This is a genomic window from uncultured Desulfovibrio sp. (assembly GCF_944324935.1).
Classification (GTDB): domain Bacteria; phylum Desulfobacterota; class Desulfovibrionia; order Desulfovibrionales; family Desulfovibrionaceae; genus Desulfovibrio.
In genome coordinates, this window is the sequence record NZ_CALUYG010000022.1 from 1 (window position 1) to 45,654 (window position 45,654).

57 protein-coding genes and 2 tRNA genes are annotated in these 45,654 nt (G+C 63.2%); 19 read left to right on the top strand and 40 right to left on the bottom strand.

Translation table 11 applies throughout. The annotated features are described in order from the left end of the window. Window positions 1–250 precede the first annotated feature (250 nt). From Q0J54_RS06525 to Q0J54_RS06540, 4 genes are all read left to right on the top strand, one after another. Window positions 251–421, top strand: coding sequence for a hypothetical protein (locus Q0J54_RS06525; RefSeq protein WP_296304658.1), 171 nt, complete (start codon window positions 251–253; stop codon window positions 419–421). Between the two features lie 752 nt (window positions 422–1,173). Next, window positions 1,174–1,374 carry a hypothetical protein gene (locus Q0J54_RS06530; protein ID WP_296304659.1) on the top strand — a complete coding sequence of 67 codons (201 nt, stop codon included), beginning with the start codon at window positions 1,174–1,176 and terminating at the stop codon, window positions 1,372–1,374. A gap of 25 nt (window positions 1,375–1,399) precedes the next feature. Further along, window positions 1,400–1,954, top strand: coding sequence for an antirestriction protein ArdA (locus Q0J54_RS06535; RefSeq protein ID WP_296304660.1), 555 nt, complete (start codon window positions 1,400–1,402; stop codon window positions 1,952–1,954). Between the two features lie 96 nt (window positions 1,955–2,050). Beyond that, window positions 2,051–3,085, top strand: coding sequence for a site-specific integrase (locus Q0J54_RS06540; protein WP_296304661.1), 1,035 nt, complete (start codon window positions 2,051–2,053; stop codon window positions 3,083–3,085). 281 nt (window positions 3,086–3,366) lie between these two features. Here Q0J54_RS06540 and Q0J54_RS06545 read toward each other — a convergent pair. The 36 genes from Q0J54_RS06545 to queF all read right to left on the bottom strand — a co-directional run bounded on the left by Q0J54_RS06545 (window position 3,367) and on the right by queF (window position 25,494). Further along, window positions 3,367–3,450, bottom strand: a tRNA-Leu gene (locus tag Q0J54_RS06545). A gap of 46 nt (window positions 3,451–3,496) precedes the next feature. Then, window positions 3,497–4,555, bottom strand: a complete 1,059-nt coding sequence (gene selD, locus Q0J54_RS06550; protein ID WP_296304662.1) for a selenide, water dikinase SelD — start codon at window positions 4,553–4,555, stop codon at window positions 3,497–3,499. A 64-nt stretch (window positions 4,556–4,619) separates the two neighbouring features. Further along, window positions 4,620–5,021, bottom strand: coding sequence for a 50S ribosomal protein L17 (rplQ, locus tag Q0J54_RS06555; RefSeq protein WP_296304663.1), 402 nt, complete (start codon window positions 5,019–5,021; stop codon window positions 4,620–4,622). Beyond that, window positions 5,011–6,054 carry a DNA-directed RNA polymerase subunit alpha gene (locus tag Q0J54_RS06560; protein WP_296304664.1) on the bottom strand — a complete coding sequence of 348 codons (1,044 nt, stop codon included), beginning with the start codon at window positions 6,052–6,054 and terminating at the stop codon, window positions 5,011–5,013. The genes rplQ and Q0J54_RS06560 overlap by 11 nt, the downstream gene beginning before the upstream one ends. Window positions 6,055–6,066: 12 nt before the next feature. Then, window positions 6,067–6,693: a 30S ribosomal protein S4 gene (rpsD, locus tag Q0J54_RS06565; RefSeq protein ID WP_296304665.1), complete on the bottom strand. Its 627-nt coding sequence runs from the start codon at window positions 6,691–6,693 to the stop codon at window positions 6,067–6,069. A 34-nt stretch (window positions 6,694–6,727) separates the two neighbouring features. Then, the gene (gene rpsK / locus Q0J54_RS06570; protein WP_296304666.1) at window positions 6,728–7,117 is read right to left on the bottom strand and encodes a 30S ribosomal protein S11; all 390 of its coding nucleotides are present in this window, start codon (window positions 7,115–7,117) and stop codon (window positions 6,728–6,730) included. Window positions 7,118–7,154: 37 nt separating this feature from the next. Then, window positions 7,155–7,523: a 30S ribosomal protein S13 gene (rpsM, locus tag Q0J54_RS06575; protein ID WP_296304667.1), complete on the bottom strand. Its 369-nt coding sequence runs from the start codon at window positions 7,521–7,523 to the stop codon at window positions 7,155–7,157. A gap of 14 nt (window positions 7,524–7,537) precedes the next feature. Next, window positions 7,538–7,651, bottom strand: coding sequence for a 50S ribosomal protein L36 (rpmJ, locus tag Q0J54_RS06580; RefSeq protein WP_005027799.1), 114 nt, complete (start codon window positions 7,649–7,651; stop codon window positions 7,538–7,540). A gap of 148 nt (window positions 7,652–7,799) precedes the next feature. Continuing rightward, a complete protein-coding gene (gene map, locus Q0J54_RS06585; protein ID WP_296304668.1) occupies window positions 7,800–8,594 on the bottom strand; it encodes a type I methionyl aminopeptidase in 795 nt (264 codons plus the stop codon). 15 nt (window positions 8,595–8,609) lie between these two features. Continuing rightward, window positions 8,610–9,923: a preprotein translocase subunit SecY gene (gene secY / locus Q0J54_RS06590; protein ID WP_296304669.1), complete on the bottom strand. Its 1,314-nt coding sequence runs from the start codon at window positions 9,921–9,923 to the stop codon at window positions 8,610–8,612. Window positions 9,924–10,019: 96 nt separating this feature from the next. After that, complete coding sequence (gene rplO / locus Q0J54_RS06595) at window positions 10,020–10,484, bottom strand: 50S ribosomal protein L15 (protein WP_296304670.1); 465 nt, start codon at window positions 10,482–10,484, stop codon at window positions 10,020–10,022. Between the two features lie 25 nt (window positions 10,485–10,509). After that, window positions 10,510–10,686: a 50S ribosomal protein L30 gene (rpmD, locus tag Q0J54_RS06600; RefSeq protein WP_296304671.1), complete on the bottom strand. Its 177-nt coding sequence runs from the start codon at window positions 10,684–10,686 to the stop codon at window positions 10,510–10,512. Window positions 10,687–10,688: 2 nt separating this feature from the next. Beyond that, window positions 10,689–11,174 (bottom strand): 30S ribosomal protein S5, encoded by a 486-nt coding sequence (gene rpsE, locus Q0J54_RS06605; protein ID WP_296304711.1) that lies wholly within the window; start codon window positions 11,172–11,174, stop codon window positions 10,689–10,691. A gap of 25 nt (window positions 11,175–11,199) precedes the next feature. Continuing rightward, entirely contained in the window at window positions 11,200–11,559 is a 360-nt protein-coding gene (rplR, locus tag Q0J54_RS06610) for a 50S ribosomal protein L18 (RefSeq protein ID WP_296304672.1), read from the bottom strand. A gap of 13 nt (window positions 11,560–11,572) precedes the next feature. Continuing rightward, entirely contained in the window at window positions 11,573–12,112 is a 540-nt protein-coding gene (rplF, locus tag Q0J54_RS06615) for a 50S ribosomal protein L6 (protein ID WP_296304673.1), read from the bottom strand. Between the two features lie 10 nt (window positions 12,113–12,122). After that, the gene (gene rpsH / locus Q0J54_RS06620; RefSeq protein WP_296304674.1) at window positions 12,123–12,503 is read right to left on the bottom strand and encodes a 30S ribosomal protein S8; all 381 of its coding nucleotides are present in this window, start codon (window positions 12,501–12,503) and stop codon (window positions 12,123–12,125) included. A 183-nt stretch (window positions 12,504–12,686) separates the two neighbouring features. Then, on the bottom strand, window positions 12,687–12,872 hold the full coding sequence (locus Q0J54_RS06625; RefSeq protein WP_296304675.1) for a type Z 30S ribosomal protein S14: 186 nt from the start codon (window positions 12,870–12,872) through the stop codon (window positions 12,687–12,689). A 9-nt stretch (window positions 12,873–12,881) separates the two neighbouring features. After that, complete coding sequence (gene rplE, locus Q0J54_RS06630; protein WP_296304676.1) at window positions 12,882–13,421, bottom strand: 50S ribosomal protein L5; 540 nt, start codon at window positions 13,419–13,421, stop codon at window positions 12,882–12,884. A gap of 9 nt (window positions 13,422–13,430) precedes the next feature. Then, complete coding sequence (rplX, locus tag Q0J54_RS06635; protein WP_296304677.1) at window positions 13,431–13,763, bottom strand: 50S ribosomal protein L24; 333 nt, start codon at window positions 13,761–13,763, stop codon at window positions 13,431–13,433. A gap of 9 nt (window positions 13,764–13,772) precedes the next feature. Continuing rightward, a complete protein-coding gene (gene rplN / locus Q0J54_RS06640; protein ID WP_006008423.1) occupies window positions 13,773–14,141 on the bottom strand; it encodes a 50S ribosomal protein L14 in 369 nt (122 codons plus the stop codon). Window positions 14,142–14,152: 11 nt separating this feature from the next. Then, window positions 14,153–14,416 (bottom strand): 30S ribosomal protein S17, encoded by a 264-nt coding sequence (gene rpsQ, locus Q0J54_RS06645; protein ID WP_296304678.1) that lies wholly within the window; start codon window positions 14,414–14,416, stop codon window positions 14,153–14,155. A gap of 11 nt (window positions 14,417–14,427) precedes the next feature. After that, window positions 14,428–14,649, bottom strand: coding sequence for a 50S ribosomal protein L29 (gene rpmC, locus Q0J54_RS06650; RefSeq protein WP_296304679.1), 222 nt, complete (start codon window positions 14,647–14,649; stop codon window positions 14,428–14,430). Beyond that, window positions 14,649–15,062, bottom strand: a complete 414-nt coding sequence (gene rplP, locus Q0J54_RS06655) for a 50S ribosomal protein L16 (RefSeq protein WP_296304680.1) — start codon at window positions 15,060–15,062, stop codon at window positions 14,649–14,651. The genes rpmC and rplP overlap by 1 nt, the downstream gene beginning before the upstream one ends. Further along, window positions 15,062–15,703: a 30S ribosomal protein S3 gene (gene rpsC / locus Q0J54_RS06660; RefSeq protein WP_296304681.1), complete on the bottom strand. Its 642-nt coding sequence runs from the start codon at window positions 15,701–15,703 to the stop codon at window positions 15,062–15,064. Before rpsC ends, rplP begins: the two co-directional genes overlap by 1 nt. Before the next feature lie 3 nt (window positions 15,704–15,706). Beyond that, window positions 15,707–16,045, bottom strand: a complete 339-nt coding sequence (rplV, locus tag Q0J54_RS06665) for a 50S ribosomal protein L22 (RefSeq protein WP_296304682.1) — start codon at window positions 16,043–16,045, stop codon at window positions 15,707–15,709. Window positions 16,046–16,054: 9 nt separating this feature from the next. Further along, the gene (rpsS, locus tag Q0J54_RS06670; protein ID WP_296304683.1) at window positions 16,055–16,339 is read right to left on the bottom strand and encodes a 30S ribosomal protein S19; all 285 of its coding nucleotides are present in this window, start codon (window positions 16,337–16,339) and stop codon (window positions 16,055–16,057) included. Between the two features lie 9 nt (window positions 16,340–16,348). Then, the gene (gene rplB, locus Q0J54_RS06675) at window positions 16,349–17,179 is read right to left on the bottom strand and encodes a 50S ribosomal protein L2 (RefSeq protein ID WP_296304684.1); all 831 of its coding nucleotides are present in this window, start codon (window positions 17,177–17,179) and stop codon (window positions 16,349–16,351) included. Window positions 17,180–17,181: 2 nt separating this feature from the next. Further along, on the bottom strand, window positions 17,182–17,472 hold the full coding sequence (rplW, locus tag Q0J54_RS06680) for a 50S ribosomal protein L23 (protein WP_296304685.1): 291 nt from the start codon (window positions 17,470–17,472) through the stop codon (window positions 17,182–17,184). A 2-nt stretch (window positions 17,473–17,474) separates the two neighbouring features. Further along, on the bottom strand, window positions 17,475–18,107 hold the full coding sequence (gene rplD, locus Q0J54_RS06685) for a 50S ribosomal protein L4 (RefSeq protein WP_296304686.1): 633 nt from the start codon (window positions 18,105–18,107) through the stop codon (window positions 17,475–17,477). Between the two features lie 10 nt (window positions 18,108–18,117). Further along, the gene (rplC, locus tag Q0J54_RS06690; protein WP_296304687.1) at window positions 18,118–18,747 is read right to left on the bottom strand and encodes a 50S ribosomal protein L3; all 630 of its coding nucleotides are present in this window, start codon (window positions 18,745–18,747) and stop codon (window positions 18,118–18,120) included. Window positions 18,748–18,759: 12 nt separating this feature from the next. Next, complete coding sequence (gene rpsJ / locus Q0J54_RS06695; RefSeq protein WP_296304688.1) at window positions 18,760–19,077, bottom strand: 30S ribosomal protein S10; 318 nt, start codon at window positions 19,075–19,077, stop codon at window positions 18,760–18,762. 527 nt (window positions 19,078–19,604) lie between these two features. After that, entirely contained in the window at window positions 19,605–20,714 is a 1,110-nt protein-coding gene (locus Q0J54_RS06700) for a glycosyltransferase family 92 protein (RefSeq protein WP_296304689.1), read from the bottom strand. Next, window positions 20,704–22,260: a signal recognition particle-docking protein FtsY gene (ftsY, locus tag Q0J54_RS06705; protein WP_296304690.1), complete on the bottom strand. Its 1,557-nt coding sequence runs from the start codon at window positions 22,258–22,260 to the stop codon at window positions 20,704–20,706. The genes Q0J54_RS06700 and ftsY overlap by 11 nt, the downstream gene beginning before the upstream one ends. A gap of 7 nt (window positions 22,261–22,267) precedes the next feature. Next, window positions 22,268–23,326 (bottom strand): hypothetical protein, encoded by a 1,059-nt coding sequence (locus tag Q0J54_RS06710; RefSeq protein WP_296304691.1) that lies wholly within the window; start codon window positions 23,324–23,326, stop codon window positions 22,268–22,270. Between the two features lie 16 nt (window positions 23,327–23,342). Then, entirely contained in the window at window positions 23,343–24,941 is a 1,599-nt protein-coding gene (gene murJ / locus Q0J54_RS06715; protein ID WP_296304692.1) for a murein biosynthesis integral membrane protein MurJ, read from the bottom strand. A gap of 43 nt (window positions 24,942–24,984) precedes the next feature. After that, window positions 24,985–25,494 carry a preQ(1) synthase gene (gene queF, locus Q0J54_RS06720; protein WP_296304693.1) on the bottom strand — a complete coding sequence of 170 codons (510 nt, stop codon included), beginning with the start codon at window positions 25,492–25,494 and terminating at the stop codon, window positions 24,985–24,987. A 175-nt stretch (window positions 25,495–25,669) separates the two neighbouring features. Here queF and Q0J54_RS06725 point away from each other — a divergent pair, with 175 nt between their 5' ends. The 7 genes from Q0J54_RS06725 to Q0J54_RS06755 all read left to right on the top strand — a co-directional run bounded on the left by Q0J54_RS06725 (window position 25,670) and on the right by Q0J54_RS06755 (window position 29,947). After that, window positions 25,670–26,458: a MogA/MoaB family molybdenum cofactor biosynthesis protein gene (locus Q0J54_RS06725; RefSeq protein ID WP_296304694.1), complete on the top strand. Its 789-nt coding sequence runs from the start codon at window positions 25,670–25,672 to the stop codon at window positions 26,456–26,458. 2 nt (window positions 26,459–26,460) lie between these two features. Further along, the gene (locus tag Q0J54_RS06730; RefSeq protein ID WP_296304695.1) at window positions 26,461–27,324 is read left to right on the top strand and encodes a UbiA-like polyprenyltransferase; all 864 of its coding nucleotides are present in this window, start codon (window positions 26,461–26,463) and stop codon (window positions 27,322–27,324) included. Further along, a complete protein-coding gene (yjgA, locus tag Q0J54_RS06735; protein WP_296304696.1) occupies window positions 27,324–27,914 on the top strand; it encodes a ribosome biogenesis factor YjgA in 591 nt (196 codons plus the stop codon). Before Q0J54_RS06730 ends, yjgA begins: the two co-directional genes overlap by 1 nt. A gap of 42 nt (window positions 27,915–27,956) precedes the next feature. Continuing rightward, window positions 27,957–28,032: transfer RNA gene (locus Q0J54_RS06740), tRNA-Thr, on the top strand. A gap of 56 nt (window positions 28,033–28,088) precedes the next feature. After that, window positions 28,089–28,448 (top strand): DMT family protein, encoded by a 360-nt coding sequence (locus tag Q0J54_RS06745; RefSeq protein ID WP_296304697.1) that lies wholly within the window; start codon window positions 28,089–28,091, stop codon window positions 28,446–28,448. Window positions 28,449–28,455: 7 nt separating this feature from the next. Next, the gene (locus tag Q0J54_RS06750; RefSeq protein WP_296304698.1) at window positions 28,456–29,229 is read left to right on the top strand and encodes a TSUP family transporter; all 774 of its coding nucleotides are present in this window, start codon (window positions 28,456–28,458) and stop codon (window positions 29,227–29,229) included. Window positions 29,230–29,464: 235 nt separating this feature from the next. Further along, the gene (locus Q0J54_RS06755) at window positions 29,465–29,947 is read left to right on the top strand and encodes a heme-binding protein (RefSeq protein WP_296304699.1); all 483 of its coding nucleotides are present in this window, start codon (window positions 29,465–29,467) and stop codon (window positions 29,945–29,947) included. Window positions 29,948–29,986: 39 nt separating this feature from the next. On the opposite strand, the gene Q0J54_RS06760 is transcribed toward Q0J54_RS06755, so the two are convergent. From Q0J54_RS06760 to Q0J54_RS06775, 4 genes are all read right to left on the bottom strand, one after another. Continuing rightward, window positions 29,987–30,667, bottom strand: coding sequence for a DNA-3-methyladenine glycosylase 2 family protein (locus Q0J54_RS06760; protein ID WP_296304700.1), 681 nt, complete (start codon window positions 30,665–30,667; stop codon window positions 29,987–29,989). Window positions 30,668–31,048: 381 nt separating this feature from the next. Beyond that, window positions 31,049–32,434: a PFL family protein gene (locus Q0J54_RS06765; RefSeq protein WP_296304701.1), complete on the bottom strand. Its 1,386-nt coding sequence runs from the start codon at window positions 32,432–32,434 to the stop codon at window positions 31,049–31,051. Between the two features lie 73 nt (window positions 32,435–32,507). Continuing rightward, the gene (locus tag Q0J54_RS06770; RefSeq protein ID WP_296304702.1) at window positions 32,508–32,789 is read right to left on the bottom strand and encodes a hypothetical protein; all 282 of its coding nucleotides are present in this window, start codon (window positions 32,787–32,789) and stop codon (window positions 32,508–32,510) included. Window positions 32,790–33,346: 557 nt separating this feature from the next. Continuing rightward, window positions 33,347–33,910, bottom strand: a complete 564-nt coding sequence (locus Q0J54_RS06775; RefSeq protein ID WP_296304703.1) for an ACT domain-containing protein — start codon at window positions 33,908–33,910, stop codon at window positions 33,347–33,349. Between the two features lie 276 nt (window positions 33,911–34,186). Here Q0J54_RS06775 and lysS point away from each other — a divergent pair, with 276 nt between their 5' ends. The 8 genes from lysS to Q0J54_RS06815 all read left to right on the top strand — a co-directional run bounded on the left by lysS (window position 34,187) and on the right by Q0J54_RS06815 (window position 45,401). Then, window positions 34,187–35,692 carry a lysine--tRNA ligase gene (gene lysS / locus Q0J54_RS06780; protein WP_296304712.1) on the top strand — a complete coding sequence of 502 codons (1,506 nt, stop codon included), beginning with the start codon at window positions 34,187–34,189 and terminating at the stop codon, window positions 35,690–35,692. Next, window positions 35,693–36,928 (top strand): lipoprotein-releasing ABC transporter permease subunit, encoded by a 1,236-nt coding sequence (locus Q0J54_RS06785; RefSeq protein WP_296304704.1) that lies wholly within the window; start codon window positions 35,693–35,695, stop codon window positions 36,926–36,928. A gap of 5 nt (window positions 36,929–36,933) precedes the next feature. Then, window positions 36,934–37,617 (top strand): ABC transporter ATP-binding protein, encoded by a 684-nt coding sequence (locus Q0J54_RS06790; protein ID WP_296304705.1) that lies wholly within the window; start codon window positions 36,934–36,936, stop codon window positions 37,615–37,617. Continuing rightward, entirely contained in the window at window positions 37,598–40,360 is a 2,763-nt protein-coding gene (gene bamA / locus Q0J54_RS06795; protein ID WP_296304706.1) for an outer membrane protein assembly factor BamA, read from the top strand. The genes Q0J54_RS06790 and bamA overlap by 20 nt, the downstream gene beginning before the upstream one ends. Window positions 40,361–40,709: 349 nt before the next feature. Continuing rightward, complete coding sequence (locus Q0J54_RS06800) at window positions 40,710–43,007, top strand: N-acetylmuramoyl-L-alanine amidase (protein WP_296304707.1); 2,298 nt, start codon at window positions 40,710–40,712, stop codon at window positions 43,005–43,007. Window positions 43,008–43,125: 118 nt separating this feature from the next. Further along, complete coding sequence (locus Q0J54_RS06805; protein ID WP_296304708.1) at window positions 43,126–43,659, top strand: OmpH family outer membrane protein; 534 nt, start codon at window positions 43,126–43,128, stop codon at window positions 43,657–43,659. Window positions 43,660–43,791: 132 nt separating this feature from the next. Then, on the top strand, window positions 43,792–44,253 hold the full coding sequence (gene fabZ, locus Q0J54_RS06810) for a 3-hydroxyacyl-ACP dehydratase FabZ (protein WP_296304709.1): 462 nt from the start codon (window positions 43,792–43,794) through the stop codon (window positions 44,251–44,253). Then, complete coding sequence (locus Q0J54_RS06815; protein WP_296304710.1) at window positions 44,253–45,401, top strand: glycosyltransferase; 1,149 nt, start codon at window positions 44,253–44,255, stop codon at window positions 45,399–45,401. The genes fabZ and Q0J54_RS06815 overlap by 1 nt, the downstream gene beginning before the upstream one ends. Window positions 45,402–45,654 lie beyond the last annotated feature (253 nt).

A 45,654-nucleotide genomic window follows, 5' to 3' on the forward strand; every position in this document is an offset into this window, starting at 1 on the left:
ATGTCATGTCTGCTCATAACAAACAGGAAAGCAGGAGTCATTCAAGATGTCCAGCTTTTTTAGAAACAGCCCCTAGGCGGGCTTTTTGCGTATCTAAAAACTTGAATTGGAGTAGCCGTCATGACAGCACAAGAGGTTTTACAATCCTACCTTGTGCAGCCGCCACGGAACCGCCTGCCGCCGTCCATAGGGAACTTACGGAACCTTGACAAAGGAAAGGAAAAAAACAACCTTATGAATAGGAGAAAATATGCTGAAATACTGGTCAAATGCTTTCATGACAACAGGCGCGGCAATGTCTGCGACGGCTGTTTTTGCCGGGCCTAACTGGCAATGGGGCTGTATTGTGGGAGTCTTTTTGATTTTCCTTGGGGCCTTTTTGCATGGTCTTACGTTGTCCACGAAAGGGGGTAGAAAATGAGTGCTTATATCGCTGTTGGCATAGGGGGCTTTATCATCTTCTGTGCGTTGCTTGTTCTGCATAAGACAGGACATATAAAGTAGCCGCATCCAACAAAACACCCAACCCCAAGCCCGCTTAGGTTCCGCCTAGGCGGGCTTTTTGCGTATCTGCTAAGAGGAGTACCATATCATGACAGCACAAGAGGTTTTACAATCCTACCTTACTGCACTACTTACCTGCCCCGTCATTCTTGACCATCTGCCCGCCTGCCCTACCGACTGCCCGCACAAGGTGACGTGCGAAGAAAAAGATAGGGCTGTAGATGCCATTCTCTTAGAACTTGCCGGAGGTGAAATATGAATGGTCTTTTTTGCTTTATCTTGACCAGTACGGCCAAGTTTTCACTGTCCGCGAATCTGTAGGAAGACGTCATGAAGCCGCATGGGCTGGCAAGTATCGCCGCAAACATTGTCCTTTTGGCCGCCGTTCTGTATGGCGGCCTTTTTTATGCTCTTGTGATGGAGTGAAGCTATGCCACAATGTTACCTTGTACGTACAGAGACAATAGAAGGGAAGCGACCACGCTACTCCATAAACGGCAAGCGCGTGTCGGAAGAAACTTACTGGGAGACATACGACAGACTGACGCGCTTTGCAGATTTTTCGGTTCTCTGTCTTCCGTCTGGACGTGTAAAGCGCTCACTATCAGGAGTGTATAGCATGTACGAACGAACGGACTTGACATACTGAGAAAAGAAAGGAGTACGACTATGATTAACTATGTACTTTCCTATATCGTCGACGATAACGGCCATGCCGTGCGCTGGTATGTCGACGGCAAGCGCGTGTCTCGTGAGGCATACTACGATGTAGAGCGTAAGTGTGGCTGCTTTGACACCTTCTACACGCAAAGACTCCAAAGTTGTAGATGGAAGCGTAGCGGCTATGGCAATCTGCGAGAAAGCGACTAGAAAAGAAAAGCAAAAGGAACAGAAAATGAGCACGGAACACAATCGCATATACGTAGCTTCCCTTTCCGACTATAACGGCGGTATCCTGCATGGAGTCTGGCTGACCCTTGATAATTTTTCTTCGGTTGATGAGATATGGGAAGCTATCAACTCCATGCTTGCCACGTCCCCTACCGCGAAGGCTACCGGACTGCCCTCGGAAGAGATAGCTATACACGACTATGAGGGCTTCTATGGCCTCCGCATAGGCGAACAAGATAGCATATCCAACATCTGGGAAGCCCACGAACTGCTGGAAAGCCTCGACGATCCTGAAGCCTTCGCGGAATGGCTGTGGCATGAAAGGTCTACTGACATATCGGAAGTGACGGAAGAGGCTATGGAGACTTTCCAAGATGCTTTCTGCGGCCGCTATGAAAGCGAAGAGGCATACGCCGAAGAGCTGATAAACGGGATGGGAATACTTGACCATGCGGATGAACTGCTTTCCCGCTATTTCGATTATGAAGCCTTTGCCCGTGACCTCTTCATGCCTGATTACTTCATGACCGACAACGGATACGTCTTTTGCCACTGCTGACAACCAGTCGAACAACTCTCACCAGCACACAAGGCCGCCTCCCATCACAAGAGGCGGCCTTTCTCATATCCACAGTACAACATCGGCGTACGACAGATGAGCAATGACAGTAACGCCCTGCCGCGCGGCATACGGCCTTACAAGCGCGGTTACATCGTAGATGTGTCAATCAACGGCAAGCGCCTTACAAAGACGGCAAAGACGCTCAGGGCCGCTGTAAAGGCCCGTGCCGAACTTGTGGAAGTCATTCAGAAGGAAACAGGCAGGCGCGGTCACTGGACGCTTGCCACGGCCATAGAGCGTACCAAGGAAGCCGTCTGGCAGGGCACGGCATCGTATGACACCGTATGTCACAACTGCCGCAGCCTGGTGGCTTTCTTTGGCCCGTCAACGCCCATTGAGAGCATCACAACTGACGGCATAGACGCCTTCATCCGCCATTGCCAGGCGGACAAGGGCAACAGCGGGGCCACCATCAACCGTAAACTGTCCTGCCTTTCCCGCATCCTCCGCACGGCACACGAACGCGGCAAGCTGGCCGTCCTGCCAAAAATGCCCCGCCGCAGCGAAGGGGAGCACCGCGTCCGCTTCCTGTCCTGCGAAGAGGAGGCCCGGCTAACCATTATTCTGGAACGCCTTGCCCTGCCTGACGTTGAGGACGCCGTGCTTTGCCTGCTCTATACGGGCTTTCGCTGCGGCGAATTGTGGCGTCTTGAGCGCCGCGACATTGACCTTGAGCGTGGCACGCTCACGGCCTGGAAGACCAAGAACCACCATCCGCGCACCATCCCGCTGGTGGAAAAGCTCCGGCCCATCATTGCCCGACGCCTTGCGGCCTGCCCGCATGATACCGACCGGCTCTTTCCGGGCTGCGGCAATGAGTGGCTGCGCCGCCCCTGGGCCATTATTCGCCACCATATGGGGATGGATGATGACCCGCAGTTCGTGCCGCATATGCTGCGTCATACCTGCGCCACACGGCTTTCACAGGCCGGGTTGTCATTGACGCTTATCAAGGAATGGATGGGGCATACCACAATCCAGACGACGGCCCGCTATGCCCACTTCTCACCGGAGGACTTGCGGGCCGCCGCCAAGCTGCTTTCCACCCCCACGCCCGCCGACCGCTGACGTACACGGGAGAGGATACGCCACAATCAAGGCACGCAAATAGACGCTATTTGACTGGAATAATTGGTTGTTTCCTCATTTGCCGCAAACAGGGAATTCCCCGCAAGCGGAACGGGGGCTGAGGATGGGCAAAAAGTTCTGTGAAAACGAAAGGTTAGAGGGATAAACAGGAAGTGAATATGATAGCCCCCCGAAGATTATTGCAGCGCAACCCAATGTGGGGTGACATGCAACCTTCGGGGGGCTATTATTGGGAAGTAACCATAAGGGATTATTGGCTTTGGTGCGAGAGGGGGGAATTGAACCCCCACGGATGAACCGCTGGATTCTAAGTCCAGTGCGTCTACCAGTTCCGCCACTCTCGCCTTGCCCCTCACCTCTAGCACAGAGGGAGAGGGCTCGCAAGGTGGTTCAGCGCAACAACAGGCTGCCCGTGGGCGATCGCGAAGGCAACACTTCCCCAATATCCGCCGCCAGGTCGCCGGCGGCAAGGAGCTCGGCGCTGACCTGCTCGACAAGATCGGGCGGCACTGCCAGCACGAGCCCCCCCGAGGTCTGTGCGTCGAAGATCAGGCTTTCCAGCGCTTCATCGAGTGGGGCGGCATGCTCGGTGGCGGCCGCGCAGTACAGGCGGTTGGCATGGCTGCCCGAGGGGATGAACCCAAGACGGGCATACTCAAGCGCCTGCGGCAGCAGAGGCACGTTCTCCGTATCCACGGCCACACAGACCTCTGAAGCGCGTGCCATTTCCAGCAGGTGTCCTCCCAACCCGAAGCCGGTGATGTCCGTTGCGGCACTCAGGCGATGCGTGGCGATCAGGCGTCCCCCCGCCTTGTTCAGGCGCCCGCACCAGCGGCAAAGTGCCGCTTCCGCCTCTTCCCAGCCATCCCAGCACGCTTTGAGCGCGGTTGACAGCACGCCCGTGCCGATGGGTTTGGTCAAGATCAGCCGTTGCCCGGGGCGCAGCCCGGAATTGACGGCAATGTGCGCCGGGTCGATGAGTCCGCTCACGGCAAGACCGAACTTGAGTTCATCATCCTGGACGGAATGCCCACCCGCCAGCACCGCACCAGCTTCCACAAGCGCCTCCAGCCCGCCCCTCAGGATGCCGGCAAGGATCTCGTCCGGATCGTCGCCGAGCAGGCAGGTGGGGAAACAGCAAATGTTCATGGCCGACCACGGCTCGCCACCCAGAGCGTACACATCGGACAGGGCATTGGCGGCAGCAATGCGGCCAAAGGCCCGCGCATCGTTCACGACGGGTGCAAGCACGTCCACCGTCTGCACCAGCGCCTTGCCCGGAGGCAGACTGACCACCACAGCATCCTCGTTGCGCGCCCGGCCGGCCAGTACCCTGGACTCAAGCTCAGCGGGCAGAGACGCCACAACCGTGGAAAGGATACGCTCCAGAGCCTCTGGAGCAACCTTGGCGGCTCAGCCGGCAGCTCTGGCCTTTTCCAGAAGCTTCATGCGCCTTCTCCATAAAAAAAGGGGCCTGACGGCCCCTTGTGGTCATACATGCACTGCGACTCGCCTAAGCTTCGGCAGCCACCGCTTCAGGAGCGGCAGCAGCCGCTTCAAGGCGGGTCAGTTCAATGATCGCCATGGGGGCGTTGTCACCCTTGCGGGGCATGGCCAGTTTCATGATACGGGTGTAGCCGCCGGGCACGCCGGCGAACTTGGGGCCGATCTCATCAAAGAGATGCTGCACAAGCGCATGGTTGCAAAGCACACGGTAAGCCTGACGGCGAGCATGCAGGTCATTGCGCTTGGCCAGCGTGATCAGGGGCTCCACCACGCCGCGCAGCTCCTTGGCCTTCATTTCCGTGGTACGAATGCGGCCATGAAGAAGGAGCGCCTTGGCGAGATTGTGGAGCAGAGCCTTACGGTGCGACGGCGTACGCGAAAGTTTTCTGCCGGAATTGCTATGCCTCATTTTGCTGCTTCCTTTTCCATTCCTGGTATTTCTTCTCGAAACCGTCAACGCGCATGCCGAAGTCAAGGCCCATGTCGATCAGCACGCTCTTGATCTCGTCAAGCGACTTGCGGCCGAAGTTCTTGGTCTTGAGCATGTCGGACTCGCTGCGCTGCACCAGCTCGCCCACAAGGGAGATATTGGCGCTGCGCAAACAGTTGGTCGCGCGCACGGAGAGTTCGAGATCATCAATGTTTTTGAAGAGATGCTCATTCAGCTCGCCGCTATCGCTGCTGCCGGAATGGCAATCGCCGGAAATCCGCTCATCGAAGTTGATGAAAACGGAGATCTGATCCTTGATGATCTTGGCGCTGTAGGCAATGGCATCTTCAGGGGTGAGAGAGCCATCCGTCCAAACTTCAAGAATGAGTCGGTCGTAGTTGGTCATCTGACCAACACGGGCCTGCTCCACCGTATAGGCAACCTTGCGCACCGGCGAAAAGCTCGAATCCAGCTTGATCAGCCCGATCTCGTCGGCAAGCCCCTCATGCATGTCGGCAGGGACATAGCCCTTGCCCATACGCACCTCAAGTTCCATCTCGAGCGTGATGTCCTCGGTGAGGGTCGCAATGTGCTGTTCGGGGTTCAGCACGGTGACGTGCTGATTTTCCTGAATGTCGGCAGCCGTCACCGCACCCTTGCGATCCACGCGGAGCGTCAGGCGCTGCGGTTCATCGGTATCCATGCGCAGGCGCACCTGCTTGAGGTTGAGCACAAGATCGGTCACATCCTCAAGCACGCCGTGAATGGTCGTGAATTCGTGCTGCACTCCGGAGATCTTCGCAGAGACAAAGGCTGCCCCCTGAAGGGAGGCCAGCAGCACGCGACGCATGGCGTTGCCAATAGTTGTGCCGTATCCGCGCTCCAGCGGCTCGCACACGAACTTGCCGTGGGAGCTGCTGGCCGTCTCATCCTCGCGCACGATCTGATCAGGCTTGACCAGCTCGTTCCAGTTACGCGAATTGATGAGGCGTTCGCCCTGTTTGTTAAGCATGGCTCACCCGCCTTATTTCGAGTAAAGTTCGACGATCAGCTGTTCGTTGACCGGGAACTGGATGTCATCGCGCTGCGGCAGGGCTTTCACCGTCCCCTTGAACGCCGCGCCATCGGCTTCCAGCCAGGTGGGGCAGCCGCGACGCGCCAGCACTTCCTGAGCCTCGGCGATCACGGGAATCTTGCGGTTCTTTTCGGGCACTTCCACCGTGTCGCCCACACGCACCTGAAGGGAAGGGATGTTCACCTTGCGCCCGTTCAGGGTAAAGATGCCGTGGCGGACGAGCTGACGCGCCTGGTTGCGGGAATTGGCAAAGCCCATGCGGTAGACCACATTGTCCAGCCGGCGTTCAAGGATGACCAGCAGGTTGGTACCGGTCACGCCCTTCTGCATTTCGGCCTTTTCAAAGTAGCCGCGGAACTGCCGTTCCAGGATGCCGTAGGTACGGCGTGTCTTCTGCTTTTCACGCAGCTGCACCGCATATTCGCTCACCTTCTTGCGAGCGCGGCCATGCTGACCGGGCGCATAGGGACGACGATCCTGAGCACATTTATCAGTGAAGCAACGGTCGCCCTTGAGGAACAGCTTGCAGCCCTCGCGACGACAGATGCGACATTTGGCTTCGGTATATTTGGCCATGAATCAATCCTCTTGTAGCTGAAGCGTTCCGCAACTAGACGCGACGGCGCTTGGGCGGCCGGCATCCGTTGTGCGGGATGGGCGTCACGTCACGAATGAAAGCCACACGGAAACCGACGGCGGCAATGGCACGCATGGCGGCTTCACGACCGGAGCCGGGACCCTTCACATACACGCCCACGGTGCGCATGCCGTTTTCCTGAGCCTTGCGGGCCGCGGTTTCGGCTGCCACCTGAGCGGCGAAGGGGGTGGACTTACGCGACCCCTTGAAGCCGCTCTGGCCGGAAGAAGCCCAGCTCACAGCGTTGCCACGGGTATCGGTAAACGTAATGATGGTATTGTTGAAAGAAGCCTGGATGTGGGCGATGCCCACAGGAATGTTCTTCTTTTCCCTTTTCTTGACCGCTTTCTTGGGTCTGGCCATGACTGCTATCCCTCAATCTCGTTTGCGCGAAGCATCGTTACTTTTTCTTGCCCACAGCACCACGACGCGGCCCCTTGCGGGTGCGGGCGTTGGTGTGGGTACGCTGACCGTGCACGGGCAAACCGCGACGATGGCGGAGGCCCCGGTAGCAGCCAATGTCCATAAGGCGCTTGATATTGCTGGAAATCTCACGGCGAAGGTCGCCTTCTACCTTGTAGTTCTGTTCGAGTTCCTTACGGATCTCGTTCACTTCATCGGCAGAAAGATCGTCGATATTGCGTTCCCAGTTGACACCCGTGGTGTCGAGGATCTTGAGGGCCGTCGTGCGGCCAATGCCATAAATATAGGTGAGAGCAATGTCCACCCGTTTGCCGCGCGGCAAATCAACACCTGCAATTCTCGCCACAGTACGTCTCCTGCCTAGCCCTGGCGCTGCTTATGCCGGGGGTTTTCGCAGATAACTCGAAGAACGCCCTTGCGCCGGATCACTTTGCACTTGGGGCATATTTTCTTGACGGAAGGTCTGACTTTCATAACACGTCTCCAATTGGCGGCAAGGCCACGCCTTGCAAGCCCGAATTTGCTTGCCGCGATCCCGGCCGGAAATCCGGGCCAGTGGGCTGCTCCTCCCCCAGGATGGGGCGGCAGGAACAGAAACCTTTATCCATCTTTTGTTCGACTGTCAACTACCAATGGTCTGCCGGTTGAGACCACGATCCGAAATGCTCAGGATGCGCGGTCCGTCATGCGTGATGGCGACACTGTGCTCAAAATGCGCAGCCCATTTGCCGTCACGGGTCACCGCAGTCCAGTCGTCATCCAGAATGTCCACTTCATAGGTACCGATGGTCACCATGGGTTCAATGGCGATCACCATGCCGTTCTGGAGGGTAAGTCCCCGCATGCCCGGCTTGAAGTTGGGCACTTCCGGTTTTTCGTGCATCTTCGCGCCGACCCCGTGGCCGACGAAACGACGCACCACATTGAAGCCGGCCGCCTCGACATAGGCCTGGACAGCCGCGCCGATGGCATAGACATCGTTGCCCGCGCGGGCCTGCTCGATGCCCACATAGAGGCTTTCCTCAGTAACCTGCATGAGGCGGTGGGCTTCGGGGCTCACCTGGCCGACAGGGAACGTGCGGGCGGCATCGCCCACAAAGCCCTCGTACACCACGCCCATATCCACGCTCACGATGTCGCCTTCCTCAAGCAGCCGCGGGGAGGGGAATCCGTGAACAACCTGCTCATTGACGGAACAGCAGGTGGCATAGGGGTAGCCGCAGTAACCGAGAAAGGCCGGCTTCACCTTGTAGCTCGCGCACATGTCGCGCGCGATCTCCTCAAAGCGCATGGTCGGCACCCCGGGAGCAACAGCATCCCCGATGGCGTCAAGAATATTGGCAACCATGCGGTTCGCCTCGCGAAGGCAGGCGATTTCACGGTCATTCTTGATGAATGCGCCCTGGTATTTCTTCATGAAACTATCCTTGGCCTACAGTCTTCCGGCCTTGCGAGCCTTGTTCATGAGGCCCTGGTATTGCGTGGAGATCATATGCGACTCGATCTGATTACGGAAGTCCATAGCCACGCCCACAAGGATGAGCAGGCTGGTGCCGCCAAAGTAGAACGGCACGTTGAACCAGCTGTACATGAGCATGGGCAGGACAGACACGATGGAGATATACACGCCGCCCGAAAGGGTGAGACGCGAAAGCACCGTATCGATGTATTCCTGCGTCTTCTCACCGGGACGGATGCCCGGGATGAAGCCACCGTTCTTCTTCAGGTTCTCGGCCATGTCCTTGGGATCAAAGATGATGGCCGTATAGAAGTAGCAGAAGAAGAAGATCAGGGCCACATAGATGACGTTGTACATGATCGTGTGCGGCGCAAAGAAGTCGGCGACACGCTTGACATATTCATTGGTGGCGAACTGTCCGACCGTTGCCGGGAACAGGAGCAGCGACGAGGCGAAGATGGGCGGGATGACGCCGGCCGTGTTGAGGCGCAACGGCAGATGTGTATTCTGCCCGCCGAACATCTTGCGGCCTATCTGACGCTTGGCGTAGCTCACCGGTATGCGGCGCTGCGCGGTCTCGATGAAGACGATGGCCGCCAGCACCACCGCCATGAGCAGCACCACGGCTACCGCCACGAAGATGGACATGCTCCCCGAACTGATCAGCTCGATGGACTGTATGATCCCGCGCGGTATGCCCACGACGATGCCACAGAAGATGATCAGCGAGATGCCGTTGCCGATGCCGCGCTCGGTGATCTGTTCGCCGAACCACATGACCAGCATGGAACCAGTGGTGAAGGTCACCATCGTCAACATGCGGAACTGCCAGCCCGGATCCAGAACGATGGACGAACCGGTAGGACTGCGCATGGCTTCAAGCCCCACGGCGATGCCCAGGCCCTGCACAAGGGTGATGAGCACCGTGAGGTAGCGGGTATACTGCGTGATCTTGCGCCTGCCGGCCTGCCCTTCTTCCTTGGCCATGCGCTTGATGTCAGGGCTGACCACCTGCAGGAGCTGCATGATGATCGACGCCGAGATATACGGCATGACGCCCAGGGCAAACACCGACACGTTGGACAGCGCACCGCCCGAAAACATGTCGAACATGCCGAAAAGCGTTCCCTGCATGCTGTCGATATAGGCCTTGAGGGCTTCGGTGTTGACGCCGGGCACCGGCACATGAACGCCGATGCGGTAGCAACACAGAAGCAGGAACGTCCAGCCGAGACGTTTGACGAGCGAACGCTGCCCGTCCATGTTGTTCACGGTTCCAGATGCCATGCAATACTCGTTCTTTTTGCTCCCGCACACGGCACACGCCTGCCGCCGGCCTCACGGTACGGCGGCACGGCACATGCCTGCGGTCGGACTGGTTACTTAGTTGCTCGCCGGGGCCGCTTCAAGCTCGCTGACTTCGCCTCCGGCGTTGCGGATCTTTTCCGCGGCGGCCTGGCTGAACTTGTGCGCCTGCACCTTGACGGCCACGCAGACTTCGCCACGGGAGAGCACCTTCACAGGCGCGCCCATGCGGGCGAGGCCGCGGGCGTAGATGTCGTCAAGCGTGATCTCGCTCTTGCCGGCAAAGGCTTCCAGCAGGCGGTCAAGGTTGATGACGTCATACGTCACCTTGAACAGGAAGTTCTTGAAGCCGTGCTTGGGAAGACGACGCTGCAAGGGCATCTGACCGCCTTCGAAACCGGGGCGGACACCGCCGCCGGCACGGGCATTCTGCCCCTTGTGGCCCTTGCCCGCGGTGCAGCCAAGGCCGGAACCGGCGCCACGGCCGACGCGACGGCGGGTTTTGCGCTCTTCCGGGAAGGGAAAGAGATTGTGCAACTGCATGATCTATACTCCTCCGGCGCCGCGGTTAGTCGACCACAGCCACCAGGTGCGAAACTTTGGAGATGATGCCCCGGATAGCCGGGGTGTCCTGGAACGTCCTGACCTTTTCGCGACGCTTGAGGCCAAGGGAATCCAACAGCTTGCGCTGCGCAGGGGTGCTGCCGATGCGCGAACGCACGAGTTTGACCTTGATTTCCGCCATGACTACTTCCTCGGGGCTTCCAGCTTCTTGCCGCGCAGCTCGGAGACTTCGTCAGCGCTCCGCAGGGAGACAAGGCCCTGCATGGTGGCCCGCAGCACGTTGTGAGGGTTGTTGGTGCCGATGGCCTTGGCGAGCACGTCGCGCACGCCCACGGCTTCCATGACGGCGCGGACGGCGCCGCCGGCGATGATGCCGGTACCTTCGGAGGCGGGCTTGAGCATGACGCGGCCGGCGCCAAAGCGGGCCAGCACTTCATACGGCAGCGTCCCGTCCACCAGCGGGATCTGTACGCGGCTCTTGCGGGCGCGCTCGGTGGCCTTGCGCAGAGCTTCAGGCACTTCCTGCGCCTTGCCCAGGCCAAAGCCCACGCCGCCCTTGCCGTCGCCGACGACCACAAGCGCGCTGAAGCTGAAACGGCGACCGCCCTTGACGACCTTGGCCACGCGATTCAGGGCAACGATCTTTTCGATTTCACCCAGTTCGTTCATCGGGGTTTCGGTATTTTCACGCATATTAGAACTCCAGGCCGCCTTCGCGCGCGCCGTCTGCCACGGCTTTCACGCGGCCGTGGTAAAGGTAACCGTTGCGATCGAACACCACCTGGCTGATATTCTTTTCCTTGGCCAGACGGGCGATCTCCTTGCCGACCTTGGTGGCGCCTTCAAGATTGCAGTGCACGCCGGCTTCGGTCTTGGCAAGCTGCAGGGTGGAGGCGGAAACAAGGGTCGCGCCTTCGATGTCGTTCACGATCTGCGCATAGATGTGCATATTGGAACGGTAGACCACCAGACGCGGACGGTCCGGGGTGCCGTTGACCTTCTTGCGGATGCGGATCTTGCGGCGCTGACGGGATTCATTCTTGGAAAGTTTCATGTGCGCCCCCTACCTACTTCTTGCCGCCGGACTTACCGACCTTGCGGCGGATGATCTCGGTGGTGTACTTGATGCCCTTGCCCTTGTAGGGTTCAGGCTTGCGGATGCGGCGAATCTTGGCCGCCATTTCGCCCACGAGTTCCTTGTTGATGCCGGTGAGCGTCAGCACCTGACCTTCGGCGCTGGCCTTGATGCCCTCGGGCAGCTCCACGATGACCGGGTGGGAATAGCCCACGGAGAGTTCGACCATATTGCCCTTGACGGCCACACGATAGCCGACGCCCACGACTTCAAGGGACTTGGAGAAGCCCTTGGTGACGCCTTCGATGCAGTTGGCAAGAAGGGTGCGGCGCAGGCCGTGCTGGGCGCGGCACTGGCGGGTCTCCTCGCGGCGGGTGATGACCACATGCCCGTCGGCGAGTTCATAGTTGAGCAGGCTGCACACAGGGGTGCTGACGGCGCCCTTGGGTCCCTTCACTTCCACAACATCCGTGCCGATCTTCACTTCAACGCCGTTCGGCACGGCAATAGGCTGTTTTCCAATACGAGACATGGTGCACCGCCTACCAGATTTCACACAGAAGTTCGCCGCCCACCTTCTTTTCATGGGCGGTCATGCCGTCCAGCACGCCGCTGGACGTGGACAGAATGCAAATGCCGAGGCCGTTCTGCACCTTGGGGATGTGATGGGCGCCCACGTACACGCGACGGCCGGGGGTGCTCACACGCTTGAGGCCGGAAATGGCGGCCTTCCCCTTGAGGTACTTCAGGGTGATGGTGATGTTCCGCTCATCCATGGCCACGTCTTCGACGTAACCTTCCCGCTTGAGGATGTCGGCAAGCGCCACTTTCATCTTCGAGCGCGGCACATTCACTTCCTTGTGCAGGGCCAAATGTGCGTTGCGGATACGGGTCAGCATATCCGCAATAGGATCTGTCATCATCGATAGCTCCTGACTACATGTTTTGCACGCGGGGTTGTCGGCCCCATGCCGATACTTCCCGACGTGAATCTGTCGTCTTTACCCCATGAATGCGTAAATTGCAAGTCCCGCGGGCAGGAACGACGCCAGCAAAAAGGGGACGGACACCAGTCCGTCCCCTTGCCGTCAATACGGGCGATATGCTTACCAGCTCGACTTGCGTACGCCGGGAAGCTCACCGCGAAGGGCCATGTTGCGGAAGCAGATACGGCAGATCCCGAACTGGCGCATGAAGGCGCGCGGACGTCCGCAGATGGGGCAGCGGTTGTAGGCGCGAGAGCTGAACTTGGGCTTGCGCCGGGCTTTGACTTCAAGAGAGGTGCGCGACATAGCTTACTCCTACTTGCGAAAGGGCATGCCCAGCTGATCGAGGAGGAACTTGCCTTCCTTGTCGGTGCTGGCGGTGGTCACAATGGTGATGTTCATGCCCTTGGGATTTTCCACACGATCCACTTCCAGTTCGGGGAAGATGGTGTGCTCCTTGATGCCGAGGGTGAAGTTGCCGCGACCGTCGAAGCCACGATCCGGGATGCCGCGGAAGTCGCGCACGCGGGGCAGGGCAAAGTTCATCAGCTTGTCCAGAAAGTCCCACATGCGATCCTTGCGCAGGGTGACGCGAGCACCGATGGGCATGCCTTCACGCAGCTTGAAGGAAGCGATGGACTTCTTGGCGCGCGTCACCACGGCCTTCTGTCCGGCAATGGCGGTCAGTTCGGCCACGGCCTCTTCCATCAGCTTGTTGTTCTGGCTGGCGGCGCCCAGACCGATATTCAGAGAGATTTTCTGAACCCCGGGCAGTTGCATGGGGGAGCTGTAATTGAACTCCTTCTGCAGTACCGGAATCACCTTCTCCCGATAAATCTTTTCAAGGCGGGTCATCGTATCACCTTATTCCATGACTTCGTTGCACTCTTTGCAGAAGCGCACTTTCTTGGTTTTGCCCTCGGACTCAATGTACTTGTAGCCCACGCGGGTCGGCTTGGCGCACGCCGAGCAGACAACCATCACATTGGAGACGTGGATGGGCATCTCCTTCTCCACGATGCCGCCGGGCTGCTGCGCGTAGGGGTTGGGGCGCATGTGGCGCTTGGCCATATTCACCTTTTCCACCAGCACACGATCCTTCTTCTTGAGGATCTTCAGCACCTTGCCGACCTTGCCCTTGTCCTTGCCGGTGATGACCATCACCTTGTCGTCCTTGCGGATGCGATACGCTTTCATAGTCATCTCCTACAGCACTTCCGGAGCAAGGGAAATGATCTTCATGAAGTTGGCGGCGCGCAGCTCGCGGGCCACGGGGCCGAAGATGCGGGTCCCCACGGGTTCGCCCTGGTTGGAGAGCAGCACGGCGGCGTTGCCGTCGAACTTGATGTAGCTGCCGTCCATACGACGCACTTCCTTGGCGGTGCGCACGATGACGGCCTTCATCACGTCACCCTTCTTGACCTTGCTGTGAGGCATGGCTTCCTTGACGGACACCACGATGATGTCGCCCACGGAAGCGTAACGACGGTGAGAACCGCCGAGCACCTTGATGCAGGCCACCTTTTTGGCGCCGGAGTTGTCGGCAACCTGAAGCGTAGATTCTACCTGGATCATGGCGATTACCCTTACACAGCCTTTTCAATGATGGAGACCAGATGCCAGCGCTTGTTGCGCGACATGGGACGGAACTCCACGATTTTGACCTTGTCACCCATACCGCATTCGTTCATGGGATCATGAGCCGTGAACTTCTTGCGGCGCCTCACATACTTCTTGAGCAGAGGATGCTTCACCAGCGTTTCAACGCGCACGACAATGGTCTTGTCGTTCTTGTCGCTGACCACGATGCCGGTAAGCGTTCTGCCCTTGCGATCTTCCAGAGCTTGCATGGTTCAGCCCTCTAGTCCTTTTCGTTCAGTACGGTGGAAATGCGCGCCACCAGACGGCGGGTCGCCTTGAGCTCGGAGGTCTTTTCAAGCTGCGCGGTGGCATGCTTGAAACGAGCCGTCATCAGAGCCTCGCGCTCTTCGGCCAGCTTGGAACGCAGTTCCTCGGCGCTCAGCTTGCGCAGATCGGCAGCCTTGAGCGTGTTGGCCTTCTTATCGGTCTTCTTGGCAGCCATTACAGCCCCTCCCTCACCACAATAATGGTCTTCACGGGCAGTTTGTGGGCGGCGCGGGTCAGAGCCTCGCGGGCCAGCTCAAGGCTGACGCCCTTGATTTCATACAGGACGCGACCGGGCTTGACCGGCGCGCACCAGCCCACCGGAGCACCCTTACCGGAACCCTGACGGGTTTCCAGAGGCTTGGCGGTCACGGGACGGTCGGGGAAGACGCGGATCCACACCTTGCCGCCACGCTTGATGTGACGCATCATGGCAATACGGGCGGCTTCGATCTGCTGGCTGGAGAGCTGGCCGTGCTGCACGGCCTTGAGGCCGATATCGCCAAAGGCAATGGTGGCGCCACGGGAGGCGAGGCCGCGCAGACGACCCTTCTGCCATTTACGGAATTTTACTTTCTTGGGCGCGAGCATTACTGATCAACCTCTTTGTCAAGGATTTCACCCTTGTAGATCCACACCTTGACGCCAATGATGCCGTAGGTGGTGCGCGCTTCGGCAAAGCCGTAGTCGATGTCGGCGCGCAGGGTCTGCAAGGGCACGCGGCCATCACGATACCATTCGGTACGGGCGATCTCCGCACCGGCCAGACGGCCGGCGCAGGTCACCTTGATGCCTTCGCCGCCGAACTTGCGGGCCATGGTCACCGTGCGCTTCATGGCGCGGCGGAAGGCCACGCGGCGTTCCAGCTGCTGGGCGATGTTTTCGGCCACCAGCTGCGCCTCGATCTCGGGACGGCGGATCTCATTCACTTCCAGCGAGAATTCGCGACCGAACTTGTGGCGCAGGTCGTTACGCAGCTTTTCGATCTCCACGCCCTTGCGGCCGATGACGATGCCGGGACGAGCCGTGGAAAGGATCAGGCGCACCTTGCCGCCGGCGCGTTCGATCTCGATCTTCGCCAGGCCCGCATGATAGAGGAGCTTCTTGACGAAGGCGCGAATCTTGCTGTCCTCGTAGACGAAGGCGGGGTATTCCTTCTTGCTGAACCAGCGGGACTGCCAGTTCTTGTTGTACCCAAGCCGGAAGCCAAACGGATGTACTTTCTGACCCATAGCCTATTCCTGCCCTTCTGCGAGTATGACGGTAACGTGACTGGTACGCTTGTGAATCTTGGTGGCGCGACCCTGAGCGCGGGGCATGAAGCGCTTCCAGGTCGGGCCTTCGTTCACGATGACTTCCTTGACCACCATGGCGTCCACATTCACGCCGCCAAGCTGGGAGGCGTTGGCCAGCGCGCTCTTGAGCACGTTGAGCAGCACGCCCGCGGGCTTGTTGGGGGTGAAACGCAGGATGTTGAGCGCTTCCTCCACACCGCGGCCCTGTACGTTCTTGGCCACAAGACGGGTCTTGCGGGGCGACACCCGCTGGAACTTTGCGATAGCTTTCGATTCCATATCCCTACCCTACTTCTTGCCGGCCTTGGCCTTTTTGTCGGCAGCATGACCGTGGAAGGTGCGGGTGGGCGAAAATTCGCCCAGCTTATGGCCCACCATGTTTTCGGTCACGAACACCGGCACGAACTTCTTGCCATTGTGCACCGCAAAGGTCAGCCCCACCATTTCGGGCAGGATGGTCGAGCGGCGCGACCAGGTCTTGACGACGCGGCGGTCATTGTTGGCCACGGCGGTTTCGACCTTCTTCATCAGATGGCCGTCAATGAACGGCCCTTTTTTCAGCGATCTGGGCATGTGCTACTCCTACTTCTGGCCGCGGCGCTTGATGATAAGACGCGAGGACGCCTTGTTGCGGTCGCGGGTCTTGAAGCCCTTGGCAGGCATACCCCAGGGCGACACGGGATGACGACCACCGGAGCTGCGGCCTTCGCCACCGCCCAGGGGATGGTCGATGGGGTTCATGGCCACGCCGCGCACCTTGGGACGGCGGCCGAGCCAGCGGTTACGACCGGCCTTGCCCAGCGAGATGTTCTCATGCTGGATGTTGCCCACCTGGCCCACGGTCGCCACGCAGGCGGCAAGCACCTTGCGCACTTCGCCGGAGGGCAGGCGCAGCAGGGCGTACTTGCCTTCCTTGGCGATGAGCTGGGCATAGGTCCCGGCGGCGCGGCAGAGCTGACCGCCCTTGCCGGGGTAGAGTTCCACGTTGTGGATGACCGTACCCACGGGGATGCGTGACATCTGCATGGCGTTGCCGGGCTTGATGTCCGCCCCTTCGCCGGCGATGATCACATCGCCCTGATTGAGCCCCACCGGCGCGATGATGTAGCGCTTTTCACCGTCGGCGTAATGCAGCAGGGCGATACGGGCGGTGCGGTTGGGGTCATATTCGATATGCGCCACAGTGGCCTGGATGCCGGTCTTGTTGCGCTTGAAATCGATGATGCGGTACAGACGCTTGACGCCGCCGCCGCGACGGCGGCTGGTCACGCGGCCACGATTGTTGCGGCCGGCCTTCTTGGTCAGGCCCACGGTCAGCGACTTCTCCGGAGTGGAGCGGGTGATTTCCTCAAAATCGGAAACCGTCTGGAAACGGCGCCCCGCGGAGGTCGGTTTCAGCTTGCGGACAGCCATGGTTACACTCCCTCGAAGAACTCGATTTTATCGCCCTGACGCAGCGTCACATAGGCTTTCTTGTAGCCGGGCTTGCGGCCCACCACGCGGCCCTGACGCGCACGGTCGGAGGGCGCCTTGCGAACCACGTTGACGGATTCCACTTTCACATTGAACGCCTTTTCCACGGCCTGCTGGATTTCCAGCTTGTTGGCGCGGGGATGGACGTAAAAAGCCACCTGGTTGGACGTATCCTTGAGCAGGGTCGTCTTTTCAGTCAGCAGGGGCCTGATAAGAACCTGAGTATATTCCATGACTACGCCCCTTTCTTCTCGAAGCGGGCCTGCACGGGGCTGACGGCGCCTTCCAGCAGCACGAGCTGTTTGTGGCGCAGCACTTCCAGCACGCTCAGGCGGTCGGGAGTGGTCAGCGTCAGGCCGGGGATGTTGCGGGCCGAGCGGCACAGCGCCTCATCGACCTCGGGGGTCACGATGAGCGCCTTGGTGAGGCCCAGGGTGTCAGCCACCTTGGCAAAGTGCTTGGTCTTGGCTTCCGGCAGCTCGATGGCCTTGACCACCAGAAGATTTTCGGCGGCCAGACGGCTGGAGAGCGCCATCTTGAGCGCCAGCGCGCGCACCTTGCTGTTCACCTTGAAACTGTAGTCCCGGAGCTGGGGGCCGAACACGATGGCCCCGCCGCGCCAGATGGGCGAACGGTTGGAGCCGGAACGGGCCCGACCGGTACCCTTCTGCTTCCAGGGCTTGTTGCCGCCGCCGGAAACGAAGGCGCGGGTCTTGGTCTGATGCGTGCCGGCGCGTTTGGCGGCCATCTGGGCGCGCACCACGAGATTGAGGATCTCGGGGCGGGCCTCCACTTCAAACACTTCGGGGGCCAGGGTCACTTCGCCGGCCTTCACCTTGTTCTGGTCAAAAACTGTCATGGTAGCCATGCTGCTTCTCCTACTGCTTGCGGATCAGCACCAGCCCGTTCTTGGGGCCGGGCACGGAACCTTTGACCAGGATGACGTTATCCTCGGGACGCACGTCAACAATCATAAGGCCCATTTCCGTCACGGTTTCGTTGCCCCAGTGGCCGGCCATCTTGCGGCCCTTGAAGACGTGGCCGGGGAAGGTGTTGTTACCGATGGAGCCGTTGTTGCGGTGCACCTTTTCGCAGCCGTGCGTATCCTTGGAACCGGCAAAGTTCCAGCGGCGCATCCGGCCCTGATAGCCCTTGCCGAGGCTCGTGCCGGTCACTTTCACCTTGTCGCCGGCGGCGAACATCTCCACGGTGAGCTGCTGGCCGGCTTCCATTTCCGGGACGCCTTCCAGACGGATCTCGCGCAGATGCCGGTACAGACCCGTGCCCGCCTTGGCGAAATGGCCGCGCATGGCCTTGCCGACGTGCTTTTCCTTGGCTTCGGTCAGCGCGATTTGCAACGCGTTGTAACCATCCTTCTCCACCGTTTTCACCTGGGTGACGGGGCAGGGGCCAGCCTGTATCACGGTAACGGGCACAGCGGCGCCGTCACCGGCGAAAATACGGGTCATGCCAAGCTTGCGACCCAAAATTCCCATTTTCTCAGCCATGACTGCCTCTCACTAGAGCTTGATTTCCACGTCCACGCCGGCGGGCAGGGAAAGCTTGCCAAGGGCGTCGACGGTCTGCTGCGTGGGTTCAAGAATATCCATAAGCCGTTTGTGGATACGCATTTCAAACTGCTCGCGGGACTTCTTGTCCACATGCACGGAACGCTGGATGGTATATTTATGGATGTTGGTGGGCAGGGGGATGGGTCCCGCCACACCGGCACCGGTATTGCGCGCCGTGTCCACGATCTCCGCAACAGCCTTGTCCAGGATGCGGAAGTCGTAGGCCTTGAGCTTGATCCGAATGCGATCGCTGCCAACTGTCGTCATGTTGCCTACTCCGTTTGAAAAAACATCCTGCGCCGGTTGGGTGCAACGCAGGTTCCTTCACAACTGTACAACGAGCCATACCAATGGCCCGATGGGCCGCCTACCCGGCGGACATCGTAGGGCTTTCGACGAGGGAGAGCGCTTGAGCAGCGCACATCACAGAACCGGTTTCCCGGAATTCGGAGGAGTGTGGACGCATGGGCACGCCGCATCATCCGTGTGATGCTCCCCGGCGTCGCCCATGCCTGCCGCTCCAGAAAGGAGCAGCGAGGAGGTCCCGCAGGGTCACCAAATGGGGTGTGCTCACCCCTACCTTTACAGCCCCGGGTCGCCACGCGGAGTGACGGGATCCGTGATCGGGCTGGAACGGCTCGACATTGTCCGGCATCTGGTAACGCCTGCACATGTCAAAGTCTCCCCTTGCGGGGAGATACAGCAGGACAGACTCGATCTGCCCTTCCCTGCCGTCCAGGGATTTGCCCCTTTGTCGGGGCAGGACTGATTCATATCCTTCGCGACCAAAAAGGTCAAGCCTTTTCTGCAACGACACCGCCTGCGCCTCCCGCGCCGGCGGCACAGCCGGTCTGCTCGCGCCAGAAGGCCGCGGCGGAACGGGCCGTGTCCGTCTCGCCCCGTTCCGCGTAGAGCCGGCACAGCTGCTCCCACAGACGCCGGCGCAGCGGCAGGACGACCGCCTCGTCCACGCCCCGGCGGCACAGCTCCTCGATCTGCCGCCACAGCTGGCGCAGAGCCGCCATATCCCGGCAGTGGCTCAGCCGGAGGGGGGACGTTTTCGCTTCGCCGGATGTCGCCGCTCCCGGGTAGTCCCAGCCGGCCTGACGGGCCCAGTCGGCGCCGAAGCTGCGCCAGGAGCGTACGGCCGTATCCCGTACGGCGGGCAGACGGCAGCCCGCATAAAAAATGTCCAGCGTCCGTGAGCCGCCCGGAACCGGCGTCGCCAGCCCGCGCGCGATCTTGGCTTCGAAATCCTGCTGCGATTTGTAGTAGTAATGGTTGATCCGCAGATGGCGGGCCGTGGGATAGGAGCAGGCCCCGGCCACGGGGAAGCCGTCTTCATTGACCGCGAATTCCCCTTCCCGGTAGGCGAAGTGATGCGGCGAAAGCGGCCGGGCCACCGCCTCCGGGCGGACGATGCTCTTGACGTGAGCGTCCAGGCCCAGCGCCTCGTGGTAATTGGCCAGCGTCCCTCCCGGGGGACGCCGCAGATGCCCGCCGCTGCCCATCATCATCCAGTGCAGCGCCACGCCGCCGAAGCGTTCATAGGGACGCAGCAGGCGGCTCAGCGGCGGGTCGGCACATGACGCGGCCCCGGTCAGAGGGACGAGGAATTCGTCGATGTCGAAGAAGGCGAGCCAGAACACGCGTCCGCGCCAGAGCCGCAGGGCATGGAAGTAGGCGGAGAGCTGCGGGGCATCCCGCCACGGGAAATCCGTCACGCTGACCACGCCCCGCGCCACGAGGGGCGCGAGCACCTCGCGCAGCGGCTCACGGCTGCCGTTGTCGTAAAGGGCGACGTGGGTGAAGCCGAGGCCCAGATGGTAGCAGACCCATTCCCGCACGTCGGCCGCCGCCTCATCCCGGGCGATGGCGCACAGACAGGCGGCCCTATGCGTCACGCCGCCCGCCCGCCGGTCCGCTCTCGCCGAGCAGCGCCCGGGCATAATCCTCGCCGTTGAAGGGGCGCAGATCCTCCAGCTTTTCCCCAAGGCCCACAAAGGATATGGGAAGGTGCTCCTGCATGGCCACGGCGATGGCCACCCCGCCCTTGGCCGTTCCGTCCAGCTTGGTGAGGATGAGCTCGTCCACGCCCGCCGCCTCCCGGAACAGCCTGGCCTGCGAGAGGGCATTCTGACCGGTGGTCGCGTCGATGACCAGCACGGTACGGTGGGGCGCGCCGGGATGTTTCTTGCCGATGACCTGGCGGATCTTGGTCAGCTCTTCCATGAGGTTGACCTTGGTCTGCAGACGGCCCGCCGTATCCACGAAGAGGATATCCACCCCTTCCCTGAGCGCCCTGTCCATCGCCTCGTACGCCACGGAGGCCGGATCGGAACCGGCGGCCCGGGAATGGAAGAGCGCGCCCACGCGCTCGGCCCAGACCTGAAGCTGTTCGATGGCCGCCGCCCGGAAGGTGTCGGCCGCGGCGATCATCACCGTCTTGCCCTGCATGCGGGCCCGGTGGGCCAGCTTGGCTATGGTGGTGGTCTTGCCTACGCCGTTGACGCCGATGAAGAGCACCACTTCCGGCGGATTGACGGCCGCGATGCGCCGCGGGGCCTGGAAGATGTCCGACAGTTCGTGCATGAGCAGGCCGCGCACGTCGGCGGCGCTGGTGACCCCTTCCCTGCGGGCCCGTTCGCGCAGGCGCTCCACCAGCGCAAGGGCGGGTTCATAGCCCAGATCGGCCATGATGAAGAGCTCCTCCAGCTCTTCCCAGAAGGCGTCGTCCAGCTCGCCGTGCGAGGCGAACAGGGCGTTCAGTCCGCGGGAGAACTGCTCCCGCGTACGGCTCAGGCCCTGGCTGATCTTGAGGAAGAGGCGGCTGCGCTCGTCCTCTTCATCCTCCATGTCCAGCGCCAGCGCCAGCCGGTATTGCAGCTCGGAACGGAAGTCGGCCACATAACGGTAGTCCATGCGCCGGGCCCACTGCCGGAAATCCTCCACGAAGGCGTCCGCTTCCGCCGCGGGCGTTTCCAGGGCCGACAGCAGGAAGGTCAGCCGCCGCCACAGGAGGTCGTCGGCCGTTTCCACACCGTCCAGGACGATGTCCAGCCAGGCGGAAAGGCGCGGCTCGGCCTGCCGCAGGCGCAGGGTGAGGGCCTGCGCTTCCGGGCTGTCCGCGCTGACGGCGGCGGGGGCCGGCGCGGCGGACATCCCGGCGGCAGGAGCCTGTTCCGCCGCCTGTGCCGCCGTCTGCCCGGCAGCCGGCTCGCCGGACATTTCGGCGGGCATTTCCGCGACAGGACCGGCAGCGGGAGCGGCAGGCGCTACGGCAGCCTTCTCCACAGCGGCGGCATGTCCGGCAGGTTCAGCCCCGGCCTGATCCGGGACGGACGGGGACGGGACGGACGGGGCCGGCTGCGCGGCGGGGGCCTCGGGCGTCGCCGTTTCCGGGGCGGCGCCGCCGCCGAACAACTTCTTCACAGCAGAGAAAAAACCCATAGCAGCCTCACTTCACGTTTTGCGGCGTGCCAAGCGCCGTCAGCACCTCGCGCAGGGCCACGGAACAATTCTCCACGGCCGTGGCCTGTGTCTCGCATTGCGGATCATTAAGCGCCGTCTGCATGGCCCGGGCCGTTTCCGACAGACGCTCCGCCCCCAGGCAGGGAGCGGCCTTTTCCAGGGTCTGCCCCAGGCGGCACAGTCCGGCCAGTTCGTTTTCCTCATAGAGCCGGGTCAGGACCCGCGGGCCACGCTCGAAGGTCTGGCGGAACAGCCCGGCCGTCACGCGCCAGCTTTCGGGATGCGTGCGCTGGTAGCTCCGCCCCAGATCGGCGCTGATGACCACGGGCCCCTCTTCCTCCGGCATGGCGGCGGGGCCGCTTCCCGCCGTCGCCGCATCGTCGTCCACAGGGCTCAACCCCAGCCGGATGGGCGTCGCGCGGGGCGACGGGGCGGCGCTCTCCTCCGTCGCGGCGGCATCCGCGCCGCGCAACTGCCGCCAGCGGGCATGCGCCCAGCGCCGGGCATGGGCCAGATCCCCCCAGTAGCCGTACAGGCACAGCAGAGATGCCGTCAGATAGACCAGCCAGAGCGCACCCTTCCAGAATTCCCGGTCACGCCCGGCCCTGATCTCGGCCGCCGCCTCGCGCCGGGAGAGGTAGACCTCCACCTTGCCGATGAACTGCCCTTCCATGCTGAGCTGGCTCATGCCCTGCACCGCATGCTCGGTGATCTCGTCATCCCACGGCACAGGCTCCCACTGGTAGTTGCGGCGCATGCCGTCAAAAAATCCCTGCCGGGTCTGCACCATGATGCCGTAGATGCGCGCGTCCTCCATGACGCTCATAATCACGGTGCGCACGGCCAGCTCGTCCATTTCCCAGGCGGGCTGGCTCAGCAGTCCCGCCACCTGCGCGGCGGCCCGGCCGGCCTCGCTGATCAGGCGGCTCTCCACCTCCCGCGTCACGGCGGATACGCCCCAGACGACCTGCAACGCCAGCAGCAGAACGCCCGCCCCCCAGATGCCGAGGGCCGCCAGACGCCGCCATTTCCTTCGTTCGCTCATAGCAAAAACTCTTGACTCATCCTTGTCGCCGCAGGAGCCGCCGCCCCAGCCGGCATATATCCCGGTCGCGCACGAGCAGCAGCGCCGGCGGCCAGACCAGCAGCCCCGCCGTCACGGACAGCGCAAGACGCCCCCAGGAGGGCAGCCCCGCCGTCAGCAGACATGCCGTCCCCGCCGCCAGCCCCACCAGAACGGCGGCCACGGCCTGCGCGCCACAGAAGCGCAGCGCCCGCCACCACCCGTCGCGGGGCGCGGCCGCATGCCGCCCCATATGCCACAACGCCCCGGCCTGCACCCAGAGGGCGAGACTTGCCGCCGCCGCGGCTCCCGCACCGCGCAGCGGGCCTTCCACCTCCCGTATCAGCAGCAGGCCCGCGCCAAGGGTCAGCAACGGCACGAGCACTCCCGTCAAGGCGGCCCGACGACGCTGCCCGACGGCCTGGCTGCCCGCCAGCAGACAACGGCTCACGGCACAGGCCGGCAGGGAGGGAACATAGGCGAGGACGGCCCACGCCGTCGATCGTACCGCATTTGCGTCAAAAGCGCCATGCCCCAGCAGGCAGTCCACCAGCGGCCCGGCCACGGCCGCCAGCCCCGCCGCCGCCGGCAGGGAGAGGCGTATGGCCCAGCGCAAGGACGCATCCCGCACAAGGACAAAATTCCGCCAGCGGCCCGCACGCGCCAGCCGTCCCAGCCGCGGCAGCGCCGCCATGCTCAGGCAGGCCCCCACCAGTCCCAGCGGCAGTTCCAGCAGACGTTCGGCATAATACAGGGCGGCCATGTTCCCCTCGCCGGCCAGTGAAGCGGGCCACATGGCCGCCAGCATGCCCAGTTGCGGGGCCGACGCGGCCAGCGCACCGGCCGGGAGCTGACGCAGCAGCCCCCAGGCCTCACCCGGGGGCAACGCGGCGCGGCGTGCCGGCCGCGGCCTGCGCCGCCGGCGCAGCAGACGGGCCACGCCGACCTGTTGCAACAGCCACTGGGCGCAGCCCCCGCCGCTCATGCCCAGCGCCAGGGCAAGGGCCGTCTGCCGCATGTCCGCCCCGCAGCACACGGCCAGCAGGGCCGCCGCCAGCACGCAGAGATTGAAAAGGACAGGCGAAAGCGCCGGGACGAGGAAACGCTCGCGCGCATGCAGCACCGCCATGCAGAGCGCCGCCAGCCCCGCCGCCGGAACATAGGGCAGGCAGGCGCACAGCAGCCGGCCGGCAAGCGTCGCCTCCGCCGCGTCGAGCCCCGGTGCGAGCAGCCGCATGCAAGGGACCGACAGCGCGCCCGCGACGAGGCACGCGGCCAGCAGCACGAGCCCCAGCCGCCAGGCCAGCGCCCGGAGCACGGCCGCCGCCTCCTCCGCATCGTCACGCCCCGCCAGACGGACCGTAAGGCTCATGGACAGGGAGCCCTCGGCCAGCATGCGCCGCAGGATATGCGGCAGGCGCATGGCCGCCGTCAGGGCATCCGCCACGGGGCCCGCCCCCAGCAGCCAGGCCGTGGCCGCATCGCGCGCCAGCCCCAGCAGACGGGAAAGCAGCGTGCAGCCGCCCAGCACCGCCGCCTGGGACAGCATGCCGCCCGCCGCCCGCCGCCGGGCCGTCTGTGATCGTTGTCGCCGCATCCGCATCAGCTCCTCTTGCCGTCGCGCGCCCGCGCAGCCGGCGTCACGGCCGGTGCGGATCGGGCTCGCTCTTCCAGTCGCGCACAAGCTCGCGCACATGCGCCGCCCGGGGCTCCGGCAGCTGCTTGAACTGCTCCGCGAACACATGGATGCGCGTTGCGCCGCGCGGGGCGAACAGCCCCTTGACACGGATCCAGCAGGGGGACAGCAGGCCGCTCAGGTCGTCCAGCACCGTATTGGTGATGGTCTCCATGAAGGATTGATGATTGCGGAAAGCGAACATGTACAGCTTGAAGCTCTTGGACTCCACGCAGAGCTCATCGGGAACGTATTCCACGCTGATGGTGCCCATGTCCGGCTGTCCGGTCACGGGACAGAGGGACGTGAATTCGGGGAAACTGATGCTGATGACGTACGGCCTGTGCGGGAAGCGGTTGGGGAAGGCTTCCAGCAGGGCCACGCTGGGCCCGCCCTGCGGCGTGGGCAGCTTGCCCGTGCCGAGCGCATGGAGATGGGCCGTCTGATCCTGGCTGTGGGTCGGTTCCTGCGACATGGTGGCTCCTTGCGGGAAAGATTTCGGGACAAGCCCGCGGGCAGACTTGTAACGTAATGTGCTTGCCGCTACAATAGTTCCTCCGGGAACGGATGTCGCCTGCGCGCGGCACGCGGCCGCCGGTCTTTCCCCGCCGCCGGGGCCTCCGCTCCCGCAACCGTGTCAGGAGGCATGCATGATCTGGAAACTTTCCCTGCGGGCCTGCTCGGCGGAAGACTGCCTGCCGCTGGCCCCGGCGCAAAGCGGCGGCCCGCTCGGCCTGCCGGCCCATCTTCTGCTCGATCCCCCTTTGCGGGATGTCCCCTTCCTGCCCGTGGGGACGACGCTCTATGCGGAAGATACCCCCTTTGCCCGGGTGACGGGCCATGTCTGGCTGCCGGCCTGCGACGACGGCCACGCCCTGCGCTGCCCCCTGCTCACCGCCTTGACGGATCTGCCCGTGGGGGACATCCGCCTCGAGCCGCGCAAGAGCGGCCGCAGCCTTGCCTGGGTCACCCTTTCGGACAAGGGCTCCCTCGGCCTGCGCGAGGACACCAGCGGCCCGGCCCTGGCGGAGATGGTGGCCGAGACCCTGCCCCTCTGTCACAGCCAGGGCTTCATCCTGCCCGACGAGCCGGATCAGCTGCGCGCCCTGCTGACGGAGCTTGCCCTCGGCCAGCAGTATGATCTTATCCTGACCAGCGGCGGCACGGGCATCAGCCCGCGCGACATCTCCCCGCAGGTCACGCGGGCCCTGCTGGACTACGAACTGCCCGGCTTCGCCGCGGCCATGCTGGCCGCCAGTCTGGCGGTCACTCCGCGCGCCGTCATCTCCCGCGCCACGGCGGGCGTGCTGGGCCGGAGCCTGATCATCAATCTGCCCGGCAGCCTCAAGGCCGTACGGGAAAACCTGTCGGCCGTCCTGCCCGCCCTTGCCCACGCCCTCGACAAACTGCATGGCGACAGCGCCGATTGCGGAGGTTAACGATGCTCCCCACCCGTACCACGGCGGCAGCGTTCTGCCGCATGATCAAGATCGAACATTCCATCTTCGCCCTGCCCTGGGCCTGGGCGGGAGCCGTGCTGGCCGCCGGCGGCATGCCGCCCCTGCCGCCCCTCCTCATGCTGACCATCGCCATGATCGGCGTCCGCTCCTTTGCCATGGGCATCAATCGCATCGCCGACCTCCCCTTTGACCGGGAGAACCCCCGCACCTGCGAGCGGGCGCTCGTCACCGGAGAAATCAGCCTGCCCCAGGCCTGGCTGTTCTGCGGCGTGTCCGCGCTGGTCTTCATCGGGGCCTGCGCCTGTCTCAACACGCTCTGCCTCTCGCTGGCCCTGCCGGCGCTCATCGTCACCGCCGTCTACAGCCTGCTCAAGCGCCTGACCCCCTACTGCCACTACTGGCTCGGCGCCAGCCTCGGCCTGGCCCCGCTGGCCGGCTGGCTCAGCGTCAACCCCGCCAGTCTCGGCCTCGCGCCGCTGCTGCTCTTCTGCGCGGTGACGCTCTGGGTGGGGGCCTTCGACATTTACTACGCCTTCCAGGACCTGGATTTCGACACGGCCTTCGGGCTCCATTCCCTGCCTGCCGACAAGGGCCCGGAAGCGGCCCTGACCATTGCCGGCTTCTCGCATGTGCTGACCTCCCTCTTCCTGCTCCTGTTCGGCCTGGCCGCCCGGCTCTCGCTGATCTGGTACGCCTTCTGGCTGGGCATCTCGCTTCTGCTGCTGGTGGAACACCGCATCATGCGCACGCGGGACCTTTCCCGCGTCAACATGGCCTTTTTCACGCTCAACGGCATCGTCTCTCCCCTTGTCCTGCTGGGCATCATCCTGGGGCTTGTTTTCTGATGGCCCCGCGCAAACGCTATCAGTGGCAGGACGGGGCCCTGCGCGACGATGACGACAGCCCCAGCCGTTCGGAAAAAAAACGGCGCAGCACCGCCTTGCAGGCACTGGGGGAGGAGGTGGCGGCCCTGTCCCCCACCGCACAGGCCGACCTGCCCCTCGGCCCGGACATGCGCGAAGCCCTTGCCCTGCTCGCCCGCATAACGGACAGGGAAGGACGCCGCCGCCAGTTGCAGTTCATCGGCCGCCTCATGCGCGAGGAAAACGCCGACGCCATCCGCGAAGCGCTTGCCGCCCGTGCCGCCGGCCATCAGGCGGATACCGCCCGCTTCCACCGCGCCGAACACTGGCGGGACCGCCTGCTGCAGAGCCCTGACGCGAGCCTGCCCGGCCTGCTCGACGCCCTGCCGGACGCCCTGCCCGGGGCTGACGCCGCCCTGCTGGCCCGCCTGCGCGAGCTCATCCCCTCCGCCCGGACCGAACAGGGCGCGCCCCATGCCCGGCGGAAACTCTTCCGCCTGCTGATGCAGGGCATGTCCGCCCCGGCGACCCCCGGAGCAGAAAAAAATAAAAAGTTTGAAAAAAACGCTTGACCCCTCCGCGGCTTTCGCGTAGAAACCATCTTCGTCAGTGACGCCCTTGTAGCTCAGTCGGTAGAGTGCATCCTTGGTAAGGATGAGGTCACCAGTTCAATCCTGGTCAAGGGCTCCACAAAAAAAACGAACGCCTATCTCGCATAGGCGTTTTTTTTATGCCCGGTGAGCACCATGCAACTGCCCTTCCCCGTCCCCACGCCTGTCGCGACCATCGTCCTGCTGACTCTCTCCAACGTCTTTATGACGTTCGCCTGGTACGGACATCTGCGCTACAAGGGCCTGGCCCTGCCCATCGTCATCCTGACGAGCTGGGGCATCGCCCTGTTCGAATACATGCTGCAGGTTCCCGCCAACCGCATCGGCTACGGCTATTTTTCCGCCGCCGAGCTCAAGACCATCCAGGAACTCATCTCCCTCAGCGTCTTCACGCTCTTCTCCATCTTCTACCTGCACGAATCCTTGCGCTGGAACCACATCGTGGGCTTTGCCCTCATCGTGCTCGCCTGCTGGGTCATCTTCAAGGAATGGTAGCCGGGCCGTGGTCTCGCTGAGCGTCATCCTCATCTGTTCAGGCGCGGCGCTGGTGGCCGGCTTCATCGACGCCATCGCCGGCGGCGGCGGCCTCATCACCCTGCCCGCGCTGCTGCTGGCCAACGTGCCCGCGCACAATGCCCTTGCCTGCAACAAGATCAGCGCCGCGCTCGGCACGGCGACCGCCGTGGGGACCTTTGCCCGCGGCCACCTCATCCAATGGCGGCTGTCGCTGGTCGGCGTGGCCTTTGCCCTGCTCGGCTCAGGTATCGGCGCGCACATCTCCCTCCTGTTCGACAACGCCGTGCTGGGCAAGATCCTCGTTTGCCTCCTGCCCGTCGGCATGGCCGCCACCCTGCTGCCCAAGAAGGACATGGCCCACAACCTGACCGTGGACAGCGGCCCCCGCCTCTGGCTGCTGACGCCGCTGGTCTGCCTGCTCATCGGCGTGTACGATGGTTTTTACGGCCCGGGAACAGGCAGTTTCATCATCCTTGCCCTGCACTTCATCGTTCGCATAGGCCTCATCCATGCCTCGGCCACGGCCAAGGTCATCAACCTCGGCTCCAACCTCGCCGCCGCCGTCAGCTTCGTTCTGGCCGGCAAGGTGCTCTGGCTGCTGGCCCTGCCCATGGCGGCCGCCTCCATCACCGGCAACTGGCTGGGCAGCCGTACCGCCGTGCGCGTGGGACCACAGGCCGTCCGCCGCTTCCTGACGGTATCGCTGGGCCTGCTCTTCTGTACCCTGCTCTTTGAATTCTTCATCCGCGAGATGTTCTGACCCTCTCACCTCCCCTCCCCGGGAGCCCGGCATCCCTTGCCGCCGCACGGAGCCTGCCCATGAAACGCCTTGTCCTCCCGCTGCTCCTCCCGCTGCTGCTTACGCTTACCGCCTGCGGCAAATTCTCCGGGTTCCGAGCCGTCGCCTTCCGCTTGCTCCGCACCGTCGCCGGTGCTATGCTGAGGTCAGTCCCTCTCCGGCAATCCCGCCGCGAGGCACGCAAGGAGCAAACACCATGAAACGCGTACTGTTGCTGGCCCTCGGTCTTCTGCTGCTCACCTCCACCGCTTTTGCCAAGGATGTACAAAAACATCTGCCCGGCGACCTGACGCTGGACGAGGCCCGTACCGTCCTTGATGCGGCGCTTGTCAAGGCCCGCGCCCAGGGCGTGCCCATGAACATCGCCGTAGTTGACGCCGGCGGCAACCTCAAGGCCTTCGTCCGCCAGGACGGCGCCTTCATCGGCAGCATCGACGTCTCCACCAAGAAAGCCATCACCGCCCGCTACTTCAATATGTCCTCCGCCGAGCTCGGCGCTGCCGCCCAGCCCGGTAAGGAGCTCTACGGCATCGAGGCCACCAACGGCGGCCTGGTCATCTTCGGCGGCGGGGAGCTGCTCATCCGTAACAACGTCATCGTGGGCGCCATCGGCGTCAGCGGCGGCAGCGTAGCCGAGGACACCAATGTGGCCAAGGCCGGCGCGGCGGCCCTGAAGTAGGCCGCGCTCTTTCCTCCAGCCCCTTCGGCCCGTTCCGTCTCAGGCGGAGCGGGCCTTTTTGCCTGTGTCGCCGCGCTTCCCTCCCCGCTCCGCTTCCGCCGGATCCCGCAGCTCGGGCAGCGCCCCGCCCGCCACCGCCCACAAGTACAGTGAGGCCACACTCCCGTATGGCGAGAAACGCCGCCGGTAGCGTTCAAAGCGTTCCCGGTCGATGTGCCTGTGCCGGTACAGCATGCGCAGACCACGCCGGATGGCCAGATCATCAAAGCTGAACACGTCCTGCCGTTGCAGCGAGAACAGCAACAGCATCTCCGCCGTCCACACCCCCACGCCCCGCAGCTCCACCAGCACGGCGCAGACGGCGGCATCGTCCATCCCCCGCAGCGCCTCCACATCCAAGCGCCCGTCCGCCACGGCCTGCGCCGCCTCCCGGACGTATTCCACCTTGCGTCCCGACAGCCCGAGCGCTCGCAGCCCCTCCGGCTCGGCCGACAGCACGGCCGCCGGCGTGACCGCTCCCAGCGCCGCGCACAACCGCTGCCAGAGCGTACGTTGCACCGTCATGGAGACCTGCTGCCCCACAATGGCATGAACCAGCGCCGCGAACAGATCCGGCATCACCTCCCGCCGCAAAGGCCCCAGCCGCTCCATCACTTCCCCAAGCCGCTTGTCCCGCCGGGCCAGATACGCCACGGCCCCCTCGTCATAGGCAAAATACATGGATTGTCCCCCTTTTGGGGGAAGAAAGCTTTTGCGGGGGAAGGGAACCTTTGCAAAGGTTCCCCTCCCCCGCGCCCCCTCCCCTCGAAAACTTCACTCTGGTCGCTCGAAACGAGCGTACCGCGCCTGCCCCCACTTCGCCCGCCAGTCCCCCGGCGGCAGGCAAAAGGGAAGAGGCGGAGACGGAAGCGCCGAACAGCAGCGAAAAAACGACATCAGTACTGGGTGTGATACGCCTGACGGTAATGATGGAAAGCCGAGGCTCTGCGACAGCGCCCCATTGCCCTGGCAAAGCGCGCGGGGGAGGGATGGGGGGCGTGGGGGGAAGGGGACACCGCCCGCGCCAGGCGCGGGGTCCCCTTCCCCCCAAATACAGGCCCGCTAATTTTTCAGACTGTGGATAGGCGCTGGGATGCGGCCGCCGAGGTTGATGAAGCCGGAGGCGTCGCCGCGGGGGACGGGGATGATGGCGGCCTTGCCGAGCAGGCCGCCGAAGGAGACTTCCTCGCCCACGCCTTTGCCGGGAACGGGGATGACGCGTACGGCGGTGGTTTTGTGGTTGATCATGCCGATGGCCATTTCATCGGCGATGATGCCGGAAATGCTGCTGGCGGGGGTATCGCCGGGGATGGCGATCATGTCGAGGCCCACTGAGCAGACGCTGGTCATGGCTTCGAGCTTTTCGAGGCTGAGCAGGCCGGAGGTGGCGGCGGCCTCGATGCTGGAGTCTTCGGAGACGGGGATGAAGGCCCCGGACAGGCCGCCCACGGAGGAGGAGGCGAAGGCGCCGCCCTTTTTGACGGCGTCGTTGAGCATGGCCAGCACGGCGGTGGTGCCGGGCGCGCCGATGCTGGACAGGCCCACGGACTGGAAGATCTCGCCCACGCTGTCGCCCACGGCGGGGGTGGGGGCCAGCGAGAGGTCGGCCACGCCGAAGGGCAGGCCGAGGCGGTGGGCCACCTCGGTACCGATCATCTCGCCCACGCGGGTGACCTTGTAGGCGGTGCGCTTGATGACTTCGGCCACATCCAGCAGGGTCATGGGCTGTCCGCGGTCGTTGCGGCCGGTCTCCAGGGCGCGGTCGATGGCCTTTTTCACCACGCCGGGCCCGGAGACGCCCACATTGATCACCACGTCGGGCTCGCCCACGCCGAGATAGGCTCCGGCCATGAAGGGCACATCCTGCGGGATGTTGGCGAAGACCACGAGCTTGGCGCAGCCCAGGCCGCCGCGGTCGGCGGTCGCCTCGGCCACCTTGAGGATCTGACGGCCCATGAGGGCCACGGCGTCCATATTGATGCCGCTGCGCGAGGAGGCCACGTTGATGGAGGAGCAGATGCGGTCCGTGGAGGCCAGCGCTTCGGGCAGCGCTTCGATGAGCGCGCGGTCGCCCTTGGCGAAGCCTTTTTCCACCAGCGCGGAAAAGCCTCCCAGAAAGTCCACGCCCGCCTCCTTGGCGGCCTCGTCCAGCGCACGGCAGACGCGCACCATGCCGTCCGGGCCGAAGGGCGCGCCCACCACGGCGATGGGGCTGACGCTGATGCGCTTGTTGACCACGGGGATGCCGTATTTGTCGCCCACTTCATCGCAGACGCTCACGAGCTGGGCGGCATAACGGCGGATCTTGGCCCGCACGTTGTCGGTGAACAGTTGCAGGTCATGGCTCACGCAGTCGAAAAGGCTGACGCCGAGCGTGACGGTACGCACGTCAAGGTGTTCATTGCGGAGCATGTTCAGGGTACTGGTGACTTCGCGTTCGGAAAGCATAGGGTATCTCCAGAAAAAGCGCCACGGGGACGCCGTTGATTGCGGAATGAATAGGGACGACGTGCGGCCGGGATCACCAGACGAAGTCGGACAGATCGCGCATGGCCTGCCGCACGGCCTCGGTCGTGTCCGTCCCGTCGCCGGCGGCGGCCATGAGCAGGCAGAGGGCCTGGCCGTCGGCGGAGAGGGCGGCATGGCGTTTGGGCCCGGCCGTCCAGTGTCCGCCCTCCGGCGCAAGTTCTCCCCAGAAGGCCGCCAGGGCCGCCAGCAGTCCCGGCTTGTCCAGCCAGGCGGCGGAATACGGCAGGATGCCCGCCAGGAGTTTGCCCTCGGCGCTGCCCGGCAGCGAGCGCACATAGACCGTGCAGCGAGCTCCTCCTCCCTTCCCTGATCCTCGGGGGAAAACGCTCCCAGATAGCGGATAGGATCGACGGGCGGGGCCAGCAGTTCTCCCGGCACGGCAAAGGCGTCCGCGAAGGCGGCCAGCATGGGCGCGGCCTCCTGCCGCCGCCAGACCGATCCCGGCTGCCCGAGCAGGACGAAAAGCCCGGCCCCCTTCCCCTGCTTGCGGGGGGCAAGCAGGAGGAGTCCCTCCTCGCTGCCGCGGACGAGGGCATCCCCCAGGCGGCGGTAGCCTTCATCCGTGCTTGCGGCCAGGTCGATGTCTTCGGCGCAAACCATCAGGGCGAACAGCCCGTCCGTACGGGAATAGTGCCGACACCCCGCGAACACGCCCTCAGGCGCTTCGGCTGACGCCGTCCAGCCCTCGGGAGGGGCGACCTCCAGCGCGGCTGCCGGCGTGGAAGGCTGCTCACCTTCCGCTGTTGCGTCCGGCGCGGCCACGGCCGCAAGCGCCGGACAGGCGAGCCAGACGGCCAGCAAAAGCGGGGCGGCACATCGCATAGCGCGTCCTCAGAACGGGGCCACGCGGTGCACGGCCTCGAAAATGTCCCGATGCTGCACGCTCACGCGCAGATCATGCTTCTTGCCTTCCACCACCAGTTCACGGCGCAGGCGGCCAAGGTCCACATCCTCCGGCACCATGACTTCGAACACGAAGAGCGCATGGTTGGGCCCGCCCTCGCCGAGGATGGCCTTGAGGCTTTCGATATTGATGCTGTGCTGGGCGAATATGCGGCTCATGGCCGCGATCTGCCCGGTGTGGTCCGGCCCGTCCGCCGTCACCACGAACGGATCGCAGACAAGCCCCGTCCCCCACTGTCCCTCCACGGCGGGACGCACCAGCACGGACAGATCCTGCCCGGCGGCCTCCAGCCCGGTCAGCAGCATACGCCTCAGGCCTTCCTGTTCCAGCGTGTCGGGCGCCTGGACGATGAAGATGGCGGCAAACTCGCCGGACAGGATGGTCTGCGTCACTTCCACGATGTTGCAGCCGCTCTGGCCGAGGATCTGGCTTACCGTGGACACGGCTCCGGGGCAGTCGCGCCCCAGAAAGGAAATGCTCAATTTTTTCATCTGCGCCTCGCTCTGAGTAGTGGATGCCAAGGGCCGCACTATGGCGTATCACGGCAGGAAAGACAAGCCGGCGGCAAACGCCCGGCCGCCTGCGGCGACGCCCGGCCGGCGCGACGGCAGGTTCTTGACTGCCGCCGTGGCTTGGACTAGGCTGCTCCAGCAATTATTGACGCGTTTGCCGCGAGGAGATGTACCGTGGAAGATCGGGAAAAGAATCCGCAGAAGCCCAAGGTGAAGCTGAACACCAAGTCCGCCCATGCCGCGTACTTCCTGCCCATGCTGGAAGGACTTGCCAAACGCGACGACCTCAACGAGGTGGTCAAGAATCGCGTGGTAAAGGCCTGTGACCTGCTGGATGCGGGCGTGCCCCTTTTCCCCAACGACTTCCGCAAGGAGCACGCCATCGGCGAAGTGCTCGAGCAGTGCGGCGAGCTGGAGGGCGAGGCCCTGGAGCAGGCCGGGGACGTCTTCGCCCTGGCCGGGCGCATCGTGTCGCTGCGCAGTTTCGGCAAGGTGCTTTTCTTCCACCTTATGGATCAGAGCGGGCGCATCCAGTGCTACGCCAGCCGCGACGAGCTGCCGGCGGAGACCTTTGCCGTGGTCAAGAAGCTTGATGTGGGCGACATCGTCGGCGTTTCCGGGCACTTGTTCCGCACCAAGACCAACGAACTGACCATCGCCTGCCGCAGCCTCAAGCTCATCACCCGCTCCATGCGGCCCCTGCCGGAAAAATATCACGGTCTCAAAGATATGGAGACCCGCTACCGCCAGCGGTACGTCGATCTGACGGTCAACGAGCGGGCGCGGGACATTTTCCGCAAGCGCAGCCTCATCGTGAGCGAATTCCGTTCCTTCCTCCAGGAGAAGGGCTTCATGGAAGTGGAAACGCCCATGATGCAGCCGCTTGCCGGCGGCGCCACCGCGCGTCCCTTCATCACACACCACAATGCGCTCGATCTGCAACTCTACATGCGCATCGCGCCGGAGCTCTATCTCAAGCGCCTGCTGGTGGGCGGCTTTGAAAAGGTCTTCGAGCTCAACCGCAATTTCCGCAATGAAGGCATAGACACCCGCCATAACCCCGAATTCACCATGTGCGAATTCTACTGGGCCTATGCCACCTTCCGCGACCTCATGGATCTCACCGAAGAGCTCTTTGCCCGGCTGGCGCAAAAAGTCTGCGGCAGCACCGTCATCACCTATCAGGGGCAGGAGATCGACCTCACGCCCGGGCACTGGCAGCGCATGACCTTCCATGAATCGCTGGAAAAGGTGGGCGGCCACTCGCCCCAGTTCTATACCGACTACCACAAGGTCCGGGCCCATCTCACCGAACGCGGCGAAAAGGTCGCCGAGGGCGAGGAGCTGGGCAAGATGCAGGCCAAGCTTTTCGATCTGGACGTGGAGGAAAAGCTGGTACAGCCGCATTTCATCTACCATTACCCCACGGCCATCTCGCCCCTGTCGCGGCGCAATGACGAAAACCCGGACATCACTGACCGTTTCGAACTCTTTATGACCGGCAGGGAAATGGCCAACGCCTTCTCCGAACTCAACGACCCCATGGATCAGCGCAGCCGCTTCGAGGCGCAGGTCCGCGAAAAGGAAGCCGGGGACGACGAGGCGCACTGCATGGACGAGGACTACCTCCGCGCCCTCGAGTACGGCATGCCGCCCGCCGCCGGTCAGGGCGTCGGCATCGACCGGCTGGTGATGCTGCTGACGGACTCGGCCTCCATCCGCGAGGTCATCCTTTTCCCGCTGCTGCGGCCGGAGTATTAGGTGGGCCGATCCTCCTTCGCCTTTTTCGTGGCCCGGCGCTATCTGTTCTCGCGCCGCAAGCAGACCTTCATTTCGGTCATCTCGATCATGTCCATCCTGGGCGTGGCCCTGGGGGTCGGCGCACTGGTGGTCGTGCTGGGGGTCTACAACGGCCTGACCACCGACATGCGGGACAAGATCCTGGGGGCCAACGCCCACGGCATCATCATGTCCTACCAGCCGGCTGCCTTCCAGCGGCTGCCTGATCTGCGGGAACGGGCGCTGACCGTGCCGCATGTCACCGGCGCGACGCCGTTCATCTATACCGAGTGCATGATCTCCGCCAACGGCAGCGTCAAGGGCATCGTACTACGCGGTGTGGATCCGGCCACGGCGCCCGAGGTGGTCACCATGCTTGGCAAGCTGCGCCAGGGCGCGGTGAGCGATCTTGTGCGCGACGGCCTGCCGGGCATCATCATCGGCGATGAACTGGCCCGGCGGCTCGGCGTGGTGCTCGGCAGCCGGGTCAACCTGCTCACGCCCTCCGGCAAGAAGGGGGCCGTCGGCTACCAGCCGGACGTCAAGCCCTTTGTGGTGGTGGGAACCTTCAAGACCGGCATGTTCGAGTACGACTCCTCCCTGGCCTTCATTGCGCTGGACGTGGCCCGCAGCGTGCTGGGCCTGCCCGACGGCTACCTGACCGGCATCGAGATCACGGTGGACGATCTCTTTCGCGCCGACGTCATCGCCAACGATCTGGCCGACGAACTGGGCAGCCCTTTCTATGTCCGGCACTGGATGGAGATGAACGCCAACCTCTTTGCCGCGCTCAAGCTGGAAAAGGTCGGCATGTTCATCCTGCTGGCCATGGTGGTGCTCATCGGCTCCTTTTCCATCGTTACCTCGCTGGTCATGCTGGTCATGGAAAAGACGCGCGATATCGCCATAATGATGTCCATGGGCGCCACCAGCCGCATGATCCGCAACATCTTCATGCTCCAGGGGACCATCATCGGCCTGGTCGGCACGCTGCTGGGCTACGGCATGGGGCTCACCCTGGGCTGGGCCCTGCGCAAGTACCGCTTCATCAAGCTGCCGGAAAACGTCTACACGCTCGACCATCTGCCCATCATCATCACCGTCCCCGACGTGCTCATCGTGGGGGCCAGCGCCATGCTGCTCTGCTTCCTGGCCACTCTCTACCCGGCGCGGCAGGCCGCCCGGCTCGTTCCGGCCGACGCGCTGCGCTACGAATAACCGCCATGTCCGAACTCTACCGATTCCATGATGTGAGCAAACATTTCGACGGGCCTGAAAATCTAGAGATTTTCAAGAATATCAATATGGTAATTGATGAAGGAGAATCTCTGGCCATTGTAGGGGCCTCGGGCTCGGGCAAGTCGACCCTCTTGCATCTTATGGGAGCTCTTGATACTCCCTCCTCTGGACACGTCTGCTTTGACGGTAAAGACCTGGCCAGCATGGACGCGGACGCGAAAGCCCGCTTTCGCAATACGTCGCTGGGCTTCGTCTTTCAATTCCATCATCTGCTGCCGGAATTTACGGCGGTGGAAAATGTGGCGATGCCCGCTTTCATAGCCGGGCGTCGCCATGCCGATGTGCTGCCGCTCGCTCGGGAAATGCTGGAGAGGGTCGGGCTTTCGCACCGGATGCAGAGCCCCGTCGCCACCATGTCCGGCGGCGAACGACAGCGCGTGGCCATTGCGCGCGCCATCCTCATGCGCCCACGGGTCCTGCTGGCCGACGAGCCTACGGGAAATCTGGATGAGCATACCGGAGCGCAGGTCGGCGAGCTGCTGACCACGCTGAACAAGGAACTGGGCATGACGCTCGTGGTGGTCACGCACAATACGGATCTGGCCGCTGCCATGCACCGCAGTTTGGAACTCAGAGCGGGGATATTGTATGAAAAAGTGTTTGCATAGGCTCGCCTTCCTTTTCCTTTTGCCGACGCTGCTGCTGACGTGCGCGTTCACGGCGGCCCGGGCCGCCGGACAGACGGTACTCGTCCTTCCGTTCCAGGCCAATGCCGGCCCGGAAATGCCCAATGCCTCCCGGGATGTGCCCCAGCTCATTTGTGACCAGCTGGCGCAAAACGGCCTCACCCCCATCCCCATGGACAAAGCCCGCGGCCTGCTGGCCCGGGGCGGCAACGGCAGCATAGACCTTGCCGAAGCCAGACGCCTGGGCCGCATGGCCGGCGCCGATCTGGTGGTATACGGCAATTTCAATCAGCTTGGCTCAGGATTCAGCATGGATACCCGCCTTGTCCCCGTGAAGGAGGGGCAGGCTGTCCCGGCCCGCTTCGAGCGGGATTCCCTCCTTGCGCTCGCCGAATGCGCCAGCGATCTGGCCGGGCGGGCCGCCAGTGTCATGGGCGCCGGTGAGGCGTCCGCGCCGGCCGCCACCCCCCTTGCCGCACCGGCCGCTGGCAGGACGCCGAGCTTCGTGCCCATGCAGGGCTCGGCCAAGGGGCTTGCCGATGTGCAGGTACGCGGGCTCCAGGTCATGGATCCGGACGTGGTGCTGACCCGGCTGACCATCCGCCGCGGCGACAGTCCGGATGCCGACGCCATCAACGAGGAAGTCAAGCGCATCTGGGAAATGGGCTACTTCAACGACGTACAGGCGACGCTGGAAGGCAATGTGCTCGTCTTCACGGTCAGCGAGAAGCCCCGCATCGAAAACATCATCGTCGAAGGTTCCGATGCCGTGGACGCCGACGACGTTTTGGCGGCAATGGGGACCCGCAGCGGCAATGTGCTCAATGAGCAGCTCATTTCCGACGACCTCCAGAAGATCAACGAACTCTACCGCAAGGAAGGCTACTACCTGGCCAAGGCCTCCTACCGGCTGGACTCCCGGCAGGGCGGCAAGGGCGCCGTCCTCGTCATCACCGTTGACGAGGGCAACAAGCTCTACATCAAGGAAGTCAAGATCGACGGCATCAAGGAGCTGGATCGCAGCGGCCTCGACAAGTACCTTGCCCTGCGCCCGCGCACCATCCTCTCCTGGTTCACCGGCACCGGCGTGCTCAAGGACGAATACATCGAGCGCGACACCAACGCCATCGCCGCCTATGGTCTGAGCCAGGGCTTTGTGGACATCCAGGTGGCCGCGCCCGACATCCAGTACAAGGATGACGGCATTTACATCACCTTCCTCGTCAACGAGGGGCCGCGCTACAAGGTGCGCGACGTCAAGTTCGGCGGGGATGTCATCGATACCGAAGAAGCCATGCTCGCTCAGGTGGAGATGGACAACTGGCGCGACGAGAACGATTATTTCTCCGTGACCGTCATGCAGGAGGACACCAAGCGCCTGACCAACTACTATGCTGATCAGGGCTATGCCTTTGCCGAAGTGGACACCCGCATCCTCAAGGTGGACGGCGATGCTCCCCTCGTGGATGTGGGCTATCAGATCAGCAAGAAGCAGAAGGTCTTCATCCGGCGGCTCATCGTCGAGGGCAACGTCAAGACGCGCGACAACGTCATCCTCCGCGAAATGCGCCTGGGCGACGGCGACATGTACGACGGGGCCAAGCTGCGGCGCTCCACCGAACGTCTCAACCGCCTGCGCTACTTCTCCGCCGTGGACACGGAACTCGTGCCCACCGGCAAGGATGATGAAGTCGACCTCAAGGTCAAGGTCAACGAGACCAATACCGGCGCGCTCATGGGCGGCATCGGCTATTCGACCTATTATGATGTGGGCGTTTCCGCCTCCATCATGGAGCGCAACCTCTTCGGCCGCGGCTACTGGCTGCAACTGCAGGGCTTTTTCTCCTGGCGGCGCACCTCCGGCATTCTCTCCTTCACCAATCCCCGCGTCTACGACACGGACCTCAGCATCGGCAACGACCTGTACTACGTCCGTGACTACTGGGACGACTTCACCAAGGAAACGCTGGGCGACACCATCAACTTCTCCTACCCGCTGGGCGAATACACCTCCGTGGGCGTAGGCTACCGGCTGGAACGCTACTACCTGTCGGATGTGGGCGACGATGCCTCACCCTACATCACCGACTACACGGGCTATAACTGGACCAGCGCCATCAATGCCCGCATCCTGCGCGACACCACCGACGCCCGCGACAGGCCCACCAAGGGGACCATCGCCCGCCTCTGGGCCGAATACGGCGGCGGCGGTCTCGGCGGTACGGACAACTTCATCAAGGCCGTGGCCGACTGGCAGGGCTTCTGGTCGTTCAATCCCGAGAACACCATCCACCTGCGGGCCCGTGTCGGCGGCGTCTTCCAGAATACGGACAGTCGCGTCCCCGTCTTTGAACGCTTCTGGGTCGGCGGCATGGAGACCATCCGCGGCTACTCCTACTCCGACCTTTCGCCCCGCGACTACAAGTACGGCGGCGACCAGATCGGCGGCGACCGCATGGGCGTGGTGAACCTCGAATACGTCTGGACTTTCCAGAAGGATATGGGGCTTGCGCTCGTGCCCTTTGTGGACGCCGGCTTCAATATCGACTCCAAGACGCAGTCCGACGAGCTGTACGACAAGATCGTCTACTCCGCCGGTCTGGAGCTGCGCTGGCGCTCGCCTATGGGCGATCTGCGCATCGCCTACGGCATCCCGCTCAGCAAGGACTACGACAATGAGCGCGAACCCGGGCGACTGGAGTTCAGTATGGGGCAGTTCTTCTGATCTGTTCCCACAGGCTATCTTCAAGGCGTCCTCTTCGGAGGGCGCCTTTTTTATTTCTTTATTTCTTCTGCACAAGAGAAGCGAACGACTGCGAAAAACGATATAAAAAAGATAAAACATCATTGTGTATATTCCATGATGCAGAAGCATGCTTTTTATCATTACCGCGTATACTTTTTTTAGAGCATTTCTAAAAAAATAATCCTTGCCAAAAAATTTCCCAACGACTACGTATAGAATACGAAAGAAATACGAGCATACTCCTGATCCTTGCCTCCCCCCTGCAACCGCATGCAAGGCATCCGTGGAGAGACAACGCCGGTTTCGTCCGGCCGCGCGGGAAATGAGAATGGCAAAGCGAATCAAGACTTCCGAAAAGGTGGGAACCGGGACGAGCGCCCTGCGCCGTCTTGCGCCGCCTCTGGCCTTCATGCTGGCTCTTTTCGCTCTGGTCGTGCTCTGCTATGATGCCGGATACTCGGCGCTCCCGCCCACGGAAAAGCGCTATGCGGACGCCAAGGCCGGCGTCGAACGTCTGAAACTGGACGAAAAGCGCTCCATGCAGCGGGAACCCTGGGAAAAGCTGGCACAGGAATTTGGCGACATCTACCGCAGCGATGCGGACTGGCCCAACCGGGCCGCCGCGCTCTTCAGGGCCGGTGAGAGTCTTGAGCAGCTGGCGCGGCGCTCCTTCACCCGCAAGGATGCCCAGCGCGCCGTGGACTGCTACGAAGAGCTCGCGCTCAAGCACGCCGACAGCCGCCTTGCCGACGACGCCCTGTTTCGCGCAGCCCTGCTGACGGCTTCCTACCTCAAGGACGACAAGGCGGCGCTGAACCTGCTGGACCGACTTGAACGGCAGTACCCTCGCGGCGACATGCGCCCCCAGGCTCGGGAACTGCGCCGCAACCTGGCGGCCAGCCTCGCCGAAACGGGGCCGGCGGCGCAAGCGGCCCCGGCAGCCGCGGAACAGCCCGTCCCCGAAGCCGACATCCCCGACGTCAGTCCGGCCCGGCGTCCGCAGGCCGTCTACCAGCAGGCCAAGGCGGATATGGACGCCCTGCGCAAGGACAAGAAGCGCGCCTGCTGGCGCGAACCGTGGGAAAAGCTCGAAAAGCGCTTCCTGTCGGTGCATGCCGCCAAGCCTTCGCCGGCCATTGCCGCGGGTGCGCTCTATCGCGCGGCCGCCTGCCGCGAAGCGCTGGCCCGCTGCTCCCACCTTGACAGGGAGTTTCGTCAGGCCGTCGCCCTCTACGTCGCCGTGCGCGAACGCTATCCCAACAGCGCGCTGGCCGATGACGCGCTGTATCAGGCGGCACTGCTGTCCGCCAGAGAGCTGGACGACGACGGGGCCGCGCGGGATCTCCTTGCCGCCCAGCTCAAGGACTATCCCCGGGGCGACATGGCCGCGAAGGGGCGCGAACTGCGGGCGGAACTTGCGGGCGGCCCCTCTCGGGGAAAGTCCGTGCAGGCGGCGCGCCCGGTGACGCCGGAGTTGCAGATGCTTTCCTGGGACTCGACGGGCAAGGACAGCGTCGAGGTGGTGCTGGAGCTGAACGCTTCCACGACATATGATACCCGCCTGGTCCGCGGCAGCAAGACCCGCCCCGCGCGCCTTGTGCTCCGCCTCAAGGATACCGCCATTGCCGAGGATGTGCGTAAGGGCGTCAAGGTCAACGGCAGCCTGCTCCAGAACATCGCGGTGAAGAAGCTGAAGGAAGACGCTCAGGTGGAGCTCTCCTTCCGCGAGGTCGCCCGCTTCGATACGGACTCGGAAGAGAATCCCAGCCGCATCGTCGTTCGCGTCACCGCCGGCAAGAACCGGCTCCCCCGCGCGGAAAAGGGAGACGTGGACGTGGCCGAGGCGACACGACCGAATCGGCGCATCAGCACCCGGCAAGTGGCCGACATGGCCAGCCAGCTCGGCCTGAGCGTACAGCGCGTCTTCATCGACGCCGGCCACGGCGGGCGGGATCCGGGGACCAGCCACAACAAGGTGGTGGAACGCATCATCACCCTTGACATTGCCCTGCGCCTCGGCCGCCTGCTGGAAGCCAACGGCCTGGACGTGGTCTACAGCCGCAAGGACGACCGGGCCGTGGGCCTCAGCCAGCGGACGGCGACGGCCAACCGCAGGGAATGCGACCTTTTCGTCTCCATCCATGTCAATGCCAACGAGGACCGCAGCGTGCATGGGCTGGAGACCTACTACCTCGATTTCGCCAGCAACCAGCACGCCGCCCGGGTGGCGGCGCTGGAAAACGCCCGCAGCGAGCGCCGTCTCGGCAACATGCAGAGCATGCTTGCCGATCTCATGCTGTCAGCTCGCGTGGACGAATCACGCCGTCTGGCGTCGGACATCCAGCGCCTGTCTCTCTTCCGCCTCAAGCGCCGGGGCTACACTGTCCGCAACAACGGCACCAAGTCCGCGCCGTTCCATGTACTGCTTGGCGCCAACATGCCTGCCGTTCTCGTGGAAGTGGGCTACTGCACGCATGGGCAGGAGGCGAAACGCCTGCTGGATGCCAAGTACCGGCATGCGCTGGCCGAAGGGCTGGCCGAAGGCATCCTTGCCTACCGGGACAGGCTTTCCAAGCGCCGCACCGCACAGAATTCATTGACGGGCGATACGTCTGGTGCTATGTGATAGGCGCGCCGAACGCGGCCGCTCAGGCGGCGGTTACGGCCAGCGCACAGCGCCCGAAGGCGATGCTGCCGCGGATACCTGACCCATAATGTCCGACTACCGAAATGGAGTATTTCCCATGCGTAAAGTTCTGCTTCTGACCCTTGCCCTGAGCCTGATGCTGGCTGGCGCCGCCTTTGCCGCCGACGCGGCTGCGCCGCTGACTCCCAAGATCGGCGTCGTGGATATGCAGGCCGTCGCCACCCAGAGCGAGCCCGCCAAGGCTGCCAAGGAAAAGATGGAAAAGCAGTTCGGCAAGGAACGCGAATCCCTCGAAAAGCAGGGCGAGGCGCTCAAGAAGAAGGCCGAAGACCTCAAGGGGCCCAAGGCCAGCGAAGAAAAGAAGCTGGCGTTCATCAAGTCCAAGCAGGAACTTGATCAGAAGACCCGTAATTTCATGCGCAAGGTGGAGCAGGAAGAAGTCAAGCTGCGCCAGGATATGGTGACCATGGTGTTCAATGCCACCTATGAAGTGGCCAAGCGCAAGGGCTTCACCTTTGTGGTGGACATCACCGCCGGCGGCGTCCTCTATGCCGATCAGAGCATGGATCTGACCCCCGACGTGCTGGCTGAAGTCAACAAGATCTTCAAGGAAAAGGGCGACAAGAAGTAAGCCCCACCGCCAGAAAGCAAGATGACCCGGCCTCGTGCCGGGTTTTTTTGTGAGTGACGGCAGACAGCCCTTGTGCCCCGGTACGTCACAGGCTAAGGTGAACGAATCACCGTCTCACGAAAAGGAGATCACATGTCTCAGGAAACGCCCATAAGCATGGACATCCAGCGCATCCAGGCCATCCTCCCTCACCGTTACCCCTTCCTGCTGGTGGATCGGGTGGTGGAGTGCGTTCCCGGTTCGCACATCCGGGCGTATAAAAACGTCACCATGAATGAACCCTTTTTCCAGGGCCATTTCCCGGGCGTGCCCATCATGCCCGGCGTGCTCATCCTCGAGGCGCTGGCGCAGACCGGCGGCCTGCTGGCCGCGGCGGGCATGGGCGACCTCACGGACAAGCTCTTCCTCTTCACCGGGCTGGACGGGGTCAAGTTCCGCCGGCAGGTCGTCCCGGGGGACAGACTCGATCTGGAATGCGCCAATCTGCGTATGAAGCTACGCATGTGCAAGATGGACGCCAAAGCCTACGTTGACGGCAAGCTGGCCGCCGAAGCCCAGATCACCGCCGCCATCGGCGACCGCCCTGCCGCCTGATGCGCGTCGCCCTCGTCCATTACTGGCTCGCCGTCATGGGAGGTGGCGAGAAGGTGCTGGAGGCCATCTGCCGCCTCTACCCGGAGGCCGACATCTACACGCATGTGCTGCGGCCGGAAAACCTGCCGCCGGAGCTGCGCCGGCACGCCATCCGCACCACCTTCATCAATGCCCTGCCCGGCAGCGCGCGGCATTATCAGAAGTATCTGCCCCTCATGCCGCTGGCCCTGGAACAGCTGGATCTGACGGGATATGACCTCGTCATCTCCAGTGAATCCGGGCCGGCCAAGGGCGTCATCACCCGCCCGGACGCCCTGCATCTGTGCTACTGTCATTCGCCCATGCGCTATCTCTGGGACAACTGGCCCGTCTACCAGGTGAACGCGGGCCGCTTTACCCGGCTGTGCTCACGCTTCCTGCTGCCCCGCCTGCGGCAGTGGGATGTCCTCAGCGCCATGCGCGTTGACCGCATCGTGGCCAACTCCCGGCATGTGGCCCGGCGCATCCGCAAATACTGGCGGCGCGAGGCCCATGTCGTCCATCCCCCGGTGGATACGCAGGCCTACGCCCCCCGCGCGCAGGCCGGAGGGGAGCACTATCTCTGCTTTGGACGTCTCACGCATTACAAGCGGGTGGATCTGGCCATCGAGGCCTGTAACCGGCTGGGCCGTCAGCTGCTGATCATCGGCGACGGCGAGGAACGGCGGCGGCTGGAAGCCCTGGCGGGGCCGACCGTCCGCTTTCTGGGCCGGCTCGACGATGCCGAGGTGCGTGCGCTGCTCGCCAGGAGCCGGGCGCTGCTCTTTCCCGGCGAAGAGGATTTCGGCATCATCCCCGTTGAGGCCATGTCGGCCGGCGTCCCCGTCATCGCCTACGGGCGGGGCGGCGCGCGGGAGACCGTCCAGGAGGGCCTGACCGGGCTGCTGTTCGACGAGCAGCGCGCCGACTGCCTGCAAGCGGCCATCCTGCGCTTCGAGGCGCTGGAGGAGTCCTTCTCGCCCTCCGTGCTGCACGCACACGCCGAGGAGTTTTCCGAAGCGCGCTTCGCGCAAGCCTTCCGCAGCGAAGTGGAGCGGGGTTTTGCCGAGCTGGAGAGCCGGCCCGCGCACGACGCGGACGGCGACACTGACGGGCGTCGCAGCGCTTAGGGCTGTTGGCCCTGTCCGTGCCGGGCGGAAGGGAAAGCCCTCCGCTGGTGTCGATGCCCGTAAGGCTCTTCGCCGCAAGAGCGAAGGGCACAAGGCTGCCCCACGCCCGGGTGCGGGCGGTGCGCGCGGAGCCGATCTCCCTTTTGCAATACGGTGTGGGATGTGTGCCGGCAGGTCCTAGGGGCTGTTTCTAAAAAAGCTGGACATCTTGAATGACTCCTGCTTTCCTGTTTGTTATGAGCAGACATGACAT

Excerpts from the sequence above, each read along its gene's own strand:
- rplW (WP_296304685.1), bottom strand. The coding sequence starts at position 17,472 with ATGGAATATACTCAGGTTCTTATCAGGCCCCTGCTGACTGAAAAGACG.
- rplP (WP_296304680.1), bottom strand. The coding sequence starts at position 15,062 with ATGCTCGCGCCCAAGAAAGTAAAATTCCGTAAATGGCAGAAGGGTCGT.
- rplR (WP_296304672.1), bottom strand. The coding sequence starts at position 11,559 with ATGAAACTTTCCAAGAATGAATCCCGTCAGCGCCGCAAGATCCGCATC.
- Q0J54_RS06530 (WP_296304659.1), top strand. The coding sequence starts at position 1,174 with ATGATTAACTATGTACTTTCCTATATCGTCGACGATAACGGCCATGCC.
- Q0J54_RS06790 (WP_296304705.1), top strand. The coding sequence starts at position 36,934 with ATGTCCGAACTCTACCGATTCCATGATGTGAGCAAACATTTCGACGGG.
- Q0J54_RS06730 (WP_296304695.1), top strand. The coding sequence starts at position 26,461 with ATGCTCCCCACCCGTACCACGGCGGCAGCGTTCTGCCGCATGATCAAG.
- fabZ (WP_296304709.1), top strand. The coding sequence starts at position 43,792 with ATGTCTCAGGAAACGCCCATAAGCATGGACATCCAGCGCATCCAGGCC.
- rpmC (WP_296304679.1), bottom strand. The coding sequence starts at position 14,649 with ATGGCTGCCAAGAAGACCGATAAGAAGGCCAACACGCTCAAGGCTGCC.
- map (WP_296304668.1), bottom strand. The coding sequence starts at position 8,594 with ATGAAGAAATACCAGGGCGCATTCATCAAGAATGACCGTGAAATCGCC.
- rpsE (WP_296304711.1), bottom strand. The coding sequence starts at position 11,174 with ATGAACGAACTGGGTGAAATCGAAAAGATCGTTGCCCTGAATCGCGTG.
- Q0J54_RS06755 (WP_296304699.1), top strand. The coding sequence starts at position 29,465 with ATGAAACGCGTACTGTTGCTGGCCCTCGGTCTTCTGCTGCTCACCTCC.
- Q0J54_RS06710 (WP_296304691.1), bottom strand. The coding sequence starts at position 23,326 with ATGAGCGAACGAAGGAAATGGCGGCGTCTGGCGGCCCTCGGCATCTGG.
- Q0J54_RS06775 (WP_296304703.1), bottom strand. The coding sequence starts at position 33,910 with ATGAAAAAATTGAGCATTTCCTTTCTGGGGCGCGACTGCCCCGGAGCC.
- ftsY (WP_296304690.1), bottom strand. The coding sequence starts at position 22,260 with ATGGGTTTTTTCTCTGCTGTGAAGAAGTTGTTCGGCGGCGGCGCCGCC.
- Q0J54_RS06760 (WP_296304700.1), bottom strand. The coding sequence starts at position 30,667 with ATGTATTTTGCCTATGACGAGGGGGCCGTGGCGTATCTGGCCCGGCGG.
- secY (WP_296304669.1), bottom strand. The coding sequence starts at position 9,923 with ATGGCATCTGGAACCGTGAACAACATGGACGGGCAGCGTTCGCTCGTC.
- Q0J54_RS06525 (WP_296304658.1), top strand. The coding sequence starts at position 251 with ATGCTGAAATACTGGTCAAATGCTTTCATGACAACAGGCGCGGCAATG.
- murJ (WP_296304692.1), bottom strand. The coding sequence starts at position 24,941 with ATGCGGCGACAACGATCACAGACGGCCCGGCGGCGGGCGGCGGGCGGC.
- rpsQ (WP_296304678.1), bottom strand. The coding sequence starts at position 14,416 with ATGCAAGCTCTGGAAGATCGCAAGGGCAGAACGCTTACCGGCATCGTG.
- rplN (WP_006008423.1), bottom strand. The coding sequence starts at position 14,141 with ATGATCCAGGTAGAATCTACGCTTCAGGTTGCCGACAACTCCGGCGCC.
- rplO (WP_296304670.1), bottom strand. The coding sequence starts at position 10,484 with ATGCAGTTGCACAATCTCTTTCCCTTCCCGGAAGAGCGCAAAACCCGC.
- rpsJ (WP_296304688.1), bottom strand. The coding sequence starts at position 19,077 with ATGACGACAGTTGGCAGCGATCGCATTCGGATCAAGCTCAAGGCCTAC.
- lysS (WP_296304712.1), top strand. The coding sequence starts at position 34,187 with ATGCTGGAAGGACTTGCCAAACGCGACGACCTCAACGAGGTGGTCAAG.
- rplE (WP_296304676.1), bottom strand. The coding sequence starts at position 13,421 with ATGACCCGCCTTGAAAAGATTTATCGGGAGAAGGTGATTCCGGTACTG.
- rpmJ (WP_005027799.1), bottom strand. The coding sequence starts at position 7,651 with ATGAAAGTCAGACCTTCCGTCAAGAAAATATGCCCCAAGTGCAAAGTG.
- rpmD (WP_296304671.1), bottom strand. The coding sequence starts at position 10,686 with ATGGCGGAAATCAAGGTCAAACTCGTGCGTTCGCGCATCGGCAGCACC.
- Q0J54_RS06765 (WP_296304701.1), bottom strand. The coding sequence starts at position 32,434 with ATGCTTTCCGAACGCGAAGTCACCAGTACCCTGAACATGCTCCGCAAT.
- rpsC (WP_296304681.1), bottom strand. The coding sequence starts at position 15,703 with ATGGGTCAGAAAGTACATCCGTTTGGCTTCCGGCTTGGGTACAACAAG.
- Q0J54_RS06540 (WP_296304661.1), top strand. The coding sequence starts at position 2,051 with ATGAGCAATGACAGTAACGCCCTGCCGCGCGGCATACGGCCTTACAAG.
- yjgA (WP_296304696.1), top strand. The coding sequence starts at position 27,324 with ATGGCCCCGCGCAAACGCTATCAGTGGCAGGACGGGGCCCTGCGCGAC.
- rplF (WP_296304673.1), bottom strand. The coding sequence starts at position 12,112 with ATGTCTCGTATTGGAAAACAGCCTATTGCCGTGCCGAACGGCGTTGAA.
- rplX (WP_296304677.1), bottom strand. The coding sequence starts at position 13,763 with ATGAAAGCGTATCGCATCCGCAAGGACGACAAGGTGATGGTCATCACC.
- Q0J54_RS06815 (WP_296304710.1), top strand. The coding sequence starts at position 44,253 with ATGCGCGTCGCCCTCGTCCATTACTGGCTCGCCGTCATGGGAGGTGGC.
- queF (WP_296304693.1), bottom strand. The coding sequence starts at position 25,494 with ATGTCGCAGGAACCGACCCACAGCCAGGATCAGACGGCCCATCTCCAT.
- rpsD (WP_296304665.1), bottom strand. The coding sequence starts at position 6,693 with ATGGCCAAATATACCGAAGCCAAATGTCGCATCTGTCGTCGCGAGGGC.
- Q0J54_RS06800 (WP_296304707.1), top strand. The coding sequence starts at position 40,710 with ATGGCAAAGCGAATCAAGACTTCCGAAAAGGTGGGAACCGGGACGAGC.
- rplQ (WP_296304663.1), bottom strand. The coding sequence starts at position 5,021 with ATGAGGCATAGCAATTCCGGCAGAAAACTTTCGCGTACGCCGTCGCAC.
- Q0J54_RS06535 (WP_296304660.1), top strand. The coding sequence starts at position 1,400 with ATGAGCACGGAACACAATCGCATATACGTAGCTTCCCTTTCCGACTAT.
- rpsS (WP_296304683.1), bottom strand. The coding sequence starts at position 16,339 with ATGCCCAGATCGCTGAAAAAAGGGCCGTTCATTGACGGCCATCTGATG.
- bamA (WP_296304706.1), top strand. The coding sequence starts at position 37,598 with ATGAAAAAGTGTTTGCATAGGCTCGCCTTCCTTTTCCTTTTGCCGACG.
- rpsH (WP_296304674.1), bottom strand. The coding sequence starts at position 12,503 with ATGATGACAGATCCTATTGCGGATATGCTGACCCGTATCCGCAACGCA.
- rpsK (WP_296304666.1), bottom strand. The coding sequence starts at position 7,117 with ATGGCCAGACCCAAGAAAGCGGTCAAGAAAAGGGAAAAGAAGAACATT.
- rplB (WP_296304684.1), bottom strand. The coding sequence starts at position 17,179 with ATGGCTGTCCGCAAGCTGAAACCGACCTCCGCGGGGCGCCGTTTCCAG.
- Q0J54_RS06725 (WP_296304694.1), top strand. The coding sequence starts at position 25,670 with ATGATCTGGAAACTTTCCCTGCGGGCCTGCTCGGCGGAAGACTGCCTG.
- rplV (WP_296304682.1), bottom strand. The coding sequence starts at position 16,045 with ATGGAATCGAAAGCTATCGCAAAGTTCCAGCGGGTGTCGCCCCGCAAG.
- Q0J54_RS06560 (WP_296304664.1), bottom strand. The coding sequence starts at position 6,054 with ATGCTTAACAAACAGGGCGAACGCCTCATCAATTCGCGTAACTGGAAC.
- Q0J54_RS06745 (WP_296304697.1), top strand. The coding sequence starts at position 28,089 with ATGCAACTGCCCTTCCCCGTCCCCACGCCTGTCGCGACCATCGTCCTG.
- Q0J54_RS06625 (WP_296304675.1), bottom strand. The coding sequence starts at position 12,872 with ATGTCGCGCACCTCTCTTGAAGTCAAAGCCCGGCGCAAGCCCAAGTTC.
- rplC (WP_296304687.1), bottom strand. The coding sequence starts at position 18,747 with ATGGCTGAGAAAATGGGAATTTTGGGTCGCAAGCTTGGCATGACCCGT.
- rplD (WP_296304686.1), bottom strand. The coding sequence starts at position 18,107 with ATGGCTACCATGACAGTTTTTGACCAGAACAAGGTGAAGGCCGGCGAA.
- Q0J54_RS06805 (WP_296304708.1), top strand. The coding sequence starts at position 43,126 with ATGCGTAAAGTTCTGCTTCTGACCCTTGCCCTGAGCCTGATGCTGGCT.